At 71.7% G+C, this 56,206-nt stretch carries 47 protein-coding genes, 1 pseudogene and 6 riboswitches; of the genes and pseudogenes, 21 read left to right on the forward strand and 27 right to left on the reverse strand.

What is annotated here, in order from left to right; genetic code table 11:
- The 3 genes from DPA01S_RS09600 to DPA01S_RS09610 all read right to left on the reverse strand — a co-directional run.
- A partial coding sequence (locus DPA01S_RS09600; RefSeq protein WP_061915762.1) for a PTS fructose transporter subunit IIABC occupies positions 1-2,090 on the reverse strand: 2,090 nt, incomplete at its 3' end.
- Positions 2,091-2,191: 101 nt separating this feature from the next.
- A complete protein-coding gene (locus DPA01S_RS09605; RefSeq protein WP_061915765.1) occupies positions 2,192-3,151 on the reverse strand; it encodes a 1-phosphofructokinase family hexose kinase in 960 nt (319 codons plus the stop codon).
- Positions 3,148-3,915, reverse strand: coding sequence for a DeoR/GlpR family DNA-binding transcription regulator (locus DPA01S_RS09610; protein ID WP_061915768.1), 768 nt, complete (start codon positions 3,913-3,915; stop codon positions 3,148-3,150). Before DPA01S_RS09610 ends, DPA01S_RS09605 begins: the two co-directional genes overlap by 4 nt.
- Positions 3,916-4,050: 135 nt before the next feature.
- On the opposite strand from DPA01S_RS09610, the gene DPA01S_RS09615 reads away from it, so the two are divergent.
- The 7 genes and pseudogenes from DPA01S_RS09615 (at position 4,051) to DPA01S_RS09645 (ending at position 11,774) form a co-directional block, all read left to right on the forward strand.
- Complete coding sequence (locus DPA01S_RS09615; protein ID WP_061915771.1) at positions 4,051-5,772, forward strand: putative PEP-binding protein; 1,722 nt, start codon at positions 4,051-4,053, stop codon at positions 5,770-5,772.
- Positions 5,773-5,930: 158 nt separating this feature from the next.
- Complete coding sequence (locus DPA01S_RS09620; protein ID WP_061915774.1) at positions 5,931-7,130, forward strand: oxidoreductase; 1,200 nt, start codon at positions 5,931-5,933, stop codon at positions 7,128-7,130.
- Between the two features lie 65 nt (positions 7,131-7,195).
- Positions 7,196-7,696 carry a beta-class carbonic anhydrase gene (locus DPA01S_RS09625; RefSeq protein WP_061915777.1) on the forward strand — a complete coding sequence of 167 codons (501 nt, stop codon included), beginning with the start codon at positions 7,196-7,198 and terminating at the stop codon, positions 7,694-7,696.
- Positions 7,697-7,833: 137 nt separating this feature from the next.
- A riboswitch (adenosylcobalamin-variant (AdoCbl-variant) riboswitch) is annotated at positions 7,834-7,929 on the forward strand.
- 130 nt (positions 7,930-8,059) lie between these two features.
- A pseudogene (locus tag DPA01S_RS09630) lies at positions 8,060-9,058 on the forward strand (ABC transporter substrate-binding protein).
- A 1-nt stretch (position 9,059) separates the two neighbouring features.
- Complete coding sequence (locus DPA01S_RS09635; RefSeq protein WP_153038720.1) at positions 9,060-10,214, forward strand: FecCD family ABC transporter permease; 1,155 nt, start codon at positions 9,060-9,062, stop codon at positions 10,212-10,214.
- A complete protein-coding gene (locus DPA01S_RS09640; RefSeq protein ID WP_061915780.1) occupies positions 10,211-10,993 on the forward strand; it encodes an ABC transporter ATP-binding protein in 783 nt (260 codons plus the stop codon). Before DPA01S_RS09635 ends, DPA01S_RS09640 begins: the two co-directional genes overlap by 4 nt.
- Positions 10,986-11,774 (forward strand): (2Fe-2S)-binding protein, encoded by a 789-nt coding sequence (locus DPA01S_RS09645; RefSeq protein ID WP_061915783.1) that lies wholly within the window; start codon positions 10,986-10,988, stop codon positions 11,772-11,774. The genes DPA01S_RS09640 and DPA01S_RS09645 overlap by 8 nt, the downstream gene beginning before the upstream one ends.
- A gap of 72 nt (positions 11,775-11,846) precedes the next feature.
- On the opposite strand, the gene cobA is transcribed toward DPA01S_RS09645, so the two are convergent.
- Genes cobA through cobN form a run of 3 tightly spaced genes read right to left on the reverse strand, consistent with a single transcriptional unit; the run spans position 11,847 to position 17,168 of the window.
- Positions 11,847-12,662 carry a uroporphyrinogen-III C-methyltransferase gene (gene cobA, locus DPA01S_RS09650; protein WP_061915786.1) on the reverse strand — a complete coding sequence of 272 codons (816 nt, stop codon included), beginning with the start codon at positions 12,660-12,662 and terminating at the stop codon, positions 11,847-11,849.
- The gene (gene cobF / locus DPA01S_RS09655) at positions 12,662-13,438 is read right to left on the reverse strand and encodes a precorrin-6A synthase (deacetylating) (RefSeq protein WP_061915789.1); all 777 of its coding nucleotides are present in this window, start codon (positions 13,436-13,438) and stop codon (positions 12,662-12,664) included. Before cobF ends, cobA begins: the two co-directional genes overlap by 1 nt.
- Complete coding sequence (gene cobN / locus DPA01S_RS09660) at positions 13,428-17,168, reverse strand: cobaltochelatase subunit CobN (protein ID WP_198150744.1); 3,741 nt, start codon at positions 17,166-17,168, stop codon at positions 13,428-13,430. Before cobN ends, cobF begins: the two co-directional genes overlap by 11 nt.
- Before the next feature lie 72 nt (positions 17,169-17,240).
- Positions 17,241-17,434: riboswitch (cobalamin riboswitch) on the reverse strand.
- A gap of 118 nt (positions 17,435-17,552) precedes the next feature.
- Between cobN and DPA01S_RS09665 the strand changes: the two genes are divergently transcribed.
- Positions 17,553-18,182, forward strand: a complete 630-nt coding sequence (locus DPA01S_RS09665; RefSeq protein WP_109149007.1) for a hypothetical protein — start codon at positions 17,553-17,555, stop codon at positions 18,180-18,182.
- 328 nt (positions 18,183-18,510) lie between these two features.
- Positions 18,511-19,980 (forward strand): PepSY-associated TM helix domain-containing protein, encoded by a 1,470-nt coding sequence (locus DPA01S_RS09670; protein ID WP_061915795.1) that lies wholly within the window; start codon positions 18,511-18,513, stop codon positions 19,978-19,980.
- A 116-nt stretch (positions 19,981-20,096) separates the two neighbouring features.
- Here the strand turns inward: DPA01S_RS09670 and DPA01S_RS09675 are convergent, their stop codons facing one another.
- From DPA01S_RS09675 to DPA01S_RS09690, 4 genes are read right to left on the reverse strand one after another with little or no spacing between them, the layout of a single operon-like run.
- The gene (locus DPA01S_RS09675; RefSeq protein WP_061915797.1) at positions 20,097-21,170 is read right to left on the reverse strand and encodes an ABC transporter substrate-binding protein; all 1,074 of its coding nucleotides are present in this window, start codon (positions 21,168-21,170) and stop codon (positions 20,097-20,099) included.
- On the reverse strand, positions 21,167-21,976 hold the full coding sequence (locus DPA01S_RS09680) for an ABC transporter ATP-binding protein (RefSeq protein WP_061915801.1): 810 nt from the start codon (positions 21,974-21,976) through the stop codon (positions 21,167-21,169). Before DPA01S_RS09680 ends, DPA01S_RS09675 begins: the two co-directional genes overlap by 4 nt.
- The gene (locus DPA01S_RS09685; protein WP_371441635.1) at positions 21,973-23,067 is read right to left on the reverse strand and encodes a FecCD family ABC transporter permease; all 1,095 of its coding nucleotides are present in this window, start codon (positions 23,065-23,067) and stop codon (positions 21,973-21,975) included. Before DPA01S_RS09685 ends, DPA01S_RS09680 begins: the two co-directional genes overlap by 4 nt.
- Positions 23,064-23,786 carry a hypothetical protein gene (locus DPA01S_RS09690; RefSeq protein WP_061915804.1) on the reverse strand — a complete coding sequence of 241 codons (723 nt, stop codon included), beginning with the start codon at positions 23,784-23,786 and terminating at the stop codon, positions 23,064-23,066. Before DPA01S_RS09690 ends, DPA01S_RS09685 begins: the two co-directional genes overlap by 4 nt.
- A 112-nt stretch (positions 23,787-23,898) precedes the next feature.
- A riboswitch (cobalamin riboswitch) is annotated at positions 23,899-24,084 on the reverse strand.
- A gap of 81 nt (positions 24,085-24,165) precedes the next feature.
- On the opposite strand from DPA01S_RS09690, the gene DPA01S_RS09695 reads away from it, so the two are divergent.
- The 3 genes from DPA01S_RS09695 to DPA01S_RS09705 all read left to right on the forward strand — a co-directional run bounded on the left by DPA01S_RS09695 (position 24,166) and on the right by DPA01S_RS09705 (position 27,468).
- Positions 24,166-25,080: a ferredoxin-like domain-containing protein gene (locus DPA01S_RS09695; protein ID WP_153038719.1), complete on the forward strand. Its 915-nt coding sequence runs from the start codon at positions 24,166-24,168 to the stop codon at positions 25,078-25,080.
- Positions 25,073-25,195, forward strand: a riboswitch (cobalamin riboswitch). Its footprint overlaps the gene before it by 8 nt.
- Positions 25,196-25,252: 57 nt before the next feature.
- Complete coding sequence (locus DPA01S_RS09700) at positions 25,253-25,918, forward strand: precorrin-8X methylmutase (RefSeq protein ID WP_061915807.1); 666 nt, start codon at positions 25,253-25,255, stop codon at positions 25,916-25,918.
- Positions 25,915-27,468 (forward strand): precorrin-2 C(20)-methyltransferase, encoded by a 1,554-nt coding sequence (locus DPA01S_RS09705; protein WP_061915810.1) that lies wholly within the window; start codon positions 25,915-25,917, stop codon positions 27,466-27,468. Before DPA01S_RS09700 ends, DPA01S_RS09705 begins: the two co-directional genes overlap by 4 nt.
- Positions 27,469-27,603: 135 nt before the next feature.
- Here the strand turns inward: DPA01S_RS09705 and DPA01S_RS09710 are convergent, their stop codons facing one another.
- The 4 genes from DPA01S_RS09710 to DPA01S_RS09725 all read right to left on the reverse strand — a co-directional run bounded on the left by DPA01S_RS09710 (position 27,604) and on the right by DPA01S_RS09725 (position 31,539).
- Positions 27,604-28,362 (reverse strand): cobalt-precorrin-4/precorrin-4 C(11)-methyltransferase, encoded by a 759-nt coding sequence (locus DPA01S_RS09710; RefSeq protein WP_061915813.1) that lies wholly within the window; start codon positions 28,360-28,362, stop codon positions 27,604-27,606.
- On the reverse strand, positions 28,359-29,588 hold the full coding sequence (locus tag DPA01S_RS09715) for a bifunctional cobalt-precorrin-7 (C(5))-methyltransferase/cobalt-precorrin-6B (C(15))-methyltransferase (RefSeq protein WP_061915816.1): 1,230 nt from the start codon (positions 29,586-29,588) through the stop codon (positions 28,359-28,361). The genes DPA01S_RS09710 and DPA01S_RS09715 overlap by 4 nt, the downstream gene beginning before the upstream one ends.
- Before the next feature lie 44 nt (positions 29,589-29,632).
- Positions 29,633-30,403, reverse strand: a complete 771-nt coding sequence (locus DPA01S_RS09720) for an ABC transporter ATP-binding protein (protein ID WP_061915819.1) — start codon at positions 30,401-30,403, stop codon at positions 29,633-29,635.
- Positions 30,404-30,486: 83 nt separating this feature from the next.
- Positions 30,487-31,539 carry an FtsX-like permease family protein gene (locus DPA01S_RS09725; RefSeq protein WP_061915822.1) on the reverse strand — a complete coding sequence of 351 codons (1,053 nt, stop codon included), beginning with the start codon at positions 31,537-31,539 and terminating at the stop codon, positions 30,487-30,489.
- Between the two features lie 153 nt (positions 31,540-31,692).
- Here DPA01S_RS09725 and DPA01S_RS09730 point away from each other — a divergent pair, with 153 nt between their 5' ends.
- From DPA01S_RS09730 to DPA01S_RS09755, 6 genes are all read left to right on the forward strand, one after another.
- Positions 31,693-32,913 (forward strand): sensor histidine kinase, encoded by a 1,221-nt coding sequence (locus DPA01S_RS09730; protein ID WP_061915825.1) that lies wholly within the window; start codon positions 31,693-31,695, stop codon positions 32,911-32,913.
- A complete protein-coding gene (locus DPA01S_RS09735; protein ID WP_083961769.1) occupies positions 32,910-33,536 on the forward strand; it encodes a response regulator transcription factor in 627 nt (208 codons plus the stop codon). Before DPA01S_RS09730 ends, DPA01S_RS09735 begins: the two co-directional genes overlap by 4 nt.
- 70 nt (positions 33,537-33,606) lie before the next feature.
- Positions 33,607-33,795: riboswitch (cobalamin riboswitch) on the forward strand.
- A gap of 22 nt (positions 33,796-33,817) precedes the next feature.
- Positions 33,818-35,950, forward strand: coding sequence for a magnesium chelatase subunit D family protein (locus tag DPA01S_RS09740; protein ID WP_061915830.1), 2,133 nt, complete (start codon positions 33,818-33,820; stop codon positions 35,948-35,950).
- On the forward strand, positions 35,950-36,564 hold the full coding sequence (gene cobO, locus DPA01S_RS09745) for a cob(I)yrinic acid a,c-diamide adenosyltransferase (protein WP_061915833.1): 615 nt from the start codon (positions 35,950-35,952) through the stop codon (positions 36,562-36,564). The genes DPA01S_RS09740 and cobO overlap by 1 nt, the downstream gene beginning before the upstream one ends.
- Positions 36,558-38,075 (forward strand): cobyrinic acid a,c-diamide synthase CobB, encoded by a 1,518-nt coding sequence (locus DPA01S_RS09750; protein ID WP_061915837.1) that lies wholly within the window; start codon positions 36,558-36,560, stop codon positions 38,073-38,075. Before cobO ends, DPA01S_RS09750 begins: the two co-directional genes overlap by 7 nt.
- A gap of 99 nt (positions 38,076-38,174) precedes the next feature.
- Positions 38,175-38,594 carry a nuclear transport factor 2 family protein gene (locus DPA01S_RS09755; protein WP_081470504.1) on the forward strand — a complete coding sequence of 140 codons (420 nt, stop codon included), beginning with the start codon at positions 38,175-38,177 and terminating at the stop codon, positions 38,592-38,594.
- Between the two features lie 121 nt (positions 38,595-38,715).
- Here DPA01S_RS09755 and DPA01S_RS09760 read toward each other — a convergent pair whose 3' ends face one another.
- From DPA01S_RS09760 to DPA01S_RS09780, 5 genes are all read right to left on the reverse strand, one after another.
- On the reverse strand, positions 38,716-39,462 hold the full coding sequence (locus tag DPA01S_RS09760) for a cobalt-precorrin-6A reductase (RefSeq protein ID WP_061915840.1): 747 nt from the start codon (positions 39,460-39,462) through the stop codon (positions 38,716-38,718).
- The gene (locus DPA01S_RS09765; RefSeq protein ID WP_061915843.1) at positions 39,459-41,048 is read right to left on the reverse strand and encodes a cobyric acid synthase; all 1,590 of its coding nucleotides are present in this window, start codon (positions 41,046-41,048) and stop codon (positions 39,459-39,461) included. The genes DPA01S_RS09760 and DPA01S_RS09765 overlap by 4 nt, the downstream gene beginning before the upstream one ends.
- Before the next feature lie 36 nt (positions 41,049-41,084).
- Positions 41,085-41,243, reverse strand: a riboswitch (cobalamin riboswitch).
- A 129-nt stretch (positions 41,244-41,372) separates the two neighbouring features.
- Positions 41,373-42,821, reverse strand: coding sequence for an MFS transporter (locus tag DPA01S_RS09770; RefSeq protein ID WP_061915845.1), 1,449 nt, complete (start codon positions 42,819-42,821; stop codon positions 41,373-41,375).
- A gap of 251 nt (positions 42,822-43,072) precedes the next feature.
- Positions 43,073-43,636, reverse strand: coding sequence for a dihydrofolate reductase family protein (locus tag DPA01S_RS09775; RefSeq protein WP_061228115.1), 564 nt, complete (start codon positions 43,634-43,636; stop codon positions 43,073-43,075).
- Positions 43,637-43,996: 360 nt separating this feature from the next.
- Positions 43,997-45,388 (reverse strand): NAD(P)/FAD-dependent oxidoreductase, encoded by a 1,392-nt coding sequence (locus DPA01S_RS09780; RefSeq protein ID WP_153038718.1) that lies wholly within the window; start codon positions 45,386-45,388, stop codon positions 43,997-43,999.
- Between the two features lie 305 nt (positions 45,389-45,693).
- On the opposite strand from DPA01S_RS09780, the gene DPA01S_RS17030 reads away from it, so the two are divergent.
- Entirely contained in the window at positions 45,694-45,870 is a 177-nt protein-coding gene (locus DPA01S_RS17030; protein WP_167349538.1) for a hypothetical protein, read from the forward strand.
- A 142-nt stretch (positions 45,871-46,012) separates the two neighbouring features.
- Here DPA01S_RS17030 and DPA01S_RS09785 read toward each other — a convergent pair whose 3' ends face one another.
- Entirely contained in the window at positions 46,013-46,471 is a 459-nt protein-coding gene (locus tag DPA01S_RS09785) for a YflT domain-containing protein (protein WP_061228114.1), read from the reverse strand.
- Between the two features lie 779 nt (positions 46,472-47,250).
- Here DPA01S_RS09785 and DPA01S_RS09790 point away from each other — a divergent pair.
- A complete protein-coding gene (locus tag DPA01S_RS09790) occupies positions 47,251-47,745 on the forward strand; it encodes an NYN domain-containing protein (RefSeq protein ID WP_063935571.1) in 495 nt (164 codons plus the stop codon).
- A complete protein-coding gene (locus DPA01S_RS09795; protein WP_375545837.1) occupies positions 47,705-48,490 on the forward strand; it encodes an IS3 family transposase in 786 nt (261 codons plus the stop codon). The genes DPA01S_RS09790 and DPA01S_RS09795 overlap by 41 nt, the downstream gene beginning before the upstream one ends.
- A 49-nt stretch (positions 48,491-48,539) precedes the next feature.
- On the opposite strand, the gene DPA01S_RS17585 is transcribed toward DPA01S_RS09795, so the two are convergent.
- The 7 genes from DPA01S_RS17585 to DPA01S_RS17310 all read right to left on the reverse strand — a co-directional run bounded on the left by DPA01S_RS17585 (position 48,540) and on the right by DPA01S_RS17310 (position 56,076).
- A complete protein-coding gene (locus tag DPA01S_RS17585) occupies positions 48,540-48,761 on the reverse strand; it encodes a thioredoxin domain-containing protein (RefSeq protein WP_084374740.1) in 222 nt (73 codons plus the stop codon).
- The gene (gene clpB, locus DPA01S_RS09805; protein ID WP_061915851.1) at positions 48,758-51,394 is read right to left on the reverse strand and encodes an ATP-dependent chaperone ClpB; all 2,637 of its coding nucleotides are present in this window, start codon (positions 51,392-51,394) and stop codon (positions 48,758-48,760) included. The genes DPA01S_RS17585 and clpB overlap by 4 nt, the downstream gene beginning before the upstream one ends.
- Positions 51,385-51,705: a chaperone modulator CbpM gene (locus DPA01S_RS09810; RefSeq protein WP_061228110.1), complete on the reverse strand. Its 321-nt coding sequence runs from the start codon at positions 51,703-51,705 to the stop codon at positions 51,385-51,387. The genes clpB and DPA01S_RS09810 overlap by 10 nt, the downstream gene beginning before the upstream one ends.
- Positions 51,702-52,676 (reverse strand): DnaJ C-terminal domain-containing protein, encoded by a 975-nt coding sequence (locus DPA01S_RS09815; protein ID WP_061915854.1) that lies wholly within the window; start codon positions 52,674-52,676, stop codon positions 51,702-51,704. Before DPA01S_RS09815 ends, DPA01S_RS09810 begins: the two co-directional genes overlap by 4 nt.
- The gene (locus tag DPA01S_RS09820) at positions 52,676-53,203 is read right to left on the reverse strand and encodes a nucleotide exchange factor GrpE (protein ID WP_061228172.1); all 528 of its coding nucleotides are present in this window, start codon (positions 53,201-53,203) and stop codon (positions 52,676-52,678) included. The genes DPA01S_RS09815 and DPA01S_RS09820 overlap by 1 nt, the downstream gene beginning before the upstream one ends.
- A gap of 5 nt (positions 53,204-53,208) precedes the next feature.
- Positions 53,209-55,101, reverse strand: a complete 1,893-nt coding sequence (gene dnaK / locus DPA01S_RS09825; protein WP_061915858.1) for a molecular chaperone DnaK — start codon at positions 55,099-55,101, stop codon at positions 53,209-53,211.
- A gap of 102 nt (positions 55,102-55,203) precedes the next feature.
- Entirely contained in the window at positions 55,204-56,076 is an 873-nt protein-coding gene (locus DPA01S_RS17310) for an MEDS domain-containing protein (RefSeq protein WP_082767635.1), read from the reverse strand.
- Between the last annotated feature and the right edge of the window lie 130 nt (positions 56,077-56,206).

Below are 56,206 nucleotides of genomic sequence, written 5' to 3' on the forward strand. Positions count from 1 at the left end.
TCGGCCGCGGCGGCCGGCGCCACTGCCGGGGTGCGTCGCGCGGACTTGGCGGTGACCACGGCCGCGCAGGCGACGAGCGTGCCGGCGAGGATCGCCACCAGGTAGCCCCAGACCGGGTTGATGGCGAACACCACGAACAGGCCGCCGTGGGGCGCATACGACTCCACGGAGAACGCCATGATCAGCGCGCCGGTCACGGCGCCGCCGGCCATCATCGACGGGATCACGCGCAGCGGGTCGGCGGCGGCGAACGGGATGGCGCCCTCGGAGATGAAGCTCGCGCCCAGCAGGAACGCGGCGCGGCCGTTCTCCTGCTCGGCCGGGCTGAACAGCCGCTTGCGCACGACGGTGGCCAGGCCCATCGCCAGCGGCGGGACCATGCCGGCGGCCATCACCGCTGCCATGATCCGCAGCGTCGCGGGGTTGTCGGCGACCAGTCCGGCGGTGGCGAACGTGTATGCCGCCTTGTTGACGGGCCCGCCCAGGTCGAAGCACATCATCAGACCCAGGATCACGCCGAGCAGGATCACCGAGGAGCCGGTCATGCCGCCGAGCCAGGACTCCATGGCCTCGGTGAGCGCGGCCAGCGGGCGGCCGAGCAGGAGGAACATGAGCAGACCGATCGCGAGCGAGCCGATCAGCGGGATGAGCACGACGGGCATGAGGCCGGACAGCCAGCGCGGGGTCTTCCACGTGGTCATCCAGCGCACGAGGTAGCCGGCGAGGATGCCGGTGACCAGGGCGCCGATGAAGCCGGCACCGAGGGTCGCGGACAGCGCACCGCCGACGAAGCCCGGGGCGATGCCGGGGCGGTCGGCCAGGCCGTAGGCGATGTACCCCGACAGCACGGCGATCATGAACCCCATCGCCGCCTGGCCGATCGCGAACAGCACTGCGCCGATGTAGAGGCGCAGGCCCGCGTGGGTGAGGGCCTCGGCGCCGGCGGTGCCGGCGGAGACGATCTCGCCGTCGAGGTACCAGACCTCGCCGGGCAGGTCGGTGAGCGTGAACGAGGTGGACAGTTCTTGCCACACGAACGCGACGTCGTAGCCGGCGAAGAGGAAGCCGAGCGCGAGGAGCAGGCCGCCGGCAGCGACGAACGGGATCATGTAGGACACGCCGGTCATCACCGCGCGCTGCAGTCCGCGGGCCCAGTGCTCGTCGGCGCCGGACGCGCCCGACGCGGCGGTCCCCGAGCCGTCGCCGTTGTCGGCCGACACGCGACGGGCGCGGGGGTCGCGCGCGGCGGCCAGCGCCTCGTCGAGGACTCGGTCGGGGGCGTCGATGGCCTTCTTCACGCCGTACTCGACGACGGGCTTGCCGGCGAAGCGGCCGCGGTCGCGGACGCCGACGTCGGTGGCGAACACGACCGCGTCGGCCGCCTCGATCACGCCCGGGTCGAGGGCGGTGGCGCCCGCCGAGCCCTGGGTCTCCACCTGCAGATCGACGCCACGCGCCTGCGCGGCCTGGGCCAGGGAGTCGGCGGCCATGTAGGTGTGGGCGATGCCGGTGGGGCAGGCGGTCACCGCGACCAGGCGCAGCGGCGCGTCGCCACCACCGTCGGTTGTGGTCGCCGCCCCGCCGCCGGACGCCGTGGGGGCGGGCGCCGACGAGGACGACGAGGCCTTCTGCTCCTGCGCGGCGAGCACCTTCTCGATGGCCGCGACCGCGTCCTCGGCCGTGGCGGCCGCCCGGAGGGAGTCCACGAACTCGGCCCGCACGAGGTTCCGCGCGAGCGTGGCGAGCAGCTTGAGGTGTTCCTTGCCGCCGCCGGCGGGGGCGCCGATCATCAGTACGAGGTCAGCGGGTCCGTCCTTGGCGCCGAAGTCGACGGGCGGGTCGAGTCGGGCGAACGCGAGGCTCGGTGAGGTCACGGCCTCGGACTTGCAGTGCGGGATCGCGATCCCGCCCTTCATGCCGGTGGCCGCTTTGTCCTCTCGGGCGAGGAGGTCGCGCACCAGGGTGTCGTGGTCATCGGCGCGGCCGGCGTCGACGAGGGTCCGGGCCAGCGCCCGGATCACCTCCTGCTTGGTGCCGCCGAGGTCGGCGTCGAGCCGCACGGTGGCGGTCTCGATGATGGGCTGGTTCATGGCCGTGCTCCGTGTCGTGGTGAGAAGGGGTTCGCGGTGAGAAGGGGTGGGGCGGTGAGAAGGGGTTCGCGGTGAGAAGGGGTGGGGCGGGAACGGGGACCTCAGTCGAGGCGCCTGAGCGTGGCGCGGAAGGTGGCGGGGTCGAGGCCCAGCGGTAGTCCGGTGCCGGGCAGGGAGGCGGCCACGCTGCCGTGACCGACGGCCCATGCGAGACGGTCCCGCGGCGGGAGTCCGCGGGCCCCGGCGAGCAGATATCCCGCGAGCGCGGAGTCGCCGGCCCCGACCGTGGACCTGACCCGGACGGCGGGGGCGTTCGCGAACCACGTCTCGTCGTCGTCGACCAGGACTGCTCCGGCACCGCCCAGGGTGACCAGGACCGCGCCGACGCCGCGCTCACGCAGGGCGCGTGCGGCAGCGACCACAGGTCCGGTGTCACCGTCGACGGCGCGTCGTTCCAGCTCCGCGCCGTCGACGCCGGCGAGCTGGCCGAGCTCCTCGCCGTTGGGTTTGACCAGGTTCGGCGCGGCGTCCGGGAGTCGCGCGGCGAGGGCTGCCAGGGGCGCGTCGGAGGTGTCGACGGCGAGGCGCGCCCCCGCCGGACGCAGGGCGGTGACCAGGTCGGCGTAGAAGTCGTCCTCCACGCCGCGCGGCAGGGATCCGCACAGCACCACCCACTGCGCGTCGCGGGCGAGGTCGGCGATCGTGGACCGGACCCGGTCGAGCGTGGCGGCATCGAGCTCGGGGCCAGGGGAGTTGATCTTGGTGGTGGTGCCCTCGGGGTCGGCGAGGGTGAGGTTGATCCGCACGGCCCCGGTCGTCGGCATCACGGATGTCGCGACGCCGGTCGCGGCGCACATCGTCACGAACGGGTCCTCGGGAGGCGCGGGGAACACCGCGCGCGCCTCCACCCCGCCGGCAGCCACCACACGTGCGACGTTGACGCCCTTTCCGCCGGGTGAGTCGTCGACGGCCGCTATGCGATTGACCCCGCCCACGGCGAGCGGCGCCGGCAGCTGCGCGGTGCGGTCCACCGACGGGTTCATGGTGAGCGTGACGATCATGGCAGCACGACCTCGATTCCGTGGGTGTCCAGCGCGGCGGCGAGCGGGCCGGGCGGGGGTGAGTCGGTGACCAGCACATCGATCTGGTCGAGGCGGGCGAACGAGACGAGGAACTCGTGGCCGAACTTGCTCGAGTCGGCGAGCACCGCCACCCGCCGCGCGGCGCCGCACATGGCGTTCTTCACCGCCGCCTCGTCCGGGTCCTGGGTGGTGAGGCCGCGGTCGGGGTGGAGGCCGTTGGCGCCGACGAACGCCACGTCCACGCGGATCGCCTCCAGCGCCCGGAGCACCGACGCGCCCACGCACCCGCCGGTGAGGCCGCGGACCGTCCCGCCGAGCACGTGCAGGTCGTCGGTCGCCGCGCGGTGCAGGCCGTCGGCGACGGGGACCGAGTTGGTCATGACCGTCAGCCCGTGGTCGGCGGGCAGCGCCTCGGCGAGGGCCGCGGTGGTGGAGCCGGCGTCGACCAGCACGGTCCCGCCGGCGGCGGGCAGCAGGCGCAGTGCGGCCCGGCCGATCGCGGTCTTGGCCTCGACGTTCTCCGACCGGCGCGCGGCGAGGGTCCGCTCCACACGACCACCCGGGACCGCGCACACCGCGCCGCCGTGCGTGCGCTCGAGGTGGCCCTCTGATTCCAGGACCGACAGGTCGCGGCGGATGGTCTCGGCGCTCACGTCGAGGTCGGCGGCGAGTTCGGCCACGGTGACCCGCCCGGACGCGGCGAGGGTCTCCGTGATGCGCCGTCGTCGCTCGCTGCCATACATGGTGAGCCTTTCGCCTGTGACCGAGTGTGTTGGATTCTGCCCGAAACGGTTGGAAAGTCAAGCGGTCTTAGTTATTCTCGTCACAGAACCACTCGATCGGCCGGGCGCGGGTGCCCGGTCCGCTAGGAGCTCTCAATGACGCAGCAGTCGAAGGCCGGGGCGGTCATCCGCGGCACCGGCGTGGTCGCCGGACTCGCCCACGGGCCCGCCCGATGGGTGGTCCGGCCCGACGCCCTTGACGGGCCCGCCCCGGCCGCCGCCCCGGACACGCCGGGCGCGGTGGACCAGGAGGCCGTCGAGCGCGGCCGGGAGCGCTTCGCTGCCGCGGCCGCCACCGTCGCCGACCGCCTCGACCAGCGGGCCGCCCTGGCGACCGGCGTCAGCGCCGAGGTGCTCACCGCCAACGCCGTCCTCGCCCGCGACCGCGGCTGGGCCAAGGAGGTCACCAAGCAGCTGAAGAAAGGCGTGGCGGTCGAGGCCGCGGCGGTCGCCGCCACCGAGAGCTTCGCCGCGAAGTTCGCCAAGATCGGCGGCCGGCAGGCCGAACGCATCACCGACCTGCGCGATCTCTGCGCCCGGGTGGTCGCCGAACTGCGCGGCCTGCCCGAGCCAGGGATCCCCGCCTTCGACGAACCCGGCATCCTCCTGGCCGACGACCTCGCCCCCGCCGACACCGCCGGCCTCGACCCGGCCCTCGTGCTGGCGATCGTGTGCGAGCATGGCGGCCCCACCTCCCACACCGCGATCATCGCCCGCCAGCTGGGCATCCCCTGCATGGTCGCCGCAGTGGGCCTGTCCGCCGTCGCCGACGGCACCCGCGTGCTCGTCGACGCCGCCGCGGGCACAGTCACCGTCGAGCCCGAGGAGGGGCCGGCCGTGGCGGCGGCCGAGGCGGACCGGCGGAACCGCGCCGCGGCGGCGGCCTGGACCGGACCCGCAGCACTCGCCGACGGCCACGCTGTCTCCCTGCTCGCCAACGTCCAGGACGGCGACGGCGCGGAGGCGGCCGCCGCCGGCCCGGCCGCGGGCGTCGGCCTGTTCCGCACCGAGCTGGCGTTCCTCGACCGGGCCGACGAGCCGACCCACGACGAGCAGGTCGCGCTCTACGCCCGCGTGCTCGGCGCCTTCCCCGACGCGCGCGTCGTCACCCGGACCCTCGACGCCGGCTCGGACAAGCCGCTCGCGTTCGCCGGGATGACCGAGGAGGACAACCCCGCCCTCGGCGTGCGCGGGATCCGCGTGGACCTGCTCGACCGCGGGCTACTGGACCGCCAGCTCGACGCCCTCGCGGCGGCCGGCCGGCAGGTCGGCGGAGCGCAGTCCTCACCGTGGGTGATGGCGCCGATGGTGGCCACCGTCCACGAGGCCCGCGACTTCGCCGACCGCTGCCGCGGCCGGGGCCTCACGCCCGGGATCATGGTCGAGGTGCCGTCCGTCGCCGTGGCGGTGGACCGCTTCCTGCCGCACGTGGACTTCCTGTCCGTCGGCACCAACGACCTCACCCAGTACGTCATGGCAGCCGACCGGATGTCCCCCGACCTGGCCGCCCTCACCGATCCCTGGCAGCCCGCGGTGCTGCGACTCATCCGCACGGTCGCCGACGCCGCCGGCCGTTCCCCCGACGGCCGGTCGATCCCGGTGGGCGTGTGCGGCGAAGCGGCGGCCGACCCGGACCTCGCCTGCGTCCTGCTGGGGCTCGGCGTCACCTCGCTGTCGGTGGCCACCGCCGCCCTCCCCCACGTCGGCGCCGCGCTGGCCGGGGTCACGCTCGAGCAGTGCCGCGAGTTCGCCCGGATCGCGCTCGACAGCGACACGGCCCGCGACGCCCGGGACGCGGTCCGCGCCGCCCGCGGCTGAGGGGGCGCCGGGTACGCGGGCGGCGTCAGCGGAGCGCCACTTCGAGGACCTCCGCGAACACCATTGGCTGGTCTACACTTGACGCCTGTCAACGACAAGAGTGTCCAGATCAGGACTCCGCCTTCGTCGCCACACCGAGAATCACGAGGTCTCACATCATGAATCCGCTGGTCGCCCCCGGTCGTGAAACCCTGTTCCGGTCGCTCGACGTCCGCTCCCTGCACCTGGCCAACCGCCTGGTCATGTCGCCGATGACGCGGATGGGCTGCCCGGGCGGATTGCCCGACGAGATCAACCGGGACTACTACGCGGCCCGCGCCGCAGGCGGTACCGGGCTGGTCGTCACCGAGGGCATCGGCGTGGACCACCCCACGTCGGTCGACCACTCCGCGATCCCGCGCCTCGACGGTCCGGAGTCCGTGGCGGCGTGGCGCGTGGTGACGGACGCCGTGCACGCCGCGGGCGGCCGGATCATGGCGCAGCTGTGGCACGTCGGTCCGCTGTGGGGCGCCAACGCCCGCTTCGATCGCGGGAGCCGCGACCGCCTCATGGCGATGCACCCCATGCGTCCGTCGGGCCTGTGGGGTACGCCGGGCGTCACCACGTACTCGGATCGGAGCATCGAGCGCTGGTCGCCGGCGGTGGAGCCGATGACCGAGTCGGACATCGCCGACGTGATCGGCGCCTTCGCCCGGTCGGCACGGTATGCCCTCGAGGCCGGGTTCGACGGGGTCACCCTGCACGGCGGCCACGGATACCTGCTGGACGCGTTCGTCTGGGCCGATACCAACCGCCGCACCGACGAGTGGGGCGGCGACCTGGCGGCGCGGAGCCGCTTCCCCGCAGCGGTGGTGGCGGCGATCCGTGAGGCCATCGGCGCGGAGGCGCCGCTGTTCTACCGCTTCTCGCAGCACACGCAGCAGGACTACACGGTCCTCAAGGCCACCGACCCCGACGAACTCGGCGTCTACCTCGGCGCACTCGCCGACGCGGGCGTCGACCTGTTCGACGCGTCGACCAGGCGCTTCAGCGATCCGGCGTTCCCCGACCTGGAGGGTGACGACGGCGAGGTCACCCTCGCCGGGTGGGCCCGCAGGCTCACGGGTAAGCCGGCGGGCGCCGTGGGCGGCGTGGGGATCGGGACGTCCCTGCGCGAGCAGAAGTCGGGCAAGGCGGCCGTGGCGGCGGACAACATCGATTCGGTCGTGGAGCGCATGGAGCGCGGCGAGTTCGATCTCATCTCCATCGGCCGGATGCACCTGGCTGATCCGGCGATCGCCCGGGCCCTACGGGCGGCCGAGCCACTTCCGGAGTTCGACCGCGAGGCGCATGAGGCGCCGCTCCGCGCCCCGGCCTGACAACGATTCCCGCCATTGCGATCCGAACCCCGGCGGGCCCGGCCGGCCGGGACTAACCTGCGGCCATGACCGTCACCGATGAGCTACTCGAGGCCGCGAAGGCCTATCAGTCCGACTTCGACAAGGGCGATCTCCCCATGCCGCCCGGCAGGAAGGTCGCCGTCGTGGCCTGCATGGACGCTCGCCTCAACCCGTACGGCCTGCTGGGCCTGACCGAGGGCGACGCCCACGTCATCCGCAACGCGGGCGGGGTCGTCACCGACGATGTCCTGCGATCGCTCACCATCAGCCAGCGACTGCTCGGGACCGAGGAGATCGTCCTCATCCACCACACGGACTGCGGGATGCTCACCTTCCGGGACGACGACTTCAAGGATCAGATCCAGTCCGACACCGGCCTGCGGCCGCGCTGGGCGCCCGAGTCGTTCCCGGAGCCGGAGGCCGACGTCCGCCAGTCGATCGCCCGCGTGGAATCCGACCCCTTCCTGCTGCACAGCACCGCGGTGCGCGGTTTCGTCTACGACGTGTCCACCGGCGAACTGCGTGAGGTCCAGCGCGAAGAGTAGCCCGCCCGGCACGGCCGTCGACGACTCCGGCGTCATCCCACCGTTGAGGCGGCGCTGGCCGCCGACGCAGGTGGCTGGGTGGGAGACGACTACCTCCGCGCGGCGCGGTGTGCCTATGCTCGACATGAACTACCGACTTCCGGACGCAGGGAAAGACCGGTGAGAATCCGGCGCTGACCCGCAACGGTGTGCCGCTACCACAAGTGGCGGCGAGCCCGATCGCCTGCCCGGAGGCCTGACTCCACCAGTCATCGCCGAGGTCTGCGATCCGGGGTCCTGTCAGGTGACGTGGCGTCCTCGACGCCAGCCGTCCTGCGGGTCTGCCGTGGTCGTCGACCACACGACACGATCCGAGGTCTGATCATGTTCCGTCACCACCCCAGAACCGCGCTGGCCGCGCTGCTCGTGAGCGGCCTGGCGCTCGCCGGCTGCTCCCGGGGCGAGGCGCTCGAGAGCGGTGGCGCGGCCGAGCCCTTCGCCAACCCGGTCACCATCGCCAACTGCGAGCGCGAGGCCACCTACACCGAGCCGCCGCAGCGCATCATCTCGATGAACGACCACGTCACCGAGACCCTCATCCAGCTGGGTGCGGGCGACCGGATCGTCGGGATGGGTTACGGCGATCAGAACGACGTGCTGCCGGAGGTCGCCGACCAGTTCCACGCCATCCCGTCGCTGGCCGAGGAGTACCCCACCTGGGAGCAGATCGTCGACCTCGAGCCCGACCTGGTGGTCGCGGGCATGCGCAGCGCGTTCGACGAGAAGGAGGGCCGCAGCCGCGACGCCCTCGAGTCCGCCGGTATCAACACGTTCCTGTTCTCGGAGTACTGCGGCGAGGGGTTCCCCGACCTGTCGATGCTCGAGACGGACTTCTCCCAGCTCGGTCGTGTCCTCGGCGTCGAGCAGGGGGCACGCGACCTCACGGATCGGATCCGTGGGCGGGTCGAAGACGTCCGCTCCACGCTCGACGCGGCGGGCGTGACCGGCATCCCCACCTTTTTCTACGACAGCGGCGAGGCCGAACCCATGACGATCGGCGGTGTGGGCATCGGCCAGCTCATCGGCGAGTACGCGGGCGCGGACAACATCTTCTCCGAGGGTGACAAGCCGTACCCCAAGACCACCTGGGAGGTCCTCGGCGAGCGTCAGCCGTAGGCGATCGTCGTGCTGGACTACGGCCCGATCAGCGCGGAGGACAAGATCGCCTACCTGCGCGCGCAGCCCGTCATGGCCACCACCCCGGCCATCCGGGAGGACCGGATCGTGGTGGTGCCGCTGGCGGACTTCTTCGAGAGCTCGCGGATGGCGACCTCGGTGGAGACCATCGCCCGCGAGCTGCACCCGCACGCGTTCGGGCAGTGACATGACGTCGGTAGCCGAGAAGCCCGATCGCCGCGAGGGCCGCCGCCCGCCGGCCCGGGCAGGGGCCGACCCCGCCGTCGTGTCCTCCTCCGACATAACGGACCCCGCCGGCACCGCACCCAGCGGCCGCCGGCCCCTCGCGCTGATCTGTCTGCCGCTGCTGGCCGTACTCGTGGTCGCGATCGCGGCGGGCGTCTCGCTGGGCTCGGTGTCCATCCCGTTCGGGGACGTGTGGGCGATCGTGGCGCACCGCCTCGCCCCGGGGTTGTTCGAGCCGTGGTGGACCGACGCCCGGGAGGCGATCGTCCTCGAGTCGCGGCTGCCCCGCGCGCTCATGGCGGCGGCCGTGGGCGCGTCCCTGGCGGTGGCGGGCGGCGTCGCGCAGGCGGTGACCCGCAACCCGCTCGCGGACCCGTACCTGCTCGGGGTCTCCTCGGGCGCGGGCTTCGGCGTCGTCGCCCTCACCGTCCTCGGCGTGGGCGCCGGGGTATGGGGCGTGTTCACCCTGCCCATGGCCGCGTTCGTCGGCGCGCTGCTCCCGCTGGCCGGGGTGGTGCTCGTGGCCCGCCGCGCCCACGACACCACCGCGATCGTGCTGGTGGGGGCGGCCATGACGATGGTCTTCGGTGCGCTCAACACCTTCACGCTGCTGGTCCTGGGCGACGACCACCAACTCGGCACGGTCATGCGGTGGCTGGCCGGAGGGTTCGGCGACGCCGGATGGACGATGGTCTGGGCGCCGATCGCGATCCTCGCCGTCGCCGGCACGGTGGTCATGCTGTGCAGCCGCCACCTGGACCTGCTCCTCACCGGCGACGACGGCGCCACCGCGATGGGCGTCAACGTGCCCCGGTTCCGAATCCTCATGCTGCTGCTCGTCTCGCTACTCACCGCGGGCGCCGTGGCGGTGTCGGGGACCATTGGCTTCATCGGCCTGCTCATCCCGCACCTCGCGGGCTTCCTCACCGGCCGCACTTCGGCGCGCCTGCTGCCCACCGCGGCCCTGCTCGGCGCGGTCGCCCTAGTCCTCGCCGACATCGCCGCGCGTGCGGTAAGCGAGGGCGCCGAGCTGCCGGTCGGTGTCATCACGGGCGTCGTGGGCGGGCCGGTGTTCCTGGCGATGCTGTGGCGCCGCTACGGGAAGGCGTCGATATGACCACCCTCAGCGCGAACCGTGTCTCCGCCCGCCTGGGCGGCCGGCAGATCCTCGACGGCGTCGACCTCACCGTGACCCCCGGCCTGGTCACCGCCCTGGTCGGGCCGAACGGCAGCGGCAAGACCACCCTGCTGCGCGCGTGTTACCGAGCGCTGCCCACCACGGCGGGTCTCGTCACCATCGACGGCGCGGACATCAGCTCGCTGCGCCGCCGCACGCTCGCCCGCACGGTGGGGGCCAGCGCGCAGGAGCCGGTCTCGCTGGGCGGCATCACGGTCCGCGAGTCGGTGCGCCTGGGCCGGACGGTCACCCGCGGGCCGTTCGAGCCCCTCGGCGCCGACGACTCCGCGGTCGTCGAGACCGTCCTCGCGCAGATCGGGCTGACCGAGCTCGCCGACCGGGACGTGCTCGCCCTGTCCGGCGGGGAGCGGCAGCGGGTGTCGATCGCGCGCACCCTCGCCCAGCAGCCCGACGTCCTCCTGCTGGACGAGCCGACCAACCACCTCGACCTCCACCAGCAACTGTCGGTCCTGGCGCTGTTGCGCGAGCTCGCGGCCGGCGGCCTGGCGGTGCTGCTCACGCTCCACGACCTGCGCATGGCCGTCGAGTACTGCGATGCCGTCGCCGTTCTACACCGCGGTCGGCTCGTCGCGACGGGCGCGCCGGAGGAGGTCCTGGACGCCGCCGTGCTGCGGGAGGTGTTCGGCGTGCGCGGCCAGGTGCGGGCGGGGTCGGACGGTCGCCGAACGCTCGACGTGGTGGGGCTCGCCGATGCGTGACGGAGCGGTGGGTGGCGCGAGCGTGGGTGGCGGGCCGGGGGGTGACGACGGCGACGACGACGAGCTCCGCGCCCCCGGGACCGTGGCGGCAGCGTACGCGGGCGCCTCGACCCTCCTCGGGGACTTCGCCCGCACCATCGAGCACGGCTCGACCGTCCTGCCCGGCGCGGTGCTGACGGACCCGCGGTGGCTGGCCCGGCGGGTGGAGGACACCGGCCGGCGCTGGAACCATGACGATCCGCGGGTGAACGGGACGTTGTGGTGGTATTCGGCCAGCTCGACGCTGGTCGCGGCGCCGCTGGCGATGCTGCTCGCCACCGGACGCGCGCCCGATCCCCGCCCGGGGCGGCTCAGCGTCTCGCTGCAGCCGAACGGCTATCTCCGGTCGGCGCGGTCTGATCGACTCCTGCCGTCGGCCGCGGCCTTCGCCGACGCGCTGGTGGAGGCCCACTCGGGGGTGATCGCCGCCCTCGCGGAGGTCTCGGGCGCGGCACCGCGGGCGTTGTGGGCCATTGCGACGGACTCCATCGCCAATCGCGCGCTCGAGGTGGGCCGCGCCGCAGGCGAGGAGGACCGTGGCGTCGAGCTCGCTCGCGCTGTGTGCCGGCCACCGCTGCTGCCGGCCCGGTTCATCGACGTGGAGGGCACCGAGCGGACACGCCGGTTCGTCCGCCGCAGTTCGTGCTGCCTCATCTATGTGGCCACCGACGGCGGCAAGTGCGCGAGCTGCCCGCGACGAACCCCCGAGGACCGACGGACCGAGCTCCTCCGGCGGGCCTAGCTTCTCGAGCGACGACCACCCCGTGCCGATTGGAGCACCTGTCGAACTCCGGAGCCGGGTGCGACCCCAGACTCAGGCGAGAGGCAATCCGGGCACCAGATCCCCCGCCAGACCGGCGACCGCGCCGATCACCGTGATCGCGGGTGGCGCGACCTGCGCCTCCGCGGCCTGCCGCGCGATCGTCGCCAGCGTGCCGTGCAGGATGCGCTGGGCCGGGGTCGAGCCGTTCTCGATCAGCACCGCCGGGGTGTCCGCGGGCATCGTCTCGGCCAGCAGTTCCGCGGTGATCGCGGGGAGGGTCGTCACCGCCATGAGTAGCACCAGGGTCGTGCCGGAGCGAGCCAGCGCCGCATAGTCGAGCGTCGACTGCGGGTGCCCGGGCGGGACGTGTCCGGAGATCACCGACACCCCTTGAGAAAGCCCGCGGTGGGTGGCGGGCACCCCGGCCAGGGCGGGAACCGAGAACGCCGAGGTCACGCCCGGGATCACCGTCACCGGCACCCCGGCGGCCGTGCACGCGAGATGCTCCTCGGCGCCGCGACCGAACAGGAAGCTGTCGCCGCCCTTGAGTCGCACCACCGTGCGGCCGCGCCGGGCCTGCTCGACGAGGATCCGGTTGATCTCCTCCTGCGGGGTCGCGGGACCGAACGGCACCTTGCCCACACCGATCACCTCGATGCCTGGGTCGAGCTCGTCGAGGATCGACACAGGTCCCAGGCGGTCGGTCACCACCACGTCGGCGGTGCGCACGGCCTCGAGCCCGGCCACGGTCATCAACCCCGGGTCACCCGGCCCGCCTCCGACCAGCGCCACCCGGCCCGGGCACTGCCCGCCGCCGTCGGCCCGGTCGGCGCGATCCTCGCCGGCCGCCGCATTCTCCACCGCCATCAGGCCGTCGTCCCTTCTCCGCGTCGCAACAGGTACACATCCATCACCCAGCCGTGCTCGGCGCGCAGCCGCTCGCGGTGCCCCCGCAGCTCGGCGAGCACGTCGCCGACGCGGCCGGCCACCAGCGTCTCGCCGGCATCGCCGAGGTTGCCGCCCCACCAGATCCGCCAGTCGGCGAACTCGTCGAGCGGCAGGTCCGCGTTGAGCATCACCACCACGTTGTCCGCGCCGGCGGCCACGGCCTCGCGCAGCCGCCGCCCGGTGGTGACGGTGACGGTACCGCCGATCTCGTGCAGCACGATCCGGTGCCGCGCGGCCAGGACCTGCAGCGCCGAGATCCCCGGCAGCACCTCCACGTCCAGCGCCAGGCGGCCGCGCTCGGCGATCCGGTCGAGAATCCGAAGCGTCGAGTCGTAGAACGCCGGGTCGCCCCACACCGGGATCGCCACGTCGCCGGGCCGCGCGGCCATCGCGCGCTCCCACGCCAGTGAGCGCGCCTCGTGCCAGTCCAGGACCACGCCGCGGTAGTCGAGCGGGGTTGAGGTCGACGACGACGAGCGCTCCCTCTCCGGATCAGGCACGCCCACCAGCTCCACGTCCGGTGCGTGCCGGGCGAGCAGCCGCGCCCGGAGATCGACCAGCGGGTCGGCCGGGCCCTTCACGGCGGCGAGGGCATACGCGCTGGCGCGCAGGGCCTCGGCGGCTTCGATGGTGATCTGGTCGAGCCCACCGGAGCCGATGCCCACCACGCGCACCCGCCGCCTGTCACTCGCCATGGGAGTCCTCGAGATCGCCCTCGACGTCGAGGTAGACCTGCCGCATCCGGTTCATGATGTCGGCGTCCGGCTCGGCCCACATTCCGCGGTCGGCGGCCTCGGACAGGCGCTCGATCATCCCGCGCAGCGCCCACGGGTTGGAGGTGCGCAGGAAGTCCTGGGTTTTGTCGTCCAGCACGTACTCCCGGGCGAGGGTGTCGTACATCCAGTCCTGCACCACCCCGGCGGTGGCGTCGAAGCCGAACAGGTAGTCCACGGTGGCGGCGAGCTCGAACGCCCCCTTGTAGCCGTGGCGCTGCATGGCCGCGATCCACCGGGGGTTGACCACCCGGGCGCGGAACACCCGTCGGGTCTCCTCGGCCAGGGTCCGGGTGCGCACGGCGTCCGGGGTGGTGGAGTCGCCCACGTACGCGCGCGGCTCGGCGCCGGTGAGCGCACGCACGGTGGCGATCATCCCGCCGTGGTACTGGAAGTAGTCGTCCGAGTCGGCGATGTCGTGCTCGCGGGTGTCGATGTTCTTGGCGGCGACCGCGATGCGCCGGTAGTTGATGCGCATGTCGTCGGCGGCGGGCACCCCGGCCAGGTCGCGGCCGTAGGCATAGCCGCCCCAGCGGGTGTACACCTCGGCCAGGTCGCGGTCGTCGCGCCAGTTGCCCGCCTCGATGGTCTGCAGGATCCCCGCGCCGTACGACCCGGGCGCCGAGCCGAAGATGCGGGTGGTGGCCCGCCGCCCATCGTGGTGCTCGGCCAGGTCGGCGCGGGTGTGGGCGGCGACGTAGTTGAGCTCGTCCGGCTCGTCGAGCTCGGCGACCATCCGGACGGCGTCGTCGAGCATCGCGATGACGTGCGGAAACGCGTCGCGGAAGAAGCCGGAGATCCGGACCGTCACGTCGACGCGCGGGCGCCCCAGCTCCTCGGTCGGGATCACCTCGAGGCCGGTGACGCGGCGGGAGGCCTCGTCCCACTCCGGGCGCACGCCCAATAGGGCCAGCACCTCGGCGATGTCGTCGCCCGAGGTGCGCATGGCCGAGGTGCCCCAGATCGACAGCCCCACCGAGGCCGGGTAGGAGCCGGTCTCCTCCAGGTGCCGCTCGAGCAGCGAGTCGGCCATGGCCTGGCCGGTGTCCCACGCCAGTCGAGACGGGATCGCCCGCGGGTCCACGGTGTAGAAGTTCCGCCCCGTGGGCAGCACGTTGACCAGGCCCCGCAGCGGGGATCCCGAGGGGCCGGCCGGGATGAACCCGCCGTCCAGGGCGTGCATGACCGCGTCCAGCTCGTCGGCCGTGCCGGCCAACCTCGGTACGACCTCACGGGCGGCGAAGCCGAGCACCTGCGCCACCTCGTCGTCGTCGCCCCCCAGACCGTCCCCACGGTCCCCGGCGTCACCGGACGCACCGGCCCCACGCATCTCGGCCAGGACCTCGGGCACGGCGGCCACGTCCCAGTCGCGCGCCTCCATGGCCTCCACCAGCGCGCGTGCTCGCGCCTCGACGCGGTCGACCTCCTCGGTCGGCGCGCCCTCGGCCAGGCCGAGCGCGCGGCGCAGGCCCGGCACCGCGCCGGACTGCCCGCCCCACACCTGGGACGCGCGCAGGATGGCCAGCACCAGGTTGACCCGCGCCTCGCCGTCGGGCGCCTGGCCCAGGACGTGCAGGCCGTCGCGGATCTGGACGTCCTTGATCTCACACAGCCAGCCGTCCACGTGGAGGAGGAAGTCGTCGAACTCCTCGTCATCGGGACGCTGCTCCAGGCCCAGGTCCTCGTGCATGTGCGCGGCCTGCATGAGGGTCCAGATCTGCGCGCGGATGGACGGCAGCTTGGCCGGGTCCATCGCGGCGATGTTGCCGTACTCGTCGAGCAGCTGCTCGAGCCGCGCGATGTCGCCGTACGACTCCGCGCGGGCCATGGGCGGGACCAGGTGGTCGACGATCGTGGCGTGCGCGCGTCGCTTGGCCTGCGCGCCCTCGCCCGGGTCGTTGACGAGGAAGGGGTAGATCAGCGGCAGGTTCGCGATGGCCGCGTCCGTGGCGCAGTCCGCCGAGAGCGCGGCGTTCTTGCCCGGCAGCCACTCCAGCGAGCCGTGCTTGCCGATGTGCACCAGCGCGTGCGCGCTGAAGCCGTGGGCCAGCCAGCGGTAGGCGGCCAGGTAGTGGTGGGACGGCGCGAGCTCGGGGTCGTGGTAGATCGCCACCGGGTTCTCACCGAAGCCGCGGGGCGGCTGGATCAACAGGACGACGTTGCCCGCTTGAAGGGTGGCCAGGACGATCTCGCCGGCGTCGTTGACGAACAGGGTGCCCGGCGCCTCGCCCCACGCCTCGACCATCTCGTTGCGCAGAGTCGCGGGCAGGTCGGCGGTCCAGCGCAGGTAGTCCTCGGTGGAGATGCGGACGTGGCTCTCGGTGAGCTGGGCCGTGGTGAGCCACTCCTCGTCCTGGCCGCCCGCGTCGATGAGGGCGTGGATGAGGGCGTCGCCGGCGGCGGTGTCGGTGGCGTAGGCCTGCTCGTCGAGGAACTTCGCGACGGGTCCGTCCGCCGGGCCCAGGTCGTAGCCGTCCTCGCGCATCCGCCGCAGGAGGCGAATGGTGGACGCGGGGGTGTCCAGGCCGACGGCGTTGCCGATGCGGGAGTGCTTGGTCGGGTACGCCGACAGGACCAGCGCGATCTTGCGGTCAGCGGGCGCGACGTGGCGCAGCCGGGCGTGGGCCACGGCGATCCCGGCCACGCGCGCGCACCGCTCGGGGTCGGCGACGTAGCGGGGCAGGCCGTCGGCGTCGATCTCCTTGAACGAGAACGGGGCGGTGATGATGCGACCGTCGAACTCGGGGATCGCGATCTGGTTGGCCGAGTCCAGCGGGTTGACGCCGTCGTCCGACTCCGACCAGTCGTCGCGGCCCCAGGTCAGGCACAGGCCCTGCAGCACGGGGATGTCCAGGGCGGCGATGCGCTCGACGTCCCACGCCTCGTCGTCGCCACCCGCGCTGGCGGTCCCGGGCGTGGTGCCGCCGGCCGCCAGTACGGTCACGACCAGCGCGTCCAGCGTGCCGAGCGCGTCGAACAGCTCGTCGGGCGCCGAGCGCAGGGAGCCGGCGAAGATCGGCACGCCCACCCCGCCGGCGGCGTCGATCGCGTCGGCCAGCGCGTGCGCGAATCCGGAGTTCCCGCTCACCTCGTGGGCGCGGTAGTAGAGCACGCCCACGCGGGGGCCGCCCGGCGACTGGTCAGACCCGCCCGCGTTCTCCCAGGTCGCGTCGCGGGAATCGCGGCGTTTGTGACCACTCGCCGGGGAGTCGGCGCCCGGCCGCTCCGGCATCCCCCACACCGGCACGCTCACCGGCGGCTCGAAACCGGCGCCGGTGAGCAGCACCGTGTCGGAGAGGAAGGCGTGCAGCTGCGCGAGGTTGGTCGGCCCGCCCTCGGCGAGATAGCGGTGGGCCTCGGCGGCGGTCCCGATGGGGACGGTCGACAGTTCCATGAGGTCGGCGTCCGGGGTCTGCTCACCGCCCAGCACCACCACGGGCACGCCCGCGCCCAGGACGGCGGCGAACCCGTCATCCCACGAGCGACGCGAGCCGAGAATGCGGACCACCACCAGGTCGGCGCCGGTGATCAGGGCGGGCAGGTCGGACTCGACGTCCAGGCGCGACGGGTTGCCGAGTGTGAACTCGGCGCCGGATTCGCGCGCGGAGAGCAGGTCCGTGTCGGAGGTGGACAGTAGTGCGATGCGGGGCACGTCGGAGCGTGCCGGGGCGTCATCAGGGGACGCCGAACGCCGGTCGGGGCGCATGTTCTTCTCCAAACCCTCGTGGAACATGTCGCCGTGGCCGGTCTCCTGGCTTCCGCATCAACGCCGCGCGACCGACCTTCCCGGGCTCCCGCCCAGTGGCCTCCGCCCCACGCGTGGGACGGACGAGGGTCGCGTGGCTCCGCGACTACAGTGGCGAGGGCCGCGCCGGCTTTTCCTCCGGCTTCCCGAGCACCACGGCACGGGCGAGCCTATCCGCCGTCCCGCCCGGACCACCCTTCGCCCTCGGAAGCCACCCCGGCTCGGCTGCCGGCGCTCTCACCGCCCGCGCTGACCTTCCTACCCCGTGCTCGCCGTGCTTAGACTCGGCGTGTGCCAGCTGATCGGGCGAGGACCGAGCTCCCCCCGGTCATGACCACGATCGTGGGCGTGACCGTGGCGCTGGTCAGTGGCATCTTCGGCATCAGCGCGCACGGGCTCGCGGCGGACATGGGCCCGGTCTCGTTCGCCCAGGCGCTCACCGTGGCAGTCACCAGCGCCGGGATCGGCGCCGCCACCGCCGCCGCAGCCCGCTACCGGTTCCCGATCCTCGCCTCGGCGTCAGGACTGATCACCGGGCAGGGCGCCGTCCACATCGCGATGTCCGGCGGGCACTCGCACCACGGGTCCGGCTCGCACCCGCCGGGCCACCACGGCACCGACCCCGCGGCGCTCCGGGCCGCGATGGACACCGCCGCCCACGATGCGCTGGCCTCCGCAACAGCGTTGATGACGCCCGTCATGCTCGCCGCGCACATCGCCGCGATCGGCTCTGCACTACTGGTCATCGCTGCTCTCGCCGGCGCTCTGGCCTGGGTGTCCGCCCGGTCGATGCCGCCGATATCGACAGCGCACCTCGTCGCCGTCGTCGCCGTCGTCCCGGTCCCGCGCGGCGCCGACGCGCCGCTCAAGCGCTACCTGGTCTCCCGCGGTGGGACCAGAGCGCCGCCCGCTGCCGCATAGTCGCAGGTCCCGCACCCGCCGACGCGCGCCACGCCGCGCTCGGGCGGTGCGGTGACATGTCCGGGAGCGGCGCGCGGTGGATCCACCGTCCCCGCCTCCCGTGTCTCACCCGCAGCGGCCGTCAGATCGTCCCGCTGCGCCCACTCGGGCACCGATTCCTTCCCGCCCCGCTCGGCCAGCCAGCGCCGCGCGCAGCCGGGTCTCCGGGTGCCCGCACTCACCGACCTCGCGGCCGCGCACGCCGCTCTCCGCAGACCAGCTCCGTGCTGCCCGGCGGGTAGTACCGACCCGCTCGCGGACCGCCTGATCCCGAAGGGATTCGCCTCTCATGACCGCCACCCATCCGGCCGAGCGCCACACCCGCGACCCCGGTGCTGCCGAACCGGCCCCGCCCGCGCGGCCCCTCTCCGCGCAGCTGGGCGCGATCCTCACCCGCGTCCACTTCTATGCGGGCCTGTTCGTCGCACCGTTCCTCGTCATCGCCGCTCTGTCCGGGGCCCTGTACGCGCTGTCCCCGACACTGGAGCGGCTCGTCTACGCCGAACAACTGACCGCGCCACCCGCGTCCACCGCACTCAGTCTGGAGCAGCAGATCGACGCCGCGCAGGCGCAGTTCCCGGAGCTCGCCGTGGTCCAGATCTGGCCTTCCGACGAGCCCGGCACCACCACCCGGATCCTGTTCGCCGACCCCGCGCTGGACGACGGTCTCAACCGCGCGGTGTTCGTGGACCCCGCCACCGGTGACGTGCGCGGCGACCTGAGCAGCCATTCGGGACTGGGCGAGCTCCCGCTGCGGAGCTGGATCTCCAGCCTGCACCGGGATCTCCACCTCGGCCCGCCCGGCGAGCTCTACTCGGAACTCGCCGCATCCTGGCTGCTGGTCCTGGGGCTCAGCGGAATTGTGCTGTGGTGGCGGAAGGTCCGGTCGACCCGTCACGGGAGGGCCGCAACCACCCGAACACTGCTGCGGGGCTTCCCGGCCCGTCCCGGCTCCCGCCAGAAGGCCATGAGCCTGCACGCCGCGCTCGGCACCTGGTTCGCGATCGCGATCCTCGGCATCGCGGTGACCGGCCTGACCTGGTCGGCGTTCGCCGGAGCCAACGTGGACACGGTCGTGGAGAAGATGAACTGGCGCTCGGATCCGCTGCAGACCTCCCTGGTCGCCGGCGCCGCGACGGACGGGGACGAGCACGCCGGGCACCTGGGGCACGGTTCGGCGGTTTCCGCCTTCGAGGTGCCGGTCGATCAGGTGCCGGTGGTCCTGGCCGCGGCGCACCAGGCCGGTCTCGAGGGCCCGGTGCAGATGGTCCCGCCGGCTGATCCGCACACGGCGTGGTCGGTGAGCGAGCGGTGGGTGCCGTGGACGTTCAGCTCCGATGCTGTGGCTGTGGACGGAGCCACCGGGCAGGTCGTCGACCGTCTCGACTTCCGCGACCTCTCGCTGTACTCGAAGCTGTCCTCGTGGGGCATCTACCTGCACATGGGCATGCTGTTCGGCCTACCGTTGCAGATCGCCCTCGCCGCAACCGCCCTGACGATCGTCGCGCTGACCGTCCTGGGGTATCGGATGTGGTGGACGCGTCGCCCGACGCGCGGGGGCCTGCCCGCCGGTCTGGGCGGGGTCACCGGCCATCGCTGGCCGGCGTATCTCATCGCCGGGGTTCTTGCCGTGGCCGTGGGGCTGTTCCTGCCGTTGCTCGGCGCGTCTCTCGCGCTGTTCGTCGTCGCTGACCTGCTGATATCGCTGCGGCGGTCCGTCGCCGCGAAGCGGCACGCCGAGATCGGGTCCACCACGTAGCGCTCGCCCCTGCCTGCCGGCGCGGAAGCAACGGCAGGCCGGGGCGGAAGCAACGGCAGGCCGGGGCGGCCCTCTCTCCCGGGCCGGGATGCCCTACCCCCGGGTGAGATTGCCCCTCAGAGCCAGTCGTTGCCCCCGAGCTGCAGCTCAGTGACGTCAAGCTGCGGCGTCAGGCCCGTCTCGGGGGCGAGCCCGTGCTTCTCCAAGACGGCGCGGATCGTCTCGGCGGCGTCGATGTTGAGGGGGCTGGAGACCCACATGCCGTAGGGCAGGTTGACGAAGCGGTTCTCGCGGACCGCCTTGAGGTCTCGGCTGGCGGGGTGCGCCTTGAGTGCGGCGATCTTGTCGTCGACGGTCTGCTCGCCGTAGTCGACGAACGCGATCATGTCCGGGTCCTCGGCGGCCAGGCGCTCCCAGCTGACACTTGTCCAGGTGTCGGCCACGTCCTCGGTCGCGCTGCGTGCGCCCGCCGCGTCGATGATCCCCTGAGGCCCGCCGAAGGAGCCGGACGACAGGATGGTGTCGCTGGTGCTGTCGACCAGGAAGATGGTGGGCCTGCCCTCGGGCGCGGGCAGAGCCCGGAGCGCTTCGAGCCGTTCAGCCACGTCGTCGGCGGCCGCGGCACCGGTCTCCGCGTTCCCGGTGATGATCCCGATGTTGCGCAGGTCGGTATCCAGAGCCTCCCACGGATCCATGGTGCCGCGCTGCACCTCGCCCTCGGCCTGGCGGCACGCCTCCGAGAGCTGGTAAACGCCGATGCCGTGCCCGGCGAGGATGTCCGGCGTCAGGCCCCGGGAGTCGGAGAATCCGTAGTTCCAGCCGGCGAACATGACGTCCGGCTCCGCGGCCACGACGTTCTCCAGGGTCGGGCCCTTGCCCGTCACCTCATTGAGCTGGTCGTACTGGTCACCGTACGCCAGACGCAGCAGGTCCTCGTCCTCCGAGGCGGCGGCCACGGCCGCGAGCTGATCGATAGCTCCCGCGGACAGGGCGATGGAGATGATCCCCGAGTCGTAGGCGAACAATTCGTCGACAGTCTCGGGGTAGGTCACCTCCTCGCCGCAGTTGACCACGGTGACCTCTCCCCCGGTGCCGCCGTCGGCGGAGTTCGTGGCATCGGAACCGCATGCGGAGGCCAGGGCCAGGGTGATCGCCAGGGCGGGGCCTGCTGTGATGACTGAACGCTTCATTGCTGATCTCTACTTTCTGTGGTGACCGCGTCCCCGATGAGCAAGTGGGGTCGGCCGGTTCGTGGGTGGGCGACGATGTCGCCGTTGACGCCGAAGACCCCGTCCAGGAGGTCGGCGGTGAATATCTCGACGGGTGGCCCGTAGGCGACGATCCGCCCGTCATCGACCACGGCGACCGCATCGAAGTGACGGAGCACCAGGTCGAGGTCGTGGATCGCGGCCACCACCGTGGAGTGCAGGCTGTCCAGCGCGTCCATGAGCCGGAGTCGCCAGGCGGCGTCGAGGTGGTTGGTGGGTTCGTCGAGCATGAGCAGCGGGGTCTGCTGGGCGAGGGTTCGGGCCAGGACGACCCGGTGGCGCTCGCCTCCGGAGAGCCGGGTGCAGGACTGGTCGCCGCGGCCGGCCAGGCCGACGGTGTGGAGTGCCCGGTCGACGATCTCCTTCTCGCCCTCCTCGCCGAGTGCCCACGGGGTGCGGTGTGGGGTCCTGCCGAGCGCCACCGCTTCGGCGAGGGTGAGTTCCGCCGAGGGGGCTTCTTCCTGCCCCTGGACCGCGATGAGCAGCGCGCGCTGCCGGGACCGCATCCGGTGCACATCGAGACCGTCCACGGTCACCGATCCCTGCACCGGGGCATCCAGGCCGGCCAGGACCCGCAGCAGGGTCGACTTGCCCGCGCCGTTCGGCCCGACCAGGGCGAGGCGGGAGCCGGCGGGGACGTTGAGGTCGACCCCGGAGACGATGACTCTCTTCCCTCTGGCGCAGGACACGTTCTGCGCGACCAGGTGCGCGCTGGCGGCCTGCGTCATGACGCGTTCCCGAAGGTGTAGGCGCGGCGGCCCATGAGCAGCAGGAATACGGGGGCGCCGATGATCCCGGTGACGATGCCCAGCGGCATCTCCTGCGGGGCGGCGACGACCCGGGAGATCACGTCCACCCAGACCAGGAAGAGCGCACCTGCCGCGGCGGCCACGGGGAGCATGGCGCGGTGGGTCGCCCCCACGACGAGCCGGGCGGCGTGGGGGATGATGAGCCCCACGAACCCGACGCCGCCAGCCACGGCGACGAGCACCCCCACCAGTAGTCCCTGGGACACGAAGAGCCCGATCCGCAGGGCCCGCACGGGCACGCCGAGCGAGGCGGCGGTGTCCGATCCGGTTGCATAGGCGTCCAGCCAGGAGTGCACTGCGAGCCCGACGGCCAGCGCGAGCGCCACGACCACCGCGGCGAGCGGGATCTTGGCCCAGGTCGCTCCGGCCACGCTGCCGAGCATCCAGTGCATGACAGTCTCCGCCGAGCGCGAATCGGTGGCGATGAAGACCAGGAACGAGGAGATGGCGGTGAACGCCGAGGAGAGCACCACGCCGGCCAGGATGAGCCGCAGCGCGGTGAGCCCGCCGGTGGCGGTGGCCACCGCGTAGACCAGCAGGGTGGCACCAAGCGCGCCGACGAGTGCGCCGCCGGAGAGGGCCCAGATGCCGAGCCCGCCCAGGAAGCCCATGGTGATCACCGCGGTGGCTCCCACTGCGGCGCCCGCCGAGACGCCGAGGAGATACGGGTCGGCGAGCGGGTTGCGCACGAGGGTCTGCATCGCTGCGCCGGCGAGCGCGAGACCGGCCCCCACCAGCGCCCCGAGCACAGCTCGGGGGAGCCGTAGGTCGAGGATGATGATGGAGTGCGCGCGCTGGGCCTCGCCTCCGGTCATCGCCGCCCACACCGTCCGCCACACATCACCGACCGGGATGTGCTCGGCGCCGAAGGCCACCGAGGTCACGACGCTGATCGCCGTGAGGATCGTGAGCACGATCGCCAACGGGACGGGCGGGATCCTGCGGGCGGAGCGGACCGAGGCCGCGGGTGGTCCGGCGCGTCGGGCGGCCCCCGCCCTCACCACTCTCACCGGGTGCTGCTCCCCGCTCGGGCCCGGGCGGGTGTGTGGCGGAGGCGCTGTCGCACGCGCCGCTCTCCCTCGCTGAGCCGTGGGCATGACGCGCATTCGGTCTTGTCCGACCCCAGCCGGATGAGGCAGCAGGTGTGTCGGTCGTGAACCAGTGCGGGCGGGTTGTCCAGCCGCACCAGCGTCACCAGTGGCCGCTCGCTCAGGGACTTGGCGACGACGCGGGCGCCGTTCTCGACCGCGGCCCGTCGGGAGGTGGGAACGGTCCGGAAGCCGACCCCGAAGGCGCCGGCGCACGACGCCGCCACGCCCCCGAGGGCGGCGCGACGGGTCACGGTCCCGGCGGCCACGCATGCCTCCACCAGCGGAGTCACGTGGTGACGGAGCACGTCGACCAGCGCGGTGGGGTCCGGGCCGCATCCCACCACCGGCGTACCGGGGATCGACACCTCGACGGTGGCACCGGCTGCGTCGAGGTGGGCCCACCAGCGCTCGTGCGCCGGGTCGAGGAGGGTGCCGTCTGCACACCAGGCCGCCACCATGAGGCCAAGGGCCCGGCCCGTGTAGTGCTGGAGTGAGCACAACAGTCCGGGCGCCAGGTGGGAAGTGCCCAGGTGCGTGGAGTAGCGCTGCCCGATCTCGCGCCACGAAGCCGGGTCACGAAGCTCGACGGCGCTCCGCCACGCCGGGTCGTCGTGATCGGGTCTGGATCGGTGGGGCACGGGGTATGCCGCGAGTGCCCGTTCGGCTTCAGCACTGATGCCTGTGCCTACGGGCTCATACGTGGGGTACACGTGTGGCCTTATCTCTTCAAAACCTGTGCGCGAGGTTCGCTCGGATGTCGCGGAACCGACAGGTATTCGGACTCGGGATCGACCCTCCCCGGCGCCTTCCCGGAAATCGCTTCCAGTGGCCTCGTGCCGGTTCGGTACCCCACACCGCTGCGCGCCAGTCCCGGATTCTCACCGGGTTCCCTGGCATCCGTCGGTCTCTGTCGAGATCGGCCGGATGCGGTCAGTTCCGCGCTCAGGGTAGCAGTGTGATCGCCGCGAGCCCGGGGGGCACCGTGCCAGGGGCGCCGCCGGTGCCACACTGTCTGCCGTGAGCACCCCCGATCCGATCCGCCGCACGCGCGGCGACCTGTGCCCCGGCGTCCTGCGTCCGTGGCCGGCCGCCGATGGCGCCCTTGTGCGCCTGCGCGTCCCGGGCGGCCGCGTGTCCCCTGCGTCCCTCGCCGTGCTGGGCGAGGTGGCGAGACGATACGGCGACGACGACGGCAACGTGCACCTCACCACCCGAGCGAACCTGCAGCTTCGCGCGCTGCCCCAGGACTCTGACGGGCAGTTGCCTGCAGAGGTGGTGGCGGCGATCGCGGGGACCGAACTCCTGCCTTCGCCGGGGCATGAGCTAGTGCGGAACATCCTCGTGTCGCCGCTGACGGGGCTCGACCCCGACCAGGCTGCGGGCCGCGCCGACCTCCGGCCGGTGACCGACGCCCTGGATGCCGGACTGCTGGCCGACCCCGCGCTCGGTACGCTGCCGGGCCGGTTCCTGTTCGTGCTGGACGACGGCCGCGGTGACCTGGTGGACCGCTCGTGTGACCTGGGGCTGGTGGTCGTGGGACCCGAGCTGGCGCAGCTGCGGATCGGCGAGGGCTGGGGCGAGGTGGTGCCGCTGTCCGAGGCCGCCGCCCGGTTGGTTGCGCTGGCCTGGGCGTTCGCCGATGCCCGCGGCACCGGACCCGAGGCGCCGTGGCATGTCCGCGAGCTGCTCGCGCAGGCCAGCCCCCCTGCCCCGCCTGCCGCGCTCGCTCCGACCGCCGCCCCCGACCCGCGCCTGCCCGAGCCCACCGGCCCGCTACCCTTCGGCCCGGTCCCCGGCTCGGCGGGCCGGATCGAGCACGTCGCGGCGCCCGGGGGCGTCCTCGCGCCCGCCCTGCTCGAGCGTCTCACGGCGCCGGGGGTCACCGAGCTCGTCGTCACCCCGTGGCGTGGGGTTGTGGCCGTGCACGCGTAGGCTGCCTGCTGTCCCACGGCGAGGAACCCGGTGTGAATCCGGGGCGGTTCCGCCACTGTGAGGCGCGCCCAGCGGGTGTGCCCAGCCAGATACTCGCCGGGGATCAGCGCGCTCCGCCCGGGCGCCGCTGCGCTTTCTCACGCCGGGGCGAGAACCCCGAGGAGGACCTGTCGTGTCTGGAGCTGTCCGGCCGCCGCGTCGCTACGAGTATGTCGATAGCGGCCCCGCCATCTACGTCGACTCCTTTGCCACCATCCGCCGCGAATCCGACCTGTCGCGTGTCCCGGTGGACGCCGAGCGTCTCGCGGTGCGGATGATCCACGGCACGGGTCAGACCGATCTCACCGACGACCTGCAGGTTCACCCTCGGCTCGTCTCCGCCGCCCGGGCCGCTCTCAACGCCGGGGCGCCGATCCTCTGCGACGCCCGCATGGTCGCCTCGGGCGTCACCCGCGCCCGGCTGCCCCGCGACAACGACGTGGTGTGCACTCTGTCCGAGCCGGGCGTCCGCGAGCTGGCCGCCCAGATGGGCACCACCCGCTCCGCGGCGGCGCTCTCGCTGTGGGGTGACCGCCTCGACGGCGCGGTGGTGGCGATCGGCAATGCCCCGACCGCCCTGTTCCACCTGCTGGAGATGCTGCTCGACGGCGCTCCCCGCCCCGCGGCGATCGTCGGCTGCCCGGTGGGCTTCATCGGCGCCGCCGAGTCCAAGGCCGCGCTCGCCTCGTTCGCCGGCGACCATGGCATCGACATCCCGTTCGTCACCGTCCACGGCCGCCGCGGCGGGTCGGCGATGACGGCCTCCGCGCTCAACGCCCTGGCCCAGGAGCAGGAGTGAGCGGCCGCCTGTACGGCGTGGGCGTGGGCCCCGGTGATCCCGAATTGCTCACCCTCAAAGCCGCCCGGCTCATCGGTACCGCCGACGTGGTGGCATTCCATGCCGGTCGCGGTAAGGAATCCAACGCCCGCCGCATCGCCGCCGATCTCATCCCCGCGACCGCGACCGCGATCGAGGAGCGACTCGAATACCCGGTCACGACGGGCACCACCGACCACCCCGGCGGCTACGCGGGCGCGATCGCCGACTTTTACGAGCGCAGCGCAGAGCGGCTTGCCTCTCATCTGGCCGCCGGCCGCGACGTCGTTCTGCTGTCCGAGGGTGACCCGCTGTTCTACGGCTCCTTCATGTACATGCACGACCGGCTCTCGCCCCACTTCGAGACCGAGATCGTCCCCGGGGTGCCGGCCTTCGCCGCCGCGACGGCCACCGCCGCCACTCCCCTGGTCCGGCAGACCGACGTGCTGACTGTTCTGCCCGGCACACTGCCCGAGCCCGAGCTCGCCCGCCGCCTGGCCGACACCGACGGTGCGATCATCATGAAGCTCGGTCGCAACTTCCCTGCCGTCCGACGCGCTCTCGAGGCCGCGGACCGTCTCGATGGAGCGGTGTACGTCGAGCGGGCCTCGATGAGCGCCGAGCAGTTCCACGCCGTGGCCGACGTCGACCCTGCTTCGGTTCCCTACTTCTCTCTCATCGTGGTCCCCGGCGACTCGCGGCACGAGGACCCGACAGGACGTCGCGGTGCTCCCTTGTCCGATGTTTCTGCGGCTGCCGTCGCTCCCGCTACGCCGCCCTCCCTGACCGTTGCCGGTCGCCCCGTCGTCCACGTACTCGGCCTCGGACCCGGCCCGGACTGCTGGCTCACTCCCGAGGTCACCGACGTGCTGTCACAGGTCGATCACGTCGTCGGCTACGCCCCGTACGTCAACCGCGTGCCGCAGCGGGCCGGCCTGACCCGGCACGCCTCCGGCAACACTGTGGAGGTGGACCGGGCGCGTTTCGCCCTCGACCTGGCGCTGGCCGGTGAGCGGGTCGCGGTCGTCTCCGGCGGCGATGCGGGTGTGTTCGGCATGGCCTCGGCCGTGTTCGAGGCCGCTGAGGATCCCGCCTACGCCGAGGTCGACATCCGGGTGGCGCCTGGCGTCTCCGCCGTCCAGGCGGTTGCCGCCCGTGCCGGCGCCCCGATCGGCGCCGACTTCGCCGTGGTGAGCCTGTCTGACCGGCTCAAGCCGTGGTCGGTGGTCGAGCGCCGCCTGGAGGCGATCGCCGCCGCCGACCTGGTGCTCGCCATCTACAACCCGGCTTCTCGCTCACGCACCCACCAGGTGGCCGACGCCCGCGAGGTGCTGCTGCGCCACCGCGATCCCGCCACCCCGGTCGTGGTGGGCCGCGACGTCGGCCGGGCCGAGGAGTCGCTCACGGTCACCACGCTCGGGGAGCTCGACTGCGCGTCAATCGACATGAAGTGCCTTCTCATCGTGGGGGCGTCCGGTACCCGGGTCACCGCCTCGGGTCGGGCGTGGAGCCCGAGGTTCGTTCAGGCGTGATTTAGCCACACGATAACGACGACAGGTGCGAAAACCGCCTCCTGCCTGGCAGCATATCAACGCCAATTACCAGACGTTACGTCATCTGCGCTGATCACCGTGCTCCCCTCTGGGGAGCGCCTCACGACGGGCCGCCTAACCTCGCCTTTTCGCCTCCCGCTCCGGGCTCGACGCGTACAGCCACGACTCCGCCTCCCCCGGCCGCACCAAAGCGCGCCCGACGAGAATCACCGCAGCCTGCCGCAGGCCAGCCGCCTCCACCGCATCCGCGACATCAGCCAGGGTCCCTCGCAGTTCCACCCGATGCGGGCGACTCGCGTTGGCCACTACCGCCACCGGGCAGTCCGCGCCGTGGGTCGGGATCAGCCGCTCGGCCAGCTCGCGAATGCGGGTAATCGCGAGATGCAGCACCAGAGTGGCACCGGTGGCGGCGAAGTTCTCCAGCGCCTCGGCAGAGGGCATCGCCGTGGACCGGGCTTGCGTCCGGGTGAGCACCACCGACTGCACCACCTCGGGAACCGTCAGTTCCACACCCAGCTCAGCGGCCGCAGCTGCATAAGCGGGCACACCCGGGACCACGGCCCACGGCACCCCGGCCGCGTCCAGCCGGCGGGTCTGCTCGGCCAGCGCCGAGTAGATCGACGGATCGCCCGAGCACAACCGCACCACCTCGAGCCCGTCTGCGTGGGCAGCGACGATCTCGCCGATGATCCCGTCCAGATTCAGGTTCTGGGTATCGACCAATCGCGCCACGGGCCGGCAGTGCTCCAACACTCCCTCATCGAGGTACGTCCCCGCGTACAAGCACACATCGGCAGCGCGAAGTAGATCGACCGCCCGCAGCGTGAGCAGGTCGGCGGCGCCGGGGCCCGCTCCTACGAAGTGAACGGTCACCAGTTCTCCTCCATCGCATCACCACGCGGCTTCACGGCCGCCCACTGCACCACGGCCCGCGCCGGCGCCCAGCCGGTGAACGAGCCGATCTGATCGCTGCGTTCCACCTGGAACCGCGTCAGCTCGCCGCCGAACTCGGCGCGGGCGTCGATCATCACGCGTTCGGTCTCCAGCGTCACCGCGTGGGCGACTAGCCGGCCGCCCGGCGCGAGCGCGTCCCAGCACTCTCGCAGCAGGCCAGGGGCGGTGCCGCCTCCGCCGATGAACACCGCGTCGGGTCGGGGTAGGCCCTCCAGCGCGCCCGGGGCGCGGCCCTCCACGATCTCCAGCGAGGGCACCCCCAGCGCCGCGGCGTTGCGCCCGATCCGGGCCGCACGCTCGGGGTCGGCCTCCACGGCGATCGCCCGGCACGCGGGGTGCATCCGCATCCACTCGATGCCCACCGACCCGGCGCCGGCCCCCACGTCCCAGAGCAGCTCCCCGGCCGAGGGCGCGAGCCGGGACAGCGCCGAGGCCCGCAGGTCGCGTCGGGTGAGTTGGCCGTCGTTCTCAAAGGCGTCATCGGGCAGCCCGGGCGCCAGGCCGAGGGGCCGGGCTGAGGCATCGGCCACGCACTCGATTGCCAGGACGTGAAGCTGCGGCGCCGCGCTGCCGGGTGCCCAGTCCCGCGCCACACACCGCTCAGAGGACTCCGCGCGGCTGCCCAGATCGGCCAGCACGGTGAGTGCACTCCCCCCGAAACCAGCCTCGCGGAGCATTGCGGCGACAGCCGACGGGGTGTGCCGGTCGGCGGACAGCACCAGCAGGCGCCGGCCCGGGGCGAGCTCGCGAGACAGCGTCCGGTGGTCACGCAGCACCGCCACCGACTCGGCCGGCCAACGCATCCGGGCCCGCGCCAACGCCACCGAGGACACCGCCGGCAGCACCTTCACCGCCTCGGCGCCGAGCAGCTCGACAAATGTCGAACCGACTCCCGCGACGAGCGGATCACCCGAGGCCAGAGCCACAATTCGCTGGCCCGCGAACCGGGCTAGCGCCTCTGCCACACCCTCGCGGAAGGGCCTCGTCCACGGCACCTGCTCAGCGGAGACCTCAGCTGGGAGCATCGCCAGATGGCGATCGCCGCCGAGCACCACCTCGGCACCGAGGACGGCGCTACGGCGGGCCGCGTCGAGACCTGCCCAGCCGTCACCGCCGATCCCCACCACCGTCACCCGCGCTGTCATGACGCGGAACCCTACAGCCTCCGCCGAGCTGCCTCAGCGCCCAGTCAGACGACCGAGCCTCCCCGCGGCTGCCGATCCAGCCCGGTCGAGGACGTCACAGCTCCGTCGACCAGACGGAGCTGTGAATCGCACCGCGCCGCCATCGATGCGTCATGAGTGACCAGCATCAGTGCCACCCCGAGATCCCGGGCGGTACCCAGGAGGAGATCCATCACGATCCCACCGGATTCGGAATCGAGCGCGCTGGTGGGCTCGTCGGCGAGCACCATCACCGGCTGGTTCATGAGGGCGCGCGCCACCGCCACCCGCTGCCGCTGGCCCCCGGACAGCGCCCCGACCGCCCGCTCTCCAGCGTCACCCAGGCCGACCACACCGAGGAGTTCGTCCGCTCGTCCGCGCACGTCGCGGCGCCGCGCCCGTGACGGTCGTGATCCGAGCCAGGCCATGGCCTCGAGTTGTTCGCGTGCCGTGAGCGACTCGATGAGGTTGGACTGCTGGAACACGATCCCGATGTCCTTCCTGCGCAACTCCGCACCCTCCGCAGGGCTCACCGCGGCCAGGTCCACCATGCCGTCCCGGGTCTGCAGCCACACCTGCCCGGAGTCGGGCGTGGTCAGAGTCGCCGCCACCGCCAACAGGCTGGACTTTCCCGAGCCTGAAGGTCCCGTCACGGCGAGGCTGCGCCCACGATCGATCGAGAGTGAGACGTGGTCGACGGCGGTGACCCTGCCTTCACCGTCGGGGAAGGTCAGGAGGACGTCCTTCATCCTCAGCGCGGTGGTCGACGGCGCCTCGAGCAGAGCGGTGTCGGACATGAGATTCCTTCCGGAGGTAGACGGTTGTTGCAGGAAGTCGGAGGGCGGCGTCATCAGCGAAGGGCCGCTGCGATCGGGGCTGCTCATCGGGCGGCCCCGAGCGCGGAGTTGGGGTCGGCGTTCAGGACCGGCCCCAGCGAGGCGGCCGCGCCGCCCAGACCGAGCACCGCGAGCAGAGCGGCCGGCAGAAGCGTGGTCCCGGCGGAGACGACAAACGGCACAGTGCCGGCCGCGGCCAACCCGAGGAGCGCGACGATCCCCACCCCGCCCCCGATGCCCACGGCCAACACGATCGCGGCCTGTCCGATGGAATCGCGGACGACCATCGCCGTGGACGCACCGAGCGCCTTGAGCACGGCGACATCACGGCGGCGCTGCATCCCCCAGACGGTGAAGAACGCACCCACGACCAGCGCCGTGACAGCCAGCAGCATGTAGGTCATGGTCCTCAGCGAGGTGTTCTCCGCCCGGTGCGAGGGCAACGCACCCACGAGTCCCGCGGAGTCGACCAGGCCGAGGCCCTGATCCAGCACGGCGGAATCAGCGAGTGCTTCCGACGACACCGCGATGGTGGTGGCCGCCCCGCCGCGGGGGGCGAGTTCTCTCCACGTGTCGAGGTCGGTCACCACCACAGGCGTGTGCGAGTGCCAGAGATCGCCGGCGCCTCCGGCGACCGCCAGGGTGTCGCCACCGATTCCGATCTCAACCACGCCGCCGCCCACCTCGTCGTCGACCCCGGTGGACACCAGGACCTCCCCCCTCGACGGCGGGGCCACCGAGCCCACCGGTGCCGCCAGACCCACGGCGACGGCGGACACGCCTGTCTCCGTGCCGTCGTCCACGGTGAGCCGGGCGAGTCCTACCGGCACGGCGGAGGGGTCCAGTGCCGTGATCGACTCCACCTCCCCGTCGGTGAGAGCGGCGCGGTCGAGGTCGACGACACCTTTGTCGTCAGTGGGGAGGACAAAGCTCGAACCGCCCGATCCGAGAGCCCGGAGCGCGGACACGCTCTGGTTCGACAGCCCGGCGGTCAGGCCGAGAAGTCCAGCCACCAGAACGGACAGCAACAGCACGACCCCGGTGATGAGGGTGAACCGCCACCGGGCGGTGCGGAGGTCACGAAGCGCGAAGAACACGGTTTTCCCTTTCCGAAGGCATGCCTCAAGGTTCGTCTCCCGGCCACGGACCCGAATCGGCCGCGAGGTTGGTTCTCCCGAGTCGAAAGGCGGGCCGCTCCTCCACCTTTCGATGGATGCCGGACCCGGCGGGTTACGACTAGCGTCGACCTGGTGACCTCGGAGCCAACGACCGCCGCGGAGCTCCCGCCCGAGTCGGCGGGGGTACGTGTGGTGTTCACCCAACTGCAGATCGCCCTGCACACACTGGTGGCAGCACTGCTCGTGCTCACCCTGGTCGGCGCGCACAGCGACGCCTCCGGCGTCCTCAACGTCCCGGCCGCGGCGACCGCCGCGGGATTCGCTGCCGTGTACTGCATCGGAACCGTGTGGGAGCGCCGTCGCGAGACGGCCAGCACCGTCCGCCTGGGCTGGTTGGCCGCCGTCCTCGTGCTGTGGGCGGCTCTCGTGGTCCAGGTGCCTGAGGCCGCCTACCTCGTGTTCCCACTGTTCTTCCTGGCCCAGTTCCTCCTCGGCGTGTGGACGGGCGCGGCGGCGGTGGCCTTTCTTGCCGCAGTCGCGGTGCTGGCCTTGGGACTACACGAGGGCTTCACCGCCGCGGGGATCATCGGGCCGGTGGTGGGAGCACTCGTGGCGCTCGGTCTGGGGGCCGGCGTGCGCGCGCTACACCGCGAGTCGCAGGCCCGGCGTGCGGTGATCGCCGAACTCATGGCCACGCGCTCCGAGCTCGCCGCCCGGGAACGGGAGGTGGGACGAGAGGCCGAGCGGGCCCGGCTGGCAGGCGAGATCCACGACACCGTGGCGCAGGGGTTGTCCAGCATCGGAATGCTGTTGCACGCCGCCGAGCGCTCGGATCCCTCGCATCCCGCGGTGGAGCAGATCCGTCTCGCCCGCGAGGTGGCGGGCGAGAACCTCACCGAGACGCGCAGGCTCATCGCCGCGCTGCGCCCGGCACCACTCGACGGTGTCTCGCTGGCCGGGGCCCTGCGCCGGATCGCCGAGCGGGTGGGGACCGAGAACCCCGAACTCGCCGTGTCGGTGGGTGGCGATCCGACCGCCGACCCACCCGCGGAACTCTCCGCGGTACTCGTCAGGGTGACTCAGGAGGCCCTGACCAACGCGGTCAAGCACGGGTCGCCCCACCAGATCAGGATCACCCTCGACCACCGCCCCACCTCGGTGCAGCTGGAGGTCCACGACGACGGATGCGGGTTCGACACCACCGCCCTTCGCACCGCGACCTCGTTCGGGCTGGACGGGATGGCCCGTCGGGTCGACGACCTGGGAGGGACACTCGAAGTGGAGTCGGAGGTGGGCGGCGGTACGTCGGTCCGTGCGGTACTGCCGACGGGGACGACGGAGAAGGAGCTGTGACGAGGGTGCGGGTGCTGATCGCGGACGACCACGCGGTGGTGCGCACGGGGCTGCGGGCGCTACTCGCTTCCGATCCGACGATCGAGGTGATCGCAGACGTCGCTGACGCCGGCGCCGCCGTGGAGCGCTGCAGGATCGGGGACGTGGACGTGGTGCTCATGGACCTGCGCTTCTCCGGCGATGCCACCGCCGGGGTCCGGGCCACGGCCAGGATCCGAGAGCTCGCCGACCCTCCCCAGGTCCTGGTTCTCACCAGTCACGACACGGACTCGGACATCCTCGGCGCGATCGAAGCCGGCGCCTGCGGCTACCTCCTCAAGGACGCCGGCCCCGACGAACTCCTGGGCGCGGTCCGCGCCGCCGCAGCGGGCGAGAGTGCGCTCTCCCCCACCGTCGCCGGCAAGCTCATGGGCCGACTACGCGACCCGCGTCCACTACTCACCGATCGCGAAACGGAGGTCCTCCGGGCGGTGGCTGACGGTGCCACCAACAGGCAGGCCGCCGCCTCGCTGAACGTGTCGGAGGCGACCGTCAAAACCCACCTGGTGCACATCTTCGACAAGCTCGGCGTCACCACGCGGACCGCAGCCGTGGCCCGGGCCCGCGAACTCGGAGCCGTCTAGCCGGGCGGGTCCGCTGCTCCCCTGTGCCGCTGGTGACCGGTGCCTGGACTACCCTCAGCACCACAACCGAACACGACCCACAGCACGAGGTGCCCCACGACCCGCCGGCAGGCGGAGCGGAGGGGAGAATCAGGGAAGCCGGTGAGAATCCGGCACAGGGCCCGCTACGGTAACCCGGCCTCTCGAGCAACTGCGCCCAGCGCATGCGCCGCGAGATGAGCCTGGAAGTCCGGAGACCGGCCTCGCGCTGACCAGCCTGGCAGACGAGAGCGGGAGCCCCCATGCCACAGCACTACCCCTTCAGCGCTGTCGTCGGATCCGACGACATGGCGCTGGCCCTCACCCTCACAGCGGTGTCGCCGCAGGTCGGCGGCGTCCTCATCCGCGGCGAGAAGGGCACGGCCAAGTCCACGATGGTCCGCGCCCTCGCCGGAGTCCTCCCGGAGATCGAGGTGGTCACCGGCGACCGCTTCTCCTCCGCGCCCGACGACCGCGGCACCGAGACCCCCGACGGCCGCATCCCCACCGACGCTCCCACCGAGCGGCGGCCGGTCCGCCTGGTCGAGCTTCCGGTCGGGGTGTCCGAGGACCGGATCACCGGGTCGCTGCACCTGGAGAGCGCGCTGTCCGACGGCGTGACCGTGTTCCAGCCCGGCCTGCTCGCTCGCGCCCACCGCGGGATCCTCTACGTGGACGAGGTCAATCTGCTCCACGACCACGTGGTGGACCAGCTCCTCGACGCCGCCGCGATGGGCCGCGTCACCGTCGAGCGCGATGGCCTGTCGGTCGAGCACGCCGCCCGTTTCGTACTGGTCGGCACCATGAATCCCGAGGAGGGCGAGCTCCGCCCGCAGCTGCTGGACCGTTTCGGTCTCACCGTGGAGGTGGCCGCGCCGCGCGACCCCGAACTGCGGGCCGAGGTGGTGCGCCGCCGCATCGCGTTCGAGGCCGACCCCGCCGGGTTCGCCGCCGCGTACGCCGACGACGAGCGTGCCCTGCGTGAGCGGGTCGCCGCCGCCCGGCGCGTCCTCGGCGGGGTCAGGCTCACCGAGTGGGCGCTGGCCACCATCGCGCGGGTCTGCGCGGGCTTCGACGTGGACGGCATGCGCGCCGACATCGTCACCGCCCGCGCGGCCGCAGCCCACGCCGCGTGGCACGGCCGCACGCGCATCGGCCGCGAGGACATCCGGGTCGCCGCGCGCATGGCCCTGCCCCACCGCCGCCGCCGCGCACCGTTCGACGCGCCGGGCCTCGACGAGGAGCTGCTGGACCGGCTGTTGGGCGACGACGACGAGCCCGATCCCGGCCCCCACGACGAGGAGCCACAGGCCGAGGACACCGGTCCGTCCGAGTCCGCCGACGACTCGAGCAGTGCGGACACCCCGTCCACCGACCAAACCCCGGCCGAGGCCTCGGCCGGCGGGCCCGGCAGCGATGCGACCGAGGGCGGCGGGCACGCTCAGCGGGACAGCCCGGCTGACGCCGACGGCAGCCCGGACCCCGACACCGCCCCGGGCTCCGCACCCGGTCCCGCCGCCCCGCAGCCCGGCACCGTGGCCTCGGCGTCGGAGCCGTACCGGACGCGGCTGTTCAGCGTCGCCGGCACCGGCGAGGGTGCGGCCGGCCGGCGGTCGCGGGCCCGCACGAGCAGCGGTCGGCGGGTCGGCGCCGGTGAGTTCACCGGCGCGGACCTGCACCTTCCCGCCACCATCCGCTCGGCCGCGCCGCACCAGGCCGCCCGCGGCCGCGCGGTCGGCAGCGACGCGGCCGCGAACAACCGCCTCCTGCTCGCCCCCGAGGACCTGCGCTCGGCCGTGCGCGAGGGCCGCGAATCCAACCTCGTCCTCTTCTGCGTGGACGCCTCGGGCTCCATGGCCGCCCGCACCCGCATGGAGCAGGTCAAGACCGCGATCCTGTCCCTCCTGCTGGACGCCTACCGCCGCCGCGACAAGGTCGGCCTGGTGACGTTCCGCGGGTCCGCCGCGCACGTCGCACTCCCGCCCACCTCCTCGGTCGACGTCGCGGCCACCCGCCTCGCCGACCTCCCGGCGGGCGGCCGGACCCCACTGGCGGAGGGACTGCTCACCACCGCCGAGGTCCTGCGCATCGAGAGCATCCGCGATCGGCGGCGGCGACCTCTTGTCGTCGTCGTCACCGACGGCCGCGCCACCCACGGCCGGCACGCCCTCGCCCGGTCCCGCACCGCGGCGGCCGGGCTGGCCTCCCTCGGCGTGGCGTCCGTGGTGGTGGACTGCGAGACCGGCCGGTTCCGCATGGGCCTGGCCGCCGAGCTCGCCGCGCACCTCGGCGCCGAGCACGTGCCACTCGGCGAGGTCACCGCGGACGGCCTCACCCGCACCGTCCGAGAACACACCACCGCACCGACCCCCACGACGCGAAACGAGGTCGCCTGATGCCCCAGGGACAACCCACCACCGTCCCCGACGACGGCCTCAGCACCCGCCAGCGCCGCAACCGCCCGCTCGTCATGGTCCACACCGGGCCCGGCAAGGGAAAATCCACCGCCGCGTTCGGCCTGGCCATGCGCGCGTGGAACCAGGGCTGGGACATCGGCGTCTTCCAGTTCGTCAAGTCCGCCAAGTGGCGCATCGGCGAGCAGACCGTCATGGAACGCCTCGGCCGGCTGCACACCGAGACCGGCGAGGGCGGGCCCGTGGAGTGGCACAAGATGGGCTCGGGGTGGTCGTGGTCGCGCAAGGGCGGCACCGAGGACGACCACGCCGCCGACGCCGCCGAGGGCTGGGCCGAGATCAAGCGACGCCTCGCCGCCGAGCGCCACGACCTGTACCTGCTCGACGAGTTCACCTATCCCATGAAGTGGGGCTGGGTGGACGTCGACGACGTGGTGGAGACGTTGGCCACGCGGCCCGGGCGGCAGCACGTGGTGATCACCGGCCGCGACGCCGACCCGCGGCTGCTCGAGGTGGCCGACCTCGTCACCGAGATGACCAAGGTCAAGCACCCCATGGACGCCGGGCAGAAGGGGCAGCGGGGGATCGAGTGGTAAGTGAACTCCCGCGCCTGGTCGTGGCCGCGCCGGCGTCGGGGCACGGCAAGACCACCGTCGCCACCGGCCTCATGGCCGCGCTGCGCCGTACCGGGCGGGAGGTCTCGGGGCACAAGGTGGGCCCCGACTACATCGACCCCGGCTACCACGCCCTCGCCACCGGCCGGCCCGGCCGCAACCTCGACCCGCACCTGGTGGGCGAGGATCGGATCGTACCGCTGCTGCTGCACGGGGCGCGGTTCGGCGGGACTCGCGGCGGACGGCCGGCCGACATCGCGGTGATCGAGGGCGTCATGGGCCTGTACGACGGCCACATCGGCCGCGAAGGGTTCGCCTCCACCGCGCACGTCGCCCGCCTCACCGACTCCCCCGTCGTGCTGGTCGTCGACATCTCGCACGCCTCGCGCACCATCGCCGCCACGGTGCTCGGCATGGCCACGTTCGACGCGGACGTCCGGATCGCCGGGGTGGTGCTCAACAAGGCGGGGTCCGTACGCCACTCCGACGAGGTCCGCCGCGCCCTCGCGCCCCTGGGCATTCCCGTGCTGGGCGTGCTCCAGCGCGACGACGACGTCACAGCTCCCTCCCGCCACCTCGGCCTGGTCCCCGCCGCCGAGCGCCCCGAGGCCGCGCGGTCCCTCGACCACCTCGCCGGGAAGGTCGCCGCATCCATCGACCTCGAGGCCGTCATGCGCATCGCGCGGTCCGCGCCGCCGCTGCGCGGGCAGGCGTGGTCGGCGCGGGAGGCGGTGACAGGTGGCGGGCGCGGATCCGGCGACGACGACAAGGGCCGCCCGCTCATCGCCGTGGCCGGCGGCCGGGCCTTCACGTTCCGCTACGCCGAGACGGTCGAACTGCTCGAGGCGGCCGGCTGCTCGGTCGCGCCGTTCGACCCGCTGGCCGACGAGTCCCTGCCCGACGGGACCGCGGGGATCTACCTGGGAGGCGGGTTCCCCGAGGTGCACGCGGGCGACCTCGCCGCCAACGAGCCCATGCTGCGGGCACTGCGCGCGGCGACGTCCGCGGGCGTGCCGACGGTCGCCGAATGCGCGGGGCTGCTGTATCTCTGCCGGAGCCTGGACGGCGTGCCGATGGTGGGCGCGATCGACGCCGACGCCGCCATGGCCCCGCGGCTCACGCTGGCCTACCGACGCTCAACGGCCGTGGCCGACAGCGTCCTCGCCGCCGCAGGCACCGAGGTCACCGGGCACGAGTTCCACCGCACGGCGGTCACGCCTGCGGCGGGTGCGGACACGGAGCCGCGGCCGACGGGGCAGGGCTCAGGCGCGGGCCCGGGCCCGGGCTTGAGCGCGAGCCCGGCGTGGACGAGCAGTGCGGGGCCGGAGGGCTTTGTCACCGGCTCGATCCACGCCTCGTACCTGCACACGCACTGGGCGGGGCATCCTGCGCTGGCGGTACGGTTCGCGGAGCTGGTCCGGGCGTTCGCCGGAGCGCCCCAACCGCCCCGCCGAGCGTCGGGTCGCCGGCCAGCCCAACTCGCCCGGCCCTGACCCCGGTTTGGTCGTAGCCATCGCGGGGATGCGGCCGGAATCGCTCGATGGCTACGACCAGTTCCGCGATGATGACGACCGAACAAGATTGGGCTGGGCATCGACCGGACCAGCGCCCCGGCCGACCGCGGCAAGCGAGGAGACCATGAGAGCGTCCACGACGTCATCACAGCCCACTTCGAGGCCTACAACAGCGAGGACCCGCACCAGCTGGCGGCCGTGCTGCACGAGGACGCGGTCCTGCACTCCGCCGCCGGGACGCAGCTCGGGCTCTCCGCCTACCTCGACACCTACCGCGCGATGACCAGCACATTCGTCGACCGCATGACGCCCGAAGAGATCCAGGTCGACGGCGACACGGCCACCGTCACCATCGTGAACACGCTCACCGCGCGCGCTGACGTGAAGGACTTCATGGGGATGTCGCTCGACGAGGGGCAGGCCATGACACTGAACCTCAAGGGCCGGTACACCGTGGACGGCGACCGGATCCGGGAGATCAACCTCGAATTGCTCTAGCGGGAGTCGGCCGGGCGCTCCACGACGGGCCAGGCGGTCCGCGACTGACACGACGCGAGACTTTGGTGTAGTTACTGCGATGAACCGGCCGGATTCTCGCAGTAGCTACACCGAAGTTCGCCTAGGAGTTCGCGGCGGACGCGCTGACCCAGTCCGCGGCGGCCACGGCGTCGCTGACCACCTGCACACCCGGCGCGGGGCCGGGTCGGCGCACCACCACGACCGGCACGCCGAGCTCGTCGGCCACAGCCATCTTCGACCACGTGTGGTCGCCGCCCGAGTCCTTGGTGACCAGCACGTCCACGCCGTGGTCGGCGAAGAGCTCGCGCTCGTCGTCAAGCGAATAGGGGCCCCGGCTCAGCAGCAGCTGCCACGGCTCGGGCAGCGCCACCTCGGGCGGGTCCACCACCCTGACCAGCGCCTGATGCTCGGCGAGGGGGCTCACGAACCTGTCCAGCGACTGCCGCCCGATCGTGAGGAACGGCCGACGGCCCAGTCGGGAGGTGGTCGCCGCGGCCTCGTCGTGATCGCCCACCCAATGCCAGCGGTCGGCCCCCGGGGCGGCAGCCCAGCCGGGGCGCTCGAGGCGCAGCAGCGGGACCCGCGCGGCCGCGCACGCAGCAGCGGCGTTGGTCGAGATGCCCGCCGCGAACGGGTGGGTGGCATCGACGACCGCGGACACGCCGGCCTCGATCAGGTACCGCTGCAGCCCGTCGACGCCGCCGAACCCGCCGATCCGCACCTGGCCCACCGGCAGTCGCGGCCGCGCGACCCGCCCCGCGAGCGACGACAACGCCGGCACCCCGCGCTCGACCAACAGGGCGGCGAGCTCGCGGGCCTCGGCCGTGCCGCCCAAAACGAGGATCACCGGTCGGCACCCGGCGGGAGCGCGGGCATGGCGGGCGCACCGTCGCGCGCCAACTCGAGCAGCGCGTCCAGGTCGAGGTGCTCCTCGGCGAGGTCGCCCAGCAGGTCGAGGCGGCGCTCCCGCGCGGCGGCGAAGCTCACGTCCGAGCGCTCGCGGGTCCGCCCCAGCCCTGCCGCGACCTCGTCCAGGAACGCGCCCCGGAAACCGTCCGACTCGAGACTCCCGTGCCACATCGTGCCGAACACCCGACCCCGCCGGGCCCCGCCGGGGAACACCTCGTCGTCGTCGCCCGTCTCTCCCCCGCCGCCGACGCTCACCCGGCCGTGATGGATTTCGTACCCGCTCACCGGCTGCCCCAGCGCGGTCCCGGTGGGCAGGCGCAGCACCTTCTCCGCGCCGAACCGCGTGGTCACGTCGAGCAGGCCGAGGCCGGTCACGCGCGCGCCGGGAGAGCCCTCGATGCCGTCGGGGTCGGCGATCTCGCCGCCGAGTATCTGGAAGCCGCCGCAGATCCCCAGCACCGTGCCGCCGCGCTCGACATGTGTAATGACCGCGCGGTCGAGGCCCCGCGAGCGGAGCCACGCAAGGTCGTCGAGGGTCGCCCTGGTCCCGGGGACGACGACGAGGTCCGCGCCCGCGAGGTCGCGGGGCTCCGTGACATAGGCGACCTCGACGTCGGCTTCGAGGCCGAGGGCGTCGACGTCGGTGAAGTTGCTGATGCGTGGCAGACGGAGCACCGCCACGCGCAGGGCGGTGGGCGCGTCGGCGGTGCGCGGGCTCACCGCGAGGGCGTCCTCGGAGTCCAGCCACAGGTCGGGATCCCACGGCAGCACCCCGTGGACCGGGCGGCCGGTGAGCGCGGTGAGCTGGTCCAGTCCGGGTGCGAGCAGGCTCGGGTCGCCGCGGAACTTGTTGACGACGAATCCGGCGATCAGCCGCTGATCGGCCGGCTCGAGCAGCGCGACCGTCCCGAACAGCGCCGCGAAGACGCCGCCGCGGTCGATGTCGCCCACCACCACGACCGGCATGTCGGCGTGGCGTGCCAGACCCATGTTGACGTAGTCGCTCGAGCGCAGGTTGATCTCCGCCGGGCTTCCCGCGCCCTCGCAGATGATGAGGTCGTAGCGGGAGGCCAGATCGTCGTACGCCGCGAACGCCGCCTCGGCCAGGTGGGCGCGCCCGTCCACGAAGTCCCGCGAAGACACCGAGCCCGCCGGCTGCCCCATCACCACCACGTGGCTGCGGCGGTCGCCGCCCGGCTTGAGCAGCACCGGGTTCATCGCCGGCTCGGGCTCGGCGCGCGCGGCGAGGGCCTGGATCCACTGGGCGCGGCCGATCTCGGCGGTGCCCGCGGACGCCGTATCGGCGGGCCCGGCTGCGTGGTGGGCGGACACGACCATCGAGTTGTTGGACATGTTCTGCGCCTTGAACGGCGCCACCTTCAGGCCCCGGCGGGCGAAGGCGCGGCACAGGGCGGTGGTGACGACGCTCTTGCCCGCATCGGAGGTGGTTCCTGCGACGAGCAGGGAGGCCGCCGGGGCGGGCGGGGCGACCCGCTCCCCGCGCGGAGGGCGCGAGATATTCATGTGCTGGGGGCTCCTCGGCCGGCATGCGCCGACCACGGACGCGGGCGGCGGTCGGCAGGTATCGGGCTCGACCCCTCCCCGCCGGACACCGAGGCGCCGAGGCGGAAATGGTCACACCGTTGCGGGACAGCCCCGGATTCTCACCGGGTTCCCTTGACCAACGCACAGGATGCTACCCACAGACGACAGGGCCCGCCTCCCGCACTGGGAGGCGGGCCCTGTCAGCGGCGCGGGGTTCGCTGCGGCGCGCGGTGCGCTGTGGCGCGCGGTGCGCGGTGCGCTGTGGCGCGCGCTGCGCTGTGGCGCGCGGTGCGTTGCGGCGCGTCAGGCGGAGGCGCCCCCGGACCGGGCGGCCCGGCCGATCTCGGCATCCTCGGTGTACATCGAGGTCTTGCTGGTCTCCGGCGCGAGGATCAGCGCGATGATCGTCAGCACCGACAGGCCCACGAGGTAGTAGCCGACGTAGGCGACCGAGTAGTTCTGCACCAGCCACACCGCGACGAACGGGGTGAGCGCCGCGCCGAGGATCGCGGAGAAGTTGTAGGCCACACCCGAGCCCGTGTACCGGGTGTTGGTGGGGAACAGCTCCGGCAGCACCGCCGACATCGGACCGAAGGTCAGGCCCATGAGCATCATGCCCACGCTGAGGAACAGCAGCATGCGGGTTACGTCCAGGCCCTCGCCGGTGCCCATCGCGTCCGGGTTCAGCCACCAGCCGAAGCTCAGGCCGAACACGATGATCGCGGCGGTGACGCCGATGAGCATCCGGCGCCGACCGAGCACGTCCGCCAGCCAGCCGGCGACCGGCACGAACGCGGCGAACAGGAGGATCGCGATGACCTGGATGATGAGGAACGACTGGTAGCCGTAGCCCAGCCCGCCGGTCTCCTCGGCGCCGATAGCGAACGACAGGATCCACGTGGTCATGAGGTAGAACAGGCCGTAGGTGGCCAGCATGATGAACGTGCCGAGGATGATCTCCCACCAGTTGCGGCGGAACACCTCGGACACCGGGGTCTTGACCCGCTCGTTGTTCGCGACCGCCCGGGCGAAGACCGGGGTCTCCTCGATGCGCAGCCGCACGTACAGGCCCACGCCGACCATGACGATGGACAGCAGGAACGGCAGGCGCCAGCCCCACACGAGGAACGGCTCGCCCAGGTCGGCGGCGGTGGAATCGTAGGAGAACCAGATGGTCAGCAGCAGGAAGATGCCGTTGGCCAGGATGAAGCCGAACGGTGCGCCGAGCTGCGGCCACATCGCGGCGAACCCACGCTTGCCCGGCTGCGCCGTCTCCGACGCCAGCAGCGCCGCACCCGACCACTCGCCGCCCAGGCCGATGCCCTGGAAGAAGCGCAGGATCGTGAGCATCGCGGGGGCCCACAGGCCGATCTGGTGGATCGTCGGCAGCAGGCCGATGAGGAACGTGGCGATACCCATGGTGAGCAGGGCGCCGACGAGCGTGACCTTGCGGCCGAGACGGTCACCGTAGTGCCCGAAGACGATGGACCCGAGCGGGCGGGCGATGAACGCGGTGCCGAACGTGGCCATCGACGCCAGCAGTGCCGTGCTGGCGTCGCCGCCGGCGAAGAACAGCAGCGGGAAGACCGACACCGCGGCGGTGGCGAAGATGTAGAAGTCGTAGAACTCGATCGTGGTGCCGATGAGCGAGGCGAGGATGATCCGGTGACGGGGCACCGGCTCGGCCGAGATCGTCTCGGCGACCGCGGCCGTGCTCCCGTGGGGATCGATCTTCCCGTCAGACGTTGCCATGTTCCTCCTAGGTCCGGGTAGCGGGGGTGGCTACCGATGACCGCGACAAGGCTAGGCGGATTGGTGATCTCGGTCACGTCGCCCAGCGGTGGATGTGCACGTGGCACAGTGTGGATCGTCATTTTTCTCGCCCGCTGGGCACCGTGTCCAATCCCGGACACGCCGTCGGGTGTACGGGCGGGGGTGTGACGACGACGACGTGGCAACGGCTCGCGGGCTGGGCTACGCAGCTCACGCACTCGGTTACGTGTTCACCGGCTCCGGTAGTGCAGGAGTACCGTCCCGCCTCCGAAGACGCGCTGCTCGGCGAGCTCCAGATCCAGGCGCGCGTCCGGCGGCAGGGCGCGAAGGCCCCCGCCGACCACGTGGGGGACGACGAAGAACAGGAAGTCGCTGACCATCCCCGCGCGGATCGCCTCCGCCGCGGTGGTCGGACCGAAGATCTCGACCTCACCGTCGACCTCGTCGACGATGCGGCGCAGGGTGCCCGGGTCGAGACGCGGCACCAGGCGGTCGGTGTCGGAGGCGAGGTGGGCGGCCGTCATGGTGGACGAGACGAGGGTCCGCGGAATCGCCTGCCAGCGCCGCGCGAACTCCTGCTCGTCGGGTCCCGACTCCTCGCCCTCGGGTGGGTTCTGCCAGTACTCCATCAACGCGTAGGTGTTGCGGCCCAGCACCTCGTGGGCGACGGCCCCCATGCGGTCCACGTGGAACCGGAAGACCTCGGCGTCCGGCGCGGACCACTGGAAATCCCCGTCCGCGTCTGCCACGTACCCGTCGAGCGAGACGGTCGCGGTGTAGCTCAGCGTGCCCATGGTCGGCCTTTCGCGGATGGCGCGGGGACGTTGGGGGCAGCCTAACCCCGGATTCCGCCCCTAGGCTGAGCGTTGACCGGGGTTCTCACGACGAGGGTCGGCAGCGTGGCCGACGGGCGGTCGCTGATCGCGACCACGTCGCCGGCCTCGGCGGCCCGGCCGCCGGGGCACCTCAGGGCTGGCGCGGACGGGTCGGGCACGTTTCGCGGACTCATCAGCTGACTGGGTCACCGCACCCCTTCCGCCCGGGCTCACGTCGTCGTCGTCGACCGCCACGGTCCCACCCCCGCACCGTCGGCCGCGACCGCTGAGCCCACCGGGCGCGGGGTCAGTCGGCGACTGCGCCCACCGGGCGCGGGGTCAGTCGGCCGGTGCGCGGTCGGTGTCGCGCTCGGCGGCCTGCTCCGCGCGGGCGAGGGCCTGCCGCCCGTACGCCCACCGGGCCGTGGAGGTGAGGTGCGAGCGATGATCGCCCATGTGCAGTCCCCAGGACAGCAGGGTGATGACGCGATTGCGGAAGCCGATGAGGAACGCCAGGTGCACGACCAGCCACAGGACCCAGGCGACGAAACCGTGGAGTTCAAAGGGGCCGATCTTGGCGACCGCGCTGTAGCGGGACACGGTCGCCATGGAGCCCTTGTCGAAGTACTTGAACGGGCGGCGGGCGGCCGGCGACCGTCCCGTCGCGACCTCGCGGGCGATCTGCTTGGCGACGTACTTGCCGCCCTGGATCGCGACCGGCGAGACGCCCGGCAGGTTGTCGAGGTTGATCATGTCGCCGATCACGAAGATCTCCGGCCGGCCCGGGAGGGAGAGATCCTTGTTCACGAGTACGCGCCCGGCCCGGTCCACCTCGGCGCCGGTCTGCTCGGCGAGCATCCTGCCCAGCGGGCTCGCCTGGACGCCGGCCGACCAGATCTTGCAGGTGGCGTCGATCCGGCGCAGCGACCCGTCGGGGTCCTTGACCTCGATCCCGTAGTAGTCCACGTCGGTGACCATGGCGTTGAGCTGGATCTCCACGCCGATCTCCTCGAGGCGCGCCCGGGCCGCGTTGCCGAGCTTGTTCCCGAACGGCGGGAGCACCGCCGGGGCGGCGTCGAGGAGGATGACCCGGGCCCGGGCGGGGTCGATCCGCCGGAAGCTGTGTTTGAGGGTCCGCCGCGCCAGCTCGGCGATCTGCCCGGCCATCTCCACACCGGTCGGACCGGCGCCGACGACGACGAAGGTGAGTAGCCTGCGACGTTCCTCCTCGTCGTCCGTCACCTCGGCCTGCTCGAAGCAGCCCATGATGCGGCTCCGTAGTTCCAGCGCGTCGTCGATGGACTTCATGCCCGGCGCCCAGTGCTCGAAGTGATCGTTGCCGAAGTAGGACTGGTTGGCCCCTGCGGCGACGATGAGGGAGTCGTACTCGAGCTCGAAGTCGACGTGCCCGGCCGTTGCGTGCACCCTCCGGGCGGTGACGTCGATCTGGTCCACCTCCCCCATTGCGACGGTGACGTTCTTCTGGTCCCGCAGGACGAGCCGGGTCGAGGGGGCGATCTCGCCGACGGACAGGATGCCCGTCGCGACCTGGTACAGCAGCGGCTGGAAGAGGTGGTGGCCGGTCCGGGCGACGAGGGTGACGTCGACGTCGGCCTTCTCCAGCGCGCGGGCGGCGGCGAGCCCGCCGAATCCCGACCCGATGATGACCACCCGATGGCGGTTCTCCGTTGACGGCCCACTGTTCATCGGCGAGTGCGAGTATCCGGTCATGGCGCCTCCTCGAACTGACTGTGCCGTTCCCATGAGCCCGTCGCCGGGCCCCGTTGCGGCCGACCCTAGTCGTGTTCGCGGGGCTCGTCGTCCGGTTCCGGATCGCCGTCCTCGTGCATCTCCGCATCCATCAGGTACGACGAGCCACCGTCCCCGACCCAGAACCCGTTTGTGTACGTGCCGGTGACGGACGGGCGGCGTCTCCGCGGCACCCGACAGTGGGCGGGAGGCGCTGTTACCCTCGGCCAAGTGAGCGGAGATCACTCTCCGATCACGCCACATGCCCGTCGAAAGGAGACACATCCATGGGTTCTGAAGCTCTCGGATCGCTCGGTTCGCTCGCCGCGGGGTCACTCGCGGCGCCCATCCTCGGCTCGCTCGGCCTCGGCTCGCTTCTCGGTGGGCCCGGCAGCGGCTCCGGCAGCGCGACCGCCTCGCTGACCGGCCTCCTGCCGACCGATCTGCTCGGCGGACTGTCCTAACCACGGCTTCCCGGCGACCCGGGGGCTCCCGCCCCGGACATCTCGGTGTCCGGCGGGCGGGGCCCCCGGGTCGTCGCGTAGATGCGTAGGTGTCGTCGCGTGTGTGAGTAGGTCAGAGCTGGGGTTCAGCGTGGGGCGCGTTTCAGCCGATCAGCCGGACAGCATCGTCGAAGTGCGTGGATTCAACGAGAACATCGTACGAGTCGGCCTCAATCGTCTGCACCGACGAGAAGTCGCGGCGTCCGCCCGTCGAGGCGTGGCCGATGGCGCCGAAGAGCGCGCCCCACAGCGCGCCGAAGCCGAGGGACCAGACGAGGATCCACAGGAAGCTCGCGAGGGGCGCCAGGATGAGGAAGAGAATCGCGAGCAGAAGGCCGAACCACAGACCCGCCAGTGCTCCGCGGCCCGCGGCCTTGCCCGTGGTCAGGCGACCCGTCACCTGCTCGATCGAGCGGAGGCCACTGCCGACGATCCGGACCCGGTCAACGGGGAATCCGCGATCGGACAGTCGATCCACGATCTCTTGCGCCACCGAGTAGTCCGAGACGGTCTGCAGAACCCGGTAGTCGGTATCCGAGTGGTCGTTGCGAGCGGTGGTCAACGTATCGTCCTCCCTCTCCGCGGCGCCTCGGGGCAGCCGCCACGTCGGTAGAACGTTACTGGTGCAGCTGCGCGCCCGCAATCAGCAGCGAGCAGTCAACGCGCGCCCGAACACCAAAACCGCAGATAGGGCGCATGTGTGATTTATATCACACAAAGCAGCTCATCGGCCCGACCCTGGCAGCTGCGAACCCCCGCCCGACGCGGCATCACGACGCGCCGACATCCGCCTCCAGCGCCCTTCACCCACCGGGGGCCCCTCGCCGCCGCACGCCCGGAACCCTCACGCCGCCAGCCGCCGCCGCCACACCCGAGCGACCACGGCCGACGCGCGCGCCATTTCCGCAGGACAGTGGGCTCGCCCCCGAAAGTCGAACATTCCGGGAAACCCTTTAGCCAGGCGATTTCATTCACTTCTGGAGTTACGTCCGGCAATTCACCAGAAGTAAGTAAAAGTTCCAGCCGAATACCGTGGATTCAAGAGGGAAACTTCGTGATTCTCCGGAGGAGTCAAATCAAGAACATGCCACGCCAAGAGGCATATAAGCGCAGCTAGTCGCGTCCGTAAACCCTGTCCGACGCCTGTGGAAATCGACGCCGATCCGGCGCCCGTCAGGGCCTTGCAAACCCTCTCCACTTGAGTAGTGTCATCCTTGTCAGCTAGCCGGAAAGAGCGAGACAATCGCTAGGAAAACGAACTCGCGGAAACGCATAAAAGGCGCGACACTAGCCCATTTCTTACGCAGCAGACACCGAATACACGAACAGAAAAGGATGAACATGAACACCTACACAGTCCCGCTCACCCAGAACATCGGCCTGCTGTACGACGGCTGGAACTTCCTCAGGGGAGCCGACACCATCCTGGGATTCGGACAGAGCATCGACGATCACGTACTCAATCTCGGAAGTATCTCGGAGCTGATCGCCGGCGAGCGGAACCGCCCCTCCCGAGTCGCTCGAATCACCGTGGTGATCGGCCTTCACCACCAGCGCCAGAACCCCCACGCCCGCGCCATCACCGAGCAATACATCCGCTACTGGCGGCGCGACAGGCGCATCACCGTCATCGCGATGGAGAACAACCTCGACGGCAAAGAGAAAGGCGTCGACATGGAGCTCGGCATGCAGCTGCTCGAGATGACCGGCGATCGAACTCTCGACGCGGTGGTGCTCTGTTCAGCTGACCGCGACATGCAACCACGTGTACGGTGCCCGCAAGATGTGGAAGGAGATGGGCCGCGCCGGCCACCAGGTCGCCCGCTGCACCGTTGAACGCCTCATGAGAGCCGAAGGCCTCAAAGGCGTCCAGCGAGCCAAGTCACCGCGCACCACTCGGCCCAAGGCTGAGACTGAGCGCCCCGCTGACCTGGTGGAACGCAAGTTCGTCGCCGAGCGGCCGAATCAACTGTGGGTCGCCGACATCACCTACATCCGCACATACGCCGGGTGGGTGTACGCGGCGTTCATCATCGACGTCTACTCGCGGATGGTCGTCGGCTGGCAGCTGTCCAAAAATCTGTACACCGACCTGGCTCTGGACGCGTTGAACATGGCGATATGGCAGCGCACACACGCCGGCGACGACCTCAGCGGACTCATTCACCACAGCGACCGCGGCGTCCAGTACCGGGCACTGCGCTATACCAAGCGGCTCGCCGAGCAGGACCTGGTGGCCTCGGTGGGCTCACGCGGCGACTCCTACGACAACGCACTGGCGGAGGCGTTCAACTCCCTGTTCAAAGCCGAGCTCATCCGCAACCGCCACAAGGGGCCGTGGCGCGACATCGAGGACCTCGAGATCGCCGTCGCCGAGTACATCGACTGGTTCGGGCCATCGACGGATCCACGGCGAGATCGGCTACGTCCCACCGGCCGAGTACGAAGCCCAACACGCCGCGGTCGAACCACTACCAGAGCCCGTCGACGACCTCATCGACACCAGATAACCACCCTCTACAAAACCCGGGGCTTGACAAGTGAAAGCACGTCCGCGGCGACGGCAGCTCGTCATTCGTGACCGTGCTGGTCGACCTCACGCCCGTGGTGGACGGCACCGGACCAGCTCGTCAGCATGGGCCGCACCACGGAGCCCACACGTCGACCAGCACCGGGATGCTCGACTCGTCCACGACCGCGTGGAAGTCAGCGTCGTTCGCGTCCACTACCCAGGGCAGCGGAGTACTGCACCTTCCGCAGCGTGGCGTGCCCTCGGCCACCACCGGCATGCGGTTCCCGGCTCCGCAGTTCCCGCACACAACCGTGGTCGTCCTCTGAGCGTTCGCGGTCATGCCACGGCGTTCCCCTGCGTCGGACTGCCGGACGCGGTCACCACGAGCTCCCCGTCGGCCACGCCCACCCAGATCGTGCCCCCGTCCGCCGCGTCGCCGCGGATCAGCGCTCGGCCCACCTGGGTCTCCACCTCACGTGAGATGTATCGCCGCAGCGGGCGGGCGCCGTACGCCGGGTCGAAGCCCTGGTCAGCGATGAACCGGCGCGCCTCGGCCGTGACCTCAAGGGTGACCCGCATCTCCGCCAGCCGGACCCGCAGCTCCTCGAGCTGGAGGTCGACGATGCGCTCGATCTCGGCCAAAGTCAGCGGCTTGAACATCACGATCTCGTCGACGCGGTTGAGGAACTCGGGGCGGAAGTGCGACTGCAGGGTGCGCATCACCATCGAGCGTGCCTCGTCCTCGACCTCGCCATCCGCGGTGATCCCCCCGAGGAGGTACTCCGAGCCGATGTTGGACGTCATGATCAGCACGGTGTTGCGGAAGTCGACGGTCCGGCCGTGCGAGTCGGTCAGGCGGCCGTCGTCGAGCACCTGCAGCAGCGTGTTGAAGACGTCCACGTGGGCCTTCTCGATCTCGTCCAGCAGGACGACGGAGTACGGCTTGCGCCGCACGGCCTCGGTGAGCTGACCGCCCTCCTCGTAGCCGACGTACCCGGGTGGCGCACCGACAAGTCGACTGACGGTATGGCGCTCCTGGTACTCGCTCATGTCGATCCGGACCATGTTCTCCTCGGTGTCGAAGAGGGCCGCGGTCAGCGTCTTGGCCAGCTCCGTCTTCCCCACGCCTGTGGGGCCGAGGAAGATGAACGACCCGATGGGGCGATGCGGGTTCTTGATGCCGGAGCGGGCGCGGACGACGGCGTCGGCCACCAGCTGGACCGCCTCGTCCTGGCCGATGACCCGCTCGTGGAGCACCTCGTCGAGCCGGAGCAGCTTGTCGCGCTCTCCCTCCTGTAGGCGGGTGACCGGGATCCCGGTCCAGCGCGACACGATGTCGGCGATCTCGTCGGCGGTCACCACCTCGCGCAGCAGCCGGCGACCGCTCTGCTTGCCCGCGAGCCGCGACTCGGCCGCCTCCAGCCGCCGCTGGATCTCCGGCAACCGGCCGTGCCGCAGGGACGCTGCCCGGTTGAGGTCGTACTCGCGCTCGGCCCGCTCGCTCTCCAGCCGTACCTGCTCCAGCTCCTGACGCAGGGACTGCACCTCGCGCAGCGCCGACCGCTCGGCCTCCCACTGTGCGCGCAGCGCGTCGGCCTCGGCCCGGGCGTCGGCCAGCTCCTTGCGCAGCTCTTCCAGACGGGCCCTGCTCGCCGCGTCCTCCTCCTGCGACAGCGCTGCCTCCTCGATCTCCATCCGGGTCACGCGCCTGGTGAGCTCGTCCAGCTCGGCCGGCATCGAGTCGATCTCGGTGCGGAGCATCGCGCAGGCCTCGTCGACGAGGTCGATGGCCTTGTCGGGCAGGAAGCGGTCGGAGATGTAGCGGTGGCTCAGCGTCACCGCCGCCACCAGGGCGCCGTCGTGGATCTTTACCCCGTGGAAGACCTCGAACCGCTCGCGCAACCCACGCAGGATCGACAGAGCGTCCTCCTCGCTGGGCTCGTCGACCAGCACGGGCTGGAACCGGCGTTCGAGGGCGGCGTCCTTCTCGATGTGAGAGCGGTACTCGTCCAGCGTGGTCGCGCCGATCATGTGCAGCTCGCCGCGTGCGAGCAATGGCTTGAGCATGTTGCCGGCGTCCATCGCACCCTCGCCGGCGCCGGCGCCCACGACGGTGTGGAGTTCATCCACGAACAGCAGGATGCGGCCCTCGGCGCTCTGCACCTCGTTGAGCACGGCCTTCAGCCGCTCCTCGAACTCGCCGCGGTACTTCGCGCCGGCGACCAGCGCACCCATGTCCAGCGCGAAGACGGTCTTGTCCCGCAGGCCCTCGGGGACGTCCCCGTCGGCGATCCGCTGGGCGAGGCCTTCGACGATCGCCGTCTTGCCCACTCCGGGCTCGCCGATGAGGACCGGGTTGTTCTTGGTCTTCCGGGACAGAATCTGGACGGTTCGACGGATCTCGGAGTCCCGGCCGATCACCGGCTCGAGCTTTCCCGACTTCGCGGCCTCAACGAGGTCACGGCCGTACTTGCTCAGCGCCTCGTAGGTCCCCTCGGGCGTCGCAGATGTCACCCGTTGGTGGCCGCGCACCTCGGTCAGCGCAGCCAGGAAGGAGTCGCGTGTCAGGCCCTGGTCCCGCAGGAGCCGCCCGGAGGCTGACTGCGAGCCCTCCTCCACCAGCGCGATCACGAGGTGCTCGACCGAGACGTACTCGTCCTTGAGCCTGCGCGCCTCGCCGTCAGCAGTGTCGAGGAGCCGCGAAAGCCGCTGCGTGACGCGCACCTGTCCAGGCGTCATGCCCGGCCCGCTGACCCGCGGGCGCCGGCCGAGCTCGGCCTCAAGTTCCTCACGCAGTCGGGCCGGGTCGGCCCCGGCGCGTGCGAGCAGCGGCGCGACGAGGCCCTCGGCTTGGTCGAGCAGCGCGAGCAGCAGGTGCTCGCCGTCCACCTCGGTGTGGCCGAAGCGCAGCGCCTTGGTCTGCGCGTCGTGCAGCGCTTCCTGTGACTTCTGGGTCAGTCTGTTCATGTCCATGGAGCGTCTCCTCGTCGTGTCGTGCGCCGTTGTGCGTTCTCCAGCTCCGCGATCCGGTCGAGCAACTGGACGACCAGCCCGATGGCGCAGTAGCCGAGGTTCAGGCTCATCCGCAGCCGCTGGATCCTGGCCATCTCCTTCACCTGGGACGGGTCGAACCACAGGCGACCCTGTGCGTCGCGAGTGACCTGCAGCAGCCCGAGCGCGACCAGGCGGCGCACCAGCTCCGGGTGTACGCCGGTGATCTGCGCATAGCTCTCCAGGCTCAGCCGGTGGGGTCGGGCCAGCGCGAAGCGCGTGGACGCGTTCATTGTCTGCTCCTCGCGTCGAAGCGGGACACCTTGGCGAGCTCTTCGAAGTACCGCCGCTCGTCGTCGGACAGGGTGCGGGGCACGCGCACCTGCAGCTCCGCGTAGAAGTCCCCGGGCGTGCCCTTCGGGTGAGGGAGCCCACGCCCCTTGAGCCGCAGGCGGCGGTGGCTGGACGACCCGGCCGGGACCTTGACGGTGGCTGCTCCGCCGGGCGTGTCGACGGACACCGACGCCCCGAGAGCGGCTTCCCAGGGAGCGACCGGCAGGAGTGTGTGCACGTCACGACCCTCGACCCGGTAGCGCGGGTGGTCGGCGATCCGGACCACCAGGTAGAGGTCTCCGGCCGCCGCGTCACCGCTTCCCGGGCCGCCCTGTCCCCGCAGCCGGATCCGTTGGCCGTCGACGACTCCCGGCGGGATCGTGACGTCGAGCGTGCGGGGGCCGTCAGGACCCGTGATCGTGAGGCTGCGCTCGGTGCCGCGGTAGGCCTCCTCGACCGAGACCTCCACCTCCGCCTCGTGGTCGGCCCCCGGGACCGGGCCGGGTCCCCAACCGGCCCGGCCCCGGCCGCCCCGCCCTCGCCCACCGAAGATCCCCCCGAGCAGGTCCTCGATGTCGATCTCGTCACCGAAGTCGGCCCCTCCGAAGCCGCCGGACGGCCCGCCCCCCGACCACCGGCCGCGTGCGCCTGCCCCCGTATCGGCATAGGCGCGGCCCTGGCGCCAGGCGGCCGGGTCCGCGTCGGGTGGCACACGTCGGAAGTCCTCGCCGAAGGCGTCGTAGCGCCGCCGTTGCTCGGGGTCCGACAGGACGTCGTAGGCCTCGGCGATGTCTTTGAACCTCTCCTCGGCCCCGGCCTGCTTGTTGACGTCGGGGTGGTTCTGGCGCGCCAGCCTGCGATAGGCGCGTTGGATCTCGTCCGGGTCGGCATCGCGAGAGACACCGAGGACCTCATATAAGTCCATGGCCATCAGGAATCCCTGGTCGCCACCACGACCGCAGCCGGACGCAGGAGCTTGTCGTCGGGTCCGTATCCGGGGCGGACGACCTGAACCACGGTGCCGGGCGTCAGCCCCTGACCGGACACGGTGCTGACCGCCTCGTGCACGGCTGGGTCGAAGGCCGTGCCCTCGTCGTCGCGACGTGGGAACCCGAGATCGGCCAGGACGCCGACCGCCTGCGCGAGCACTGCTCGCAGGCCCTCGGCCACCGAACTGGGGTCGGACGACGCGTGCTCGAGCGCCCGCTCGAGGTTGTCCAGGACTGGCAGCCAGCTGGTGGCCACGGTCGCCCGTTCCTGCTCGCGGGCGCGCACCACGTCGCGTGCGCACCGCTTGCGGAAGTTGTCGAGCTCGGCAGCCGTGCGCCGCCACGCGTCTTCGAGCTCGGCGACCTGGCGCGACTGGTCGACGCTCTCGGGCGCTTCGCCTCCCGGTGCCTCGTCGCCCCGCGCCGCGTCTGTCGGGCCTTCGCTCGTCGGTTCCTCGCCGTCGGACATGGCCGTCACTTGGCCGTGAACTCGGCGTCGATGACGTCGTCATCATCGCTGTCAGACGCGGAGCCGGATGAGCCGGCCGCCCCGGTCGACGGTCCACCGCCACCCCGGGCTGCGGCGCCCAGCGCCTGAGTCATCTGGTGGAGCTCCCCGGTCAGCGCTCGGAGACGATCCACGGACTCGTCGCCCTCGACGGCCTGGCGGGCCTCCTCGACCAGCATCTCGGCACGAGCGCGGTCGTGCTCGGGCACGGACGCGCCGGCTTCCTCGAGGGTCTTGCGCACCTGGTAGGCCACGGAGTCGAGCTCGTTGCGAGCATCGACCCGCTCACGCAGCGCGGCATCCTCGCCGCGGTGGGTCTCGGCGTCCCTGACCATCCGCTCGACCTCCTCCTGGCTCAGCGTGGAGGACTCGCTGATAGTCACCTCCTGCTCGGCACCGGTGTCCTTGTCACGCGCCGACACGTGCAGGATGCCGTTGGCATCGATGTCGAAGGTCACCTCGATCTGGGGCACCCCACGCGGCGCGGGGCGGATGTCCTCCAGACGGAACCGTGCCAGCACCCGGTTGTCGGCCGCCCTCTCCCGCTCCCCCTGCAGGACGACGACGTCGACGGCTGACTGGTTGTCCTCCGCCGTGCTGAAAATCTCGGTCCGCCGGGCCGGGATTGTCGTGTTTCGCTCGATGACCTTGGTCATCACCCCACCCATCGTCTCCAGCCCCAACGACAGGGGCGTCACGTCGAGCAGCAGCACGTCCTTCACGTCGCCCTTGATGATCGCCGCTTGGACAGCCGCACCGACGGCCACGACCTCGTCCGGGTTGACAGTCATGTTGGGCTCCTTGCCACCGGTCAGGCGGCGCACCAGCGCCTGCACGGCCGGAATCCGCGTCGAACCTCCCACGAGGATGACCTCGTCGATGTCGTCGGCGGTGACCTTGGCGTCCTCCATCGCCTGCCTGACCGGGCCGAGGCAGCGCTCGACGAGGTCGGCGGTGAGCTGCTCGAACGTCGACCTCATCAGGTTCACGTTGAGATGCTTGGGCCCGGAGGCGTCCGCGGTGACGAACGGGAGGTTGACCGCCGTCTGTGTGACCGCCGACAGGTCCACCTTGGCCTTCTCGGCAGCCTCGAACAGTCGCTGCAATGCCTGCGAGTCGTCGCGGAGATCGATGCCGTTGGACTTCCTGAACTCCTCGGCCAGGTAGTCAACGATGCGCCGGTCAAAGTCGTCGCCGCCTAGGTGGGTGTCCCCCGCTGTCGACCGGACCTCCACCACACCGTCCCCGACGGTGAGGATGCTGACATCGAACGTGCCGCCGCCGAGGTCGAAGACCAGCACGGTCTCGTTCTCGCGCTTGTCCATCCCGTACGCGAGGGCGGCCGCCGTCGGCTCGTTGACGATCCGGAGAACCTCGAGCCCCGCGATCCGGCCGGCGTCCTTCGTGGCCTGACGCTGCGCGTCGTTGAAGTGCGCCGGAACCGTGATGACCGCCTCGGTGACCCGCTCACCGAGGAACTTCCCGGCGTCGTCGACCAGCTTGCGCAACACCTGTGCCGAGATCTCCTCGGGTGCGTAGAGCTTGCCGTTGACCTGGAAGCGCACCGCGCCGTCCGGACCAGCGACGACGTCGAACGAGACGGTGTTCATCTCACTGCTGACCTCGTCGTACTTGTGACCGATGAACCTCTTCGCGGAGTAGATGGTCCCCTTCGGATTCAGGATCGACTGCCGCCTCGCCATCTGGCCGACCAGGCGCTCACCGTTCTCCAGGAAAGCCACCACGGACGGCGTCGTCCGGTTGCCCTCCACGTTCGGGATCACCTGTGGCTGCCCACCCTCCATCGCTGCGATCACCGAGTTCGTCGTTCCCAGGTCGATGCCGACTGCCCTGCCCATGACTACTCCATTCGCCGGAAGCTCGTGTGTGACCATGCTCGGTCAGGGGCCACGTCACCGGCATCCCGTGAACGGGTGATCTCTGAGGGGGCAGGTCTCCCGCTATCCCATGGGAAGGTGATGCTGCAGCGCCAGCACGGTCAGCTCGACTCGCGTGTGGATGTCAAGCTTGAGGTACACGTGCTTCAGGTGGGCGTCCACGGTGTGACGCGAGAGGCGGAGCTTTGTGGCAATAGCGCGGTTGGTCATGCCCGCAGCGACACCGGCCACGACGCGCAGTTCGCCGTCGGTGAGCGACCCCCACCCTCGGTCCAGGTCCTCGTCGCCGTGCGAACCCGCGCTGACCATGGGGTACCGGCTCGCCTCGGTGAGGCGGGCCGCGGGGTACTCCGCCGGCCGCAGGTAGTGAGGGTTGTCGATCACCGTGCCGTCTAGCAGGACCTTGGGGTGCGTCTGGAGCACCTGGACGAGCATCCTCGCCCCGAACTTCTGGAGGTCGTAGAGGCAGATGAGAATGGCGGGCATCTCCTCGACCACGCGGTTGAGGGACGACTCGTAGACGAACAGGTCGTCCCAGCCCGGAACGCCGGGCAGCACCCACGACATCTCGCCGACGGCTCTGATGAGGTCGAAGTTGTCGGCGCTCGCCTTGTCCACGCGGCCGGACAGGAAGCTCACCATGCCCTCGACGCTGAACTCCCCCGAGCGCAGGTAGGCGTCCGACGCGCGTTCGACGTCGAGCTGCGCCGAGCGTCGCGAGTAGTCGGCGCCGGGCTGCCCGACGGCTCGGTCCCGGACCAGCGCCGGCTCGACGTCGTCGATCAGGCACAAACATTTGTCGCCATGCCTCAGCCCCTCCTCGAGGAAGGGGTACAACAGCCGGTCGCGCTCGGCTGGACCCGAGTAGAGCGCGCAGAAATGAGTTCCCGAACTCACAGCGCCGACGCCGGGGATCCCGAGACTCAGACCGTTCATGCTCGCCACCGTTCGATAGGTCGATTGGATGGGATCGCACGCTAGCGCATTCCGCAGCGGGCGTGGCCCTGAACCACGTGGATCAGGGATGTCCTGGCCCTGGGACATGTGTTAGGGACGTGCTTCGGAA

This window comes from Dietzia papillomatosis NBRC 105045, from assembly GCF_001570845.1.
GTDB lineage: Bacteria > Actinomycetota > Actinomycetes > Mycobacteriales > Mycobacteriaceae > Dietzia > Dietzia cinnamea.

Excerpts from the sequence above, each read along its gene's own strand:
- DPA01S_RS09625 (WP_061915777.1), top strand. The coding sequence starts at position 7,196 with ATGACCGTCACCGATGAGCTACTCGAGGCCGCGAAGGCCTATCAGTCC.
- DPA01S_RS09790 (WP_063935571.1), top strand. The coding sequence starts at position 47,251 with ATGAACACCTACACAGTCCCGCTCACCCAGAACATCGGCCTGCTGTAC.
- DPA01S_RS17310 (WP_082767635.1), bottom strand. The coding sequence starts at position 56,076 with ATGAACGGTCTGAGTCTCGGGATCCCCGGCGTCGGCGCTGTGAGTTCG.
- DPA01S_RS17030 (WP_167349538.1), top strand. The coding sequence starts at position 45,694 with ATGGGTTCTGAAGCTCTCGGATCGCTCGGTTCGCTCGCCGCGGGGTCA.
- DPA01S_RS09635 (WP_153038720.1), top strand. The coding sequence starts at position 9,060 with ATGACGTCGGTAGCCGAGAAGCCCGATCGCCGCGAGGGCCGCCGCCCG.
- clpB (WP_061915851.1), bottom strand. The coding sequence starts at position 51,394 with ATGGACATGAACAGACTGACCCAGAAGTCACAGGAAGCGCTGCACGAC.
- DPA01S_RS09810 (WP_061228110.1), bottom strand. The coding sequence starts at position 51,705 with ATGAACGCGTCCACGCGCTTCGCGCTGGCCCGACCCCACCGGCTGAGC.
- DPA01S_RS09675 (WP_061915797.1), bottom strand. The coding sequence starts at position 21,170 with ATGAAGCGTTCAGTCATCACAGCAGGCCCCGCCCTGGCGATCACCCTG.
- DPA01S_RS09815 (WP_061915854.1), bottom strand. The coding sequence starts at position 52,676 with ATGGCCATGGACTTATATGAGGTCCTCGGTGTCTCTCGCGATGCCGAC.
- DPA01S_RS17585 (WP_084374740.1), bottom strand. The coding sequence starts at position 48,761 with ATGACCGCGAACGCTCAGAGGACGACCACGGTTGTGTGCGGGAACTGC.
- DPA01S_RS09720 (WP_061915819.1), bottom strand. The coding sequence starts at position 30,403 with ATGTCCGACACCGCTCTGCTCGAGGCGCCGTCGACCACCGCGCTGAGG.
- DPA01S_RS09680 (WP_061915801.1), bottom strand. The coding sequence starts at position 21,976 with ATGACGCAGGCCGCCAGCGCGCACCTGGTCGCGCAGAACGTGTCCTGC.
- DPA01S_RS09765 (WP_061915843.1), bottom strand. The coding sequence starts at position 41,048 with ATGAATATCTCGCGCCCTCCGCGCGGGGAGCGGGTCGCCCCGCCCGCC.
- DPA01S_RS09740 (WP_061915830.1), top strand. The coding sequence starts at position 33,818 with ATGCCACAGCACTACCCCTTCAGCGCTGTCGTCGGATCCGACGACATG.
- DPA01S_RS09820 (WP_061228172.1), bottom strand. The coding sequence starts at position 53,203 with ATGTCCGACGGCGAGGAACCGACGAGCGAAGGCCCGACAGACGCGGCG.
- DPA01S_RS09770 (WP_061915845.1), bottom strand. The coding sequence starts at position 42,821 with ATGGCAACGTCTGACGGGAAGATCGATCCCCACGGGAGCACGGCCGCG.
- DPA01S_RS09775 (WP_061228115.1), bottom strand. The coding sequence starts at position 43,636 with ATGGGCACGCTGAGCTACACCGCGACCGTCTCGCTCGACGGGTACGTG.
- DPA01S_RS09620 (WP_061915774.1), top strand. The coding sequence starts at position 5,931 with ATGAATCCGCTGGTCGCCCCCGGTCGTGAAACCCTGTTCCGGTCGCTC.
- cobF (WP_061915789.1), bottom strand. The coding sequence starts at position 13,438 with ATGGCGAGTGACAGGCGGCGGGTGCGCGTGGTGGGCATCGGCTCCGGT.
- DPA01S_RS09715 (WP_061915816.1), bottom strand. The coding sequence starts at position 29,588 with ATGACAGCGCGGGTGACGGTGGTGGGGATCGGCGGTGACGGCTGGGCA.
- DPA01S_RS09780 (WP_153038718.1), bottom strand. The coding sequence starts at position 45,388 with ATGACCGGATACTCGCACTCGCCGATGAACAGTGGGCCGTCAACGGAG.
- DPA01S_RS09645 (WP_061915783.1), top strand. The coding sequence starts at position 10,986 with ATGCGTGACGGAGCGGTGGGTGGCGCGAGCGTGGGTGGCGGGCCGGGG.
- DPA01S_RS09640 (WP_061915780.1), top strand. The coding sequence starts at position 10,211 with ATGACCACCCTCAGCGCGAACCGTGTCTCCGCCCGCCTGGGCGGCCGG.
- DPA01S_RS09670 (WP_061915795.1), top strand. The coding sequence starts at position 18,511 with ATGACCGCCACCCATCCGGCCGAGCGCCACACCCGCGACCCCGGTGCT.
- DPA01S_RS09605 (WP_061915765.1), bottom strand. The coding sequence starts at position 3,151 with ATGATCGTCACGCTCACCATGAACCCGTCGGTGGACCGCACCGCGCAG.
- cobO (WP_061915833.1), top strand. The coding sequence starts at position 35,950 with ATGCCCCAGGGACAACCCACCACCGTCCCCGACGACGGCCTCAGCACC.
- DPA01S_RS09610 (WP_061915768.1), bottom strand. The coding sequence starts at position 3,915 with ATGTATGGCAGCGAGCGACGACGGCGCATCACGGAGACCCTCGCCGCG.
- cobA (WP_061915786.1), bottom strand. The coding sequence starts at position 12,662 with ATGGCGGTGGAGAATGCGGCGGCCGGCGAGGATCGCGCCGACCGGGCC.
- DPA01S_RS09615 (WP_061915771.1), top strand. The coding sequence starts at position 4,051 with ATGACGCAGCAGTCGAAGGCCGGGGCGGTCATCCGCGGCACCGGCGTG.
- dnaK (WP_061915858.1), bottom strand. The coding sequence starts at position 55,101 with ATGGGCAGGGCAGTCGGCATCGACCTGGGAACGACGAACTCGGTGATC.
- DPA01S_RS09795 (WP_375545837.1), top strand. The coding sequence starts at position 47,705 with ATGGGCCGCGCCGGCCACCAGGTCGCCCGCTGCACCGTTGAACGCCTC.